The organism is Serratia sp. CY55921, assembly GCF_052167655.1.
GTDB lineage: Bacteria > Pseudomonadota > Gammaproteobacteria > Enterobacterales > Enterobacteriaceae > Serratia > Serratia ureilytica.
Map to the genome: position 1 here is coordinate 1,859,690 of NZ_JBJNMU010000001.1, position 55,841 is coordinate 1,915,530.

Annotated in this window: 56 protein-coding genes and 2 tRNA genes (1 of these 58 cut by a window edge); 31 read left to right on the forward strand and 27 right to left on the reverse strand. The window is 57.5% G+C overall.

The genetic code is table 11. The features are described from left to right. Positions 1-125 precede the first annotated feature (125 nt). Positions 126-554, reverse strand: a complete 429-nt coding sequence (locus ACJ8M3_RS09080; RefSeq protein ID WP_033642623.1) for a universal stress protein — start codon at positions 552-554, stop codon at positions 126-128. A gap of 179 nt (positions 555-733) precedes the next feature. Further along, the gene (locus ACJ8M3_RS09085; RefSeq protein WP_033642622.1) at positions 734-1,450 is read right to left on the reverse strand and encodes an autoinducer binding domain-containing protein; all 717 of its coding nucleotides are present in this window, start codon (positions 1,448-1,450) and stop codon (positions 734-736) included. Positions 1,451-1,797: 347 nt separating this feature from the next. Here ACJ8M3_RS09085 and ACJ8M3_RS09090 point away from each other — a divergent pair, with 347 nt between their 5' ends. The 7 genes from ACJ8M3_RS09090 (at position 1,798) to ACJ8M3_RS09120 (ending at position 8,902) form a co-directional block, all read left to right on the forward strand. Further along, the gene (locus ACJ8M3_RS09090; RefSeq protein ID WP_089196868.1) at positions 1,798-3,327 is read left to right on the forward strand and encodes a 3-hydroxyacyl-CoA dehydrogenase NAD-binding domain-containing protein; all 1,530 of its coding nucleotides are present in this window, start codon (positions 1,798-1,800) and stop codon (positions 3,325-3,327) included. 9 nt (positions 3,328-3,336) lie between these two features. Then, positions 3,337-4,548, forward strand: coding sequence for an acetyl-CoA C-acyltransferase (locus ACJ8M3_RS09095; protein ID WP_046686802.1), 1,212 nt, complete (start codon positions 3,337-3,339; stop codon positions 4,546-4,548). 15 nt (positions 4,549-4,563) lie between these two features. After that, positions 4,564-5,775 (forward strand): 5-aminolevulinate synthase, encoded by a 1,212-nt coding sequence (gene hemA / locus ACJ8M3_RS09100; protein ID WP_089196867.1) that lies wholly within the window; start codon positions 4,564-4,566, stop codon positions 5,773-5,775. Beyond that, the gene (locus tag ACJ8M3_RS09105) at positions 5,772-6,944 is read left to right on the forward strand and encodes an MFS transporter (RefSeq protein WP_046686801.1); all 1,173 of its coding nucleotides are present in this window, start codon (positions 5,772-5,774) and stop codon (positions 6,942-6,944) included. Before hemA ends, ACJ8M3_RS09105 begins: the two co-directional genes overlap by 4 nt. After that, complete coding sequence (locus tag ACJ8M3_RS09110; protein WP_046686800.1) at positions 6,937-7,656, forward strand: enoyl-CoA hydratase-related protein; 720 nt, start codon at positions 6,937-6,939, stop codon at positions 7,654-7,656. Before ACJ8M3_RS09105 ends, ACJ8M3_RS09110 begins: the two co-directional genes overlap by 8 nt. A gap of 135 nt (positions 7,657-7,791) precedes the next feature. Continuing rightward, positions 7,792-8,358: a GNAT family N-acetyltransferase gene (locus ACJ8M3_RS09115; protein ID WP_089196866.1), complete on the forward strand. Its 567-nt coding sequence runs from the start codon at positions 7,792-7,794 to the stop codon at positions 8,356-8,358. Beyond that, complete coding sequence (locus tag ACJ8M3_RS09120; RefSeq protein ID WP_046688452.1) at positions 8,342-8,902, forward strand: hypothetical protein; 561 nt, start codon at positions 8,342-8,344, stop codon at positions 8,900-8,902. Before ACJ8M3_RS09115 ends, ACJ8M3_RS09120 begins: the two co-directional genes overlap by 17 nt. Positions 8,903-9,013: 111 nt before the next feature. On the opposite strand, the gene ACJ8M3_RS09125 is transcribed toward ACJ8M3_RS09120, so the two are convergent. Next, complete coding sequence (locus ACJ8M3_RS09125) at positions 9,014-9,316, reverse strand: putative quinol monooxygenase (protein WP_033633403.1); 303 nt, start codon at positions 9,314-9,316, stop codon at positions 9,014-9,016. Positions 9,317-9,700: 384 nt separating this feature from the next. On the opposite strand from ACJ8M3_RS09125, the gene ACJ8M3_RS09130 reads away from it, so the two are divergent. Then, positions 9,701-11,014 (forward strand): MFS transporter, encoded by a 1,314-nt coding sequence (locus tag ACJ8M3_RS09130; protein ID WP_046686798.1) that lies wholly within the window; start codon positions 9,701-9,703, stop codon positions 11,012-11,014. A 74-nt stretch (positions 11,015-11,088) separates the two neighbouring features. Further along, entirely contained in the window at positions 11,089-11,592 is a 504-nt protein-coding gene (locus tag ACJ8M3_RS09135; RefSeq protein WP_047572010.1) for a DedA family protein, read from the forward strand. Positions 11,593-11,812: 220 nt separating this feature from the next. Here ACJ8M3_RS09135 and ACJ8M3_RS09140 read toward each other — a convergent pair. After that, positions 11,813-11,888, reverse strand: a tRNA-Arg gene (locus tag ACJ8M3_RS09140). A 350-nt stretch (positions 11,889-12,238) separates the two neighbouring features. Here ACJ8M3_RS09140 and cycA point away from each other — a divergent pair. Next, positions 12,239-13,639, forward strand: coding sequence for a D-serine/D-alanine/glycine transporter (gene cycA / locus ACJ8M3_RS09145; protein ID WP_442514649.1), 1,401 nt, complete (start codon positions 12,239-12,241; stop codon positions 13,637-13,639). A gap of 50 nt (positions 13,640-13,689) precedes the next feature. Here cycA and ACJ8M3_RS09150 read toward each other — a convergent pair whose 3' ends face one another. Next, on the reverse strand, positions 13,690-14,613 hold the full coding sequence (locus ACJ8M3_RS09150; protein ID WP_033642612.1) for a DMT family transporter: 924 nt from the start codon (positions 14,611-14,613) through the stop codon (positions 13,690-13,692). A 67-nt stretch (positions 14,614-14,680) separates the two neighbouring features. On the opposite strand from ACJ8M3_RS09150, the gene ACJ8M3_RS09155 reads away from it, so the two are divergent. Both ACJ8M3_RS09155 and ACJ8M3_RS09160 read left to right on the forward strand, forming a co-directional pair. Then, a complete protein-coding gene (locus ACJ8M3_RS09155) occupies positions 14,681-15,256 on the forward strand; it encodes a helix-turn-helix domain-containing protein (protein ID WP_197775863.1) in 576 nt (191 codons plus the stop codon). 117 nt (positions 15,257-15,373) lie between these two features. Then, a complete protein-coding gene (locus tag ACJ8M3_RS09160) occupies positions 15,374-15,841 on the forward strand; it encodes a helix-turn-helix domain-containing protein (RefSeq protein ID WP_197775864.1) in 468 nt (155 codons plus the stop codon). Here ACJ8M3_RS09160 and ACJ8M3_RS09165 read toward each other — a convergent pair. Then, complete coding sequence (locus ACJ8M3_RS09165; protein WP_089196863.1) at positions 15,825-16,748, reverse strand: LysR family transcriptional regulator; 924 nt, start codon at positions 16,746-16,748, stop codon at positions 15,825-15,827. The two genes, ACJ8M3_RS09160 and ACJ8M3_RS09165, sit on opposite strands and share 17 nt — an antisense overlap. A gap of 68 nt (positions 16,749-16,816) precedes the next feature. Here ACJ8M3_RS09165 and ACJ8M3_RS09170 point away from each other — a divergent pair, with 68 nt between their 5' ends. The 4 genes from ACJ8M3_RS09170 to ACJ8M3_RS09185 all read left to right on the forward strand — a co-directional run bounded on the left by ACJ8M3_RS09170 (position 16,817) and on the right by ACJ8M3_RS09185 (position 19,653). Beyond that, the gene (locus ACJ8M3_RS09170; RefSeq protein WP_089196862.1) at positions 16,817-17,434 is read left to right on the forward strand and encodes a LysE family translocator; all 618 of its coding nucleotides are present in this window, start codon (positions 16,817-16,819) and stop codon (positions 17,432-17,434) included. Positions 17,435-17,512: 78 nt separating this feature from the next. Further along, a complete protein-coding gene (wrbA, locus tag ACJ8M3_RS09175) occupies positions 17,513-18,112 on the forward strand; it encodes an NAD(P)H:quinone oxidoreductase (protein ID WP_033650699.1) in 600 nt (199 codons plus the stop codon). A 236-nt stretch (positions 18,113-18,348) separates the two neighbouring features. Further along, positions 18,349-18,663, forward strand: a complete 315-nt coding sequence (locus ACJ8M3_RS09180) for a hypothetical protein (protein ID WP_016928271.1) — start codon at positions 18,349-18,351, stop codon at positions 18,661-18,663. 189 nt (positions 18,664-18,852) lie between these two features. Then, positions 18,853-19,653: a DNA/RNA non-specific endonuclease gene (locus ACJ8M3_RS09185; RefSeq protein ID WP_033650698.1), complete on the forward strand. Its 801-nt coding sequence runs from the start codon at positions 18,853-18,855 to the stop codon at positions 19,651-19,653. A 73-nt stretch (positions 19,654-19,726) separates the two neighbouring features. Here the strand turns inward: ACJ8M3_RS09185 and ACJ8M3_RS09190 are convergent, their stop codons facing one another. The 8 genes from ACJ8M3_RS09190 to ACJ8M3_RS09225 form a co-directional block, all read right to left on the reverse strand. Then, positions 19,727-20,164 (reverse strand): helix-turn-helix transcriptional regulator, encoded by a 438-nt coding sequence (locus ACJ8M3_RS09190; RefSeq protein WP_197665001.1) that lies wholly within the window; start codon positions 20,162-20,164, stop codon positions 19,727-19,729. Between the two features lie 169 nt (positions 20,165-20,333). Further along, complete coding sequence (locus ACJ8M3_RS09195; protein ID WP_049866670.1) at positions 20,334-20,858, reverse strand: hypothetical protein; 525 nt, start codon at positions 20,856-20,858, stop codon at positions 20,334-20,336. 136 nt (positions 20,859-20,994) lie between these two features. Beyond that, positions 20,995-22,059, reverse strand: coding sequence for a fimbrial protein (locus ACJ8M3_RS09200; RefSeq protein WP_004928073.1), 1,065 nt, complete (start codon positions 22,057-22,059; stop codon positions 20,995-20,997). Between the two features lie 15 nt (positions 22,060-22,074). Continuing rightward, entirely contained in the window at positions 22,075-24,570 is a 2,496-nt protein-coding gene (locus tag ACJ8M3_RS09205) for a fimbria/pilus outer membrane usher protein (protein WP_089196861.1), read from the reverse strand. A 14-nt stretch (positions 24,571-24,584) separates the two neighbouring features. Beyond that, on the reverse strand, positions 24,585-25,280 hold the full coding sequence (locus tag ACJ8M3_RS09210) for a fimbrial biogenesis chaperone (protein WP_033644245.1): 696 nt from the start codon (positions 25,278-25,280) through the stop codon (positions 24,585-24,587). A 54-nt stretch (positions 25,281-25,334) separates the two neighbouring features. Beyond that, positions 25,335-25,931 (reverse strand): fimbrial protein, encoded by a 597-nt coding sequence (locus tag ACJ8M3_RS09215; protein ID WP_369825806.1) that lies wholly within the window; start codon positions 25,929-25,931, stop codon positions 25,335-25,337. A gap of 820 nt (positions 25,932-26,751) precedes the next feature. Beyond that, complete coding sequence (locus ACJ8M3_RS09220) at positions 26,752-26,964, reverse strand: hypothetical protein (RefSeq protein WP_004928089.1); 213 nt, start codon at positions 26,962-26,964, stop codon at positions 26,752-26,754. A gap of 227 nt (positions 26,965-27,191) precedes the next feature. Continuing rightward, positions 27,192-27,279, reverse strand: a tRNA-Ser gene (locus tag ACJ8M3_RS09225). A gap of 229 nt (positions 27,280-27,508) precedes the next feature. Between ACJ8M3_RS09225 and yccA the strand changes: the two genes are divergently transcribed. Beyond that, complete coding sequence (yccA, locus tag ACJ8M3_RS09230) at positions 27,509-28,168, forward strand: FtsH protease modulator YccA (RefSeq protein WP_033642602.1); 660 nt, start codon at positions 27,509-27,511, stop codon at positions 28,166-28,168. Between the two features lie 110 nt (positions 28,169-28,278). Beyond that, a complete protein-coding gene (gene tusE, locus ACJ8M3_RS09235; protein ID WP_033642601.1) occupies positions 28,279-28,608 on the forward strand; it encodes a sulfurtransferase TusE in 330 nt (109 codons plus the stop codon). Positions 28,609-28,642: 34 nt separating this feature from the next. On the opposite strand, the gene yccX is transcribed toward tusE, so the two are convergent. Then, positions 28,643-28,921 carry an acylphosphatase gene (yccX, locus tag ACJ8M3_RS09240; protein WP_033642600.1) on the reverse strand — a complete coding sequence of 93 codons (279 nt, stop codon included), beginning with the start codon at positions 28,919-28,921 and terminating at the stop codon, positions 28,643-28,645. Between the two features lie 93 nt (positions 28,922-29,014). Between yccX and rlmI the strand changes: the two genes are divergently transcribed. Together rlmI and hspQ are read left to right on the forward strand one after the other, a co-directional pair. Continuing rightward, positions 29,015-30,205, forward strand: coding sequence for a 23S rRNA (cytosine(1962)-C(5))-methyltransferase RlmI (gene rlmI / locus ACJ8M3_RS09245; RefSeq protein WP_072627929.1), 1,191 nt, complete (start codon positions 29,015-29,017; stop codon positions 30,203-30,205). Between the two features lie 60 nt (positions 30,206-30,265). After that, positions 30,266-30,583 carry a heat shock protein HspQ gene (gene hspQ / locus ACJ8M3_RS09250; RefSeq protein WP_004928104.1) on the forward strand — a complete coding sequence of 106 codons (318 nt, stop codon included), beginning with the start codon at positions 30,266-30,268 and terminating at the stop codon, positions 30,581-30,583. Positions 30,584-30,641: 58 nt separating this feature from the next. Here the strand turns inward: hspQ and ACJ8M3_RS09255 are convergent, their stop codons facing one another. Beyond that, on the reverse strand, positions 30,642-31,055 hold the full coding sequence (locus tag ACJ8M3_RS09255) for a CoA-binding protein (protein WP_033642598.1): 414 nt from the start codon (positions 31,053-31,055) through the stop codon (positions 30,642-30,644). A gap of 256 nt (positions 31,056-31,311) precedes the next feature. Between ACJ8M3_RS09255 and ACJ8M3_RS09260 the strand changes: the two genes are divergently transcribed. Next, the gene (locus ACJ8M3_RS09260; RefSeq protein ID WP_089196860.1) at positions 31,312-31,977 is read left to right on the forward strand and encodes a DUF2057 family protein; all 666 of its coding nucleotides are present in this window, start codon (positions 31,312-31,314) and stop codon (positions 31,975-31,977) included. 121 nt (positions 31,978-32,098) lie between these two features. Further along, entirely contained in the window at positions 32,099-32,557 is a 459-nt protein-coding gene (locus ACJ8M3_RS09265) for a methylglyoxal synthase (RefSeq protein WP_033642596.1), read from the forward strand. 33 nt (positions 32,558-32,590) lie between these two features. On the opposite strand, the gene helD is transcribed toward ACJ8M3_RS09265, so the two are convergent. Further along, on the reverse strand, positions 32,591-34,645 hold the full coding sequence (gene helD, locus ACJ8M3_RS09270) for a DNA helicase IV (protein WP_089196859.1): 2,055 nt from the start codon (positions 34,643-34,645) through the stop codon (positions 32,591-32,593). A 166-nt stretch (positions 34,646-34,811) separates the two neighbouring features. Here helD and ACJ8M3_RS09275 point away from each other — a divergent pair, with 166 nt between their 5' ends. After that, positions 34,812-35,264, forward strand: a complete 453-nt coding sequence (locus tag ACJ8M3_RS09275) for a YccF domain-containing protein (RefSeq protein WP_025302313.1) — start codon at positions 34,812-34,814, stop codon at positions 35,262-35,264. A gap of 26 nt (positions 35,265-35,290) precedes the next feature. After that, positions 35,291-37,426 carry a YccS family putative transporter gene (gene yccS / locus ACJ8M3_RS09280; protein ID WP_197755681.1) on the forward strand — a complete coding sequence of 712 codons (2,136 nt, stop codon included), beginning with the start codon at positions 35,291-35,293 and terminating at the stop codon, positions 37,424-37,426. A 4-nt stretch (positions 37,427-37,430) separates the two neighbouring features. Here yccS and ACJ8M3_RS09285 read toward each other — a convergent pair whose 3' ends face one another. After that, positions 37,431-38,087, reverse strand: a complete 657-nt coding sequence (locus tag ACJ8M3_RS09285) for a TfoX/Sxy family DNA transformation protein (RefSeq protein WP_046686788.1) — start codon at positions 38,085-38,087, stop codon at positions 37,431-37,433. A 243-nt stretch (positions 38,088-38,330) separates the two neighbouring features. Between ACJ8M3_RS09285 and sulA the strand changes: the two genes are divergently transcribed. After that, positions 38,331-38,837, forward strand: a complete 507-nt coding sequence (sulA, locus tag ACJ8M3_RS09290) for an SOS-induced cell division inhibitor SulA (RefSeq protein WP_033642592.1) — start codon at positions 38,331-38,333, stop codon at positions 38,835-38,837. A 357-nt stretch (positions 38,838-39,194) separates the two neighbouring features. Further along, positions 39,195-40,277, forward strand: a complete 1,083-nt coding sequence (gene ompA / locus ACJ8M3_RS09295) for a porin OmpA (RefSeq protein ID WP_089197682.1) — start codon at positions 39,195-39,197, stop codon at positions 40,275-40,277. A 101-nt stretch (positions 40,278-40,378) separates the two neighbouring features. On the opposite strand, the gene matP is transcribed toward ompA, so the two are convergent. Next, the gene (gene matP / locus ACJ8M3_RS09300; protein WP_033642591.1) at positions 40,379-40,837 is read right to left on the reverse strand and encodes a macrodomain Ter protein MatP; all 459 of its coding nucleotides are present in this window, start codon (positions 40,835-40,837) and stop codon (positions 40,379-40,381) included. Positions 40,838-41,047: 210 nt separating this feature from the next. Between matP and ACJ8M3_RS09305 the strand changes: the two genes are divergently transcribed. The 4 genes from ACJ8M3_RS09305 to fabF all read left to right on the forward strand — a co-directional run bounded on the left by ACJ8M3_RS09305 (position 41,048) and on the right by fabF (position 45,630). Beyond that, complete coding sequence (locus ACJ8M3_RS09305) at positions 41,048-42,796, forward strand: AAA family ATPase (protein WP_199560477.1); 1,749 nt, start codon at positions 41,048-41,050, stop codon at positions 42,794-42,796. A 68-nt stretch (positions 42,797-42,864) separates the two neighbouring features. After that, the gene (gene fabA / locus ACJ8M3_RS09310; RefSeq protein WP_004928144.1) at positions 42,865-43,383 is read left to right on the forward strand and encodes a bifunctional 3-hydroxydecanoyl-ACP dehydratase/trans-2-decenoyl-ACP isomerase; all 519 of its coding nucleotides are present in this window, start codon (positions 42,865-42,867) and stop codon (positions 43,381-43,383) included. Between the two features lie 445 nt (positions 43,384-43,828). Beyond that, a complete protein-coding gene (locus ACJ8M3_RS09315; protein WP_033650691.1) occupies positions 43,829-44,356 on the forward strand; it encodes a winged helix-turn-helix transcriptional regulator in 528 nt (175 codons plus the stop codon). Further along, complete coding sequence (fabF, locus tag ACJ8M3_RS09320) at positions 44,353-45,630, forward strand: beta-ketoacyl-ACP synthase II (RefSeq protein WP_033650690.1); 1,278 nt, start codon at positions 44,353-44,355, stop codon at positions 45,628-45,630. The genes ACJ8M3_RS09315 and fabF overlap by 4 nt, the downstream gene beginning before the upstream one ends. 64 nt (positions 45,631-45,694) lie before the next feature. On the opposite strand, the gene rmf is transcribed toward fabF, so the two are convergent. From rmf to rlmKL, 6 genes are all read right to left on the reverse strand, one after another. Beyond that, complete coding sequence (rmf, locus tag ACJ8M3_RS09325; RefSeq protein ID WP_004928150.1) at positions 45,695-45,865, reverse strand: ribosome modulation factor; 171 nt, start codon at positions 45,863-45,865, stop codon at positions 45,695-45,697. 270 nt (positions 45,866-46,135) lie between these two features. Then, positions 46,136-46,696, reverse strand: a complete 561-nt coding sequence (gene pqiC, locus ACJ8M3_RS09330) for a membrane integrity-associated transporter subunit PqiC (RefSeq protein ID WP_089196857.1) — start codon at positions 46,694-46,696, stop codon at positions 46,136-46,138. After that, positions 46,693-48,339: an intermembrane transport protein PqiB gene (gene pqiB / locus ACJ8M3_RS09335; protein ID WP_033642587.1), complete on the reverse strand. Its 1,647-nt coding sequence runs from the start codon at positions 48,337-48,339 to the stop codon at positions 46,693-46,695. The genes pqiC and pqiB overlap by 4 nt, the downstream gene beginning before the upstream one ends. Then, the gene (gene pqiA, locus ACJ8M3_RS09340; protein WP_369825817.1) at positions 48,326-49,639 is read right to left on the reverse strand and encodes a membrane integrity-associated transporter subunit PqiA; all 1,314 of its coding nucleotides are present in this window, start codon (positions 49,637-49,639) and stop codon (positions 48,326-48,328) included. The genes pqiB and pqiA overlap by 14 nt, the downstream gene beginning before the upstream one ends. Before the next feature lie 76 nt (positions 49,640-49,715). Then, a complete protein-coding gene (locus ACJ8M3_RS09345; protein ID WP_442514650.1) occupies positions 49,716-51,620 on the reverse strand; it encodes an ABC transporter ATP-binding protein in 1,905 nt (634 codons plus the stop codon). A gap of 5 nt (positions 51,621-51,625) precedes the next feature. Further along, positions 51,626-53,752 (reverse strand): bifunctional 23S rRNA (guanine(2069)-N(7))-methyltransferase RlmK/23S rRNA (guanine(2445)-N(2))-methyltransferase RlmL, encoded by a 2,127-nt coding sequence (rlmKL, locus tag ACJ8M3_RS09350; RefSeq protein WP_089192583.1) that lies wholly within the window; start codon positions 53,750-53,752, stop codon positions 51,626-51,628. 103 nt (positions 53,753-53,855) lie between these two features. Here rlmKL and ACJ8M3_RS09355 point away from each other — a divergent pair, with 103 nt between their 5' ends. After that, entirely contained in the window at positions 53,856-54,959 is a 1,104-nt protein-coding gene (locus ACJ8M3_RS09355; RefSeq protein ID WP_046897092.1) for a YcbX family protein, read from the forward strand. Positions 54,960-54,965: 6 nt separating this feature from the next. On the opposite strand, the gene ACJ8M3_RS09360 is transcribed toward ACJ8M3_RS09355, so the two are convergent. After that, positions 54,966-55,514, reverse strand: coding sequence for a cell division protein ZapC (locus ACJ8M3_RS09360; RefSeq protein ID WP_004928171.1), 549 nt, complete (start codon positions 55,512-55,514; stop codon positions 54,966-54,968). A 176-nt stretch (positions 55,515-55,690) separates the two neighbouring features. Then, on the reverse strand, positions 55,691-55,841 hold the end of the coding sequence (gene pyrD / locus ACJ8M3_RS09365; RefSeq protein ID WP_089196856.1) for a quinone-dependent dihydroorotate dehydrogenase. Its footprint extends 860 nt past the window's final position; only the last 151 of its 1,011 coding nucleotides appear in the window; its start codon lies off the right edge, out of view — the gene reads right to left on this strand; the stop codon is at positions 55,691-55,693.

Sequence of the window (55,841 nt, forward strand, 5' to 3'; positions counted from 1 at the left end):
GTCGGCATAAAAAACGTCAGCTAAAATCGTAGCAGCTCAGGCTGAGATGGCAATAAAGCAGCCTGCGTTCTGCGGCCGACCGGCGACCGCAGAACGCGCATGAAAACGGCGGGCTTAAAGGAGGATTATCGAACCACCATCACCGATATATTGGCATGGCGAACGATGGCGGCGGCGTTGGAGCCCAACAGATAAGTTTTCACGCTCGGGCGACGCGAACCGATGATGATCAGATCGGCGTCGATCTCTTCCGCCAGTTCCAGCGCCTGATCGCGCGCAGAGCCAAAGCTGACGGTGTAATTGAGGCGATCTAACGGCAGATCGATTTCCGACATGATTTTCTTCAGCTTCTCCACCGCCTTCACTTCCGCCTGATTCTCAAACTCCTTGAGACCGAACGAATAGGCAGTAACAAAAGCCGAGGCATCCGGCAGCGCATGGAAAAAATGCACTTTAGCGCCGGACATCTTCGCCAAATATTCCACATGCTTCAGCGCATGCTCGGTCAACAGATCCTCTTCAATATCTATCGGCACTAAAATAGTCTTGTACATATCACATCCTTTCTATGTAAACCGGGTGCCTACAGAGTACTGCCGCGCACGGGCGCGGTGAACCGCTTTATCACGCTTTTGTGATCGGAGGTAAATACTGATAAGGACAATGCTTAATTTAACAAAATATAAACATCGCGCCGCTAACTGATAGGCGATTAATTATTTATTTCTCGCAATTAAATCAGCTGTAAATAAACGGCTTTGGCGGTGGCTGCGGTCTTATTAGCGACCGAAAGTTTTTTAATCGAGTTACCGATATGGAAATTGATCGTACGTTCACTCACACCCATCAGCAGCGCGATCTCTTCCGCGGTTTTGCCTTCGCTGCACCAGCGCAAGATATCTTTCTCGCGCAGCGTCAGCACATCTTTTATCGCTTCGTCGTTCACCGATATCAACGCTTCACGCAGCGTTTTGTGGGCGGTTTGCGCCAGCCAAAGGAAAAAGAGTTCATTCACCGCGCCGGCCTGCGGCGTTTGCTGCGGCAGCGTCTTGCCGGCAAAAGTCAGGATCCCCAGGCGACCATAGCAATCCTTGACCGATTGCGACCACCCGGTGTGCAGACCAAACTGCGACATGCGCTGCCAAAGCGCCGGCCGCTCGTGATAAAAACTTTCGTCCCACTGGAATTGCAGCGTGGAATGGTGGGCTCGCTCGATGACAGGATCCTGCAAATACGCCCGCTGCCGCCGATAATCCTCGAGATAGCGCGCCGGAAACGTTCCTTCAACCCGCATTTTTGGCCGGCTCGCCGGATAACAGGAAAAAACGATGTAGGAGAAATAATCAAAACCCAGCGCCTCGACGCAGCGCCCCAGTTGGGTCAGAAAACGTTCGCGATCGGTCAAACTGCCAATCACCTCCGCCATGAGCCGTTGAGTGCGGGTATCCATAACGCAGGTTCTCCAAATAGCGATGTCGATTTATCGATAGGTCAGACTCACTATAGGATATCGCCGCCCGGCGCCAATAGCCGTTTCATATAATAAAAAATACGAACGCTATAACGAAAAAAGCTATTCCCCGGTTTATTTCCCTCAGAATAAGCCTTTTTATTGGGCTGAGCCTAAAAACTACGCGAATAGCATAACCCCGTCTGCAGGTAAACCTGTCATTTCTACCGTTAGACAGCCAAGACACCGCCAATTACTTTCCTCACAGGCACCCGGTGCCGCCGTAAATCCAAAGAGATAATAAGCATTTGCGAATTTCGCATGGCATACAGTGACGGGGATTTTCTATGGCAGAAAGTAATGCGGCAATTCAATCGGCTGCGATTATCGGCGCGGGAACGATGGGCAGAGGCATCGCTTATCTTTTGGCGCAAAAAAGCATTCGTACGGTGCTTTATAATCGCAACGGCAATACCCTCAATCAAGCTCGCGACGCTATCGTGCAAGACCTGAACAAAAAGGTGGAACAGGGCAAGCTCGCGCTGCAGGACAAAGACACGGTGCTGGCTAATCTGACGTTCTCCGCGGAATTTGGGGCCATCGCCGACAGCGATCTGGTGATCGAAACCATCGCAGAGCATGAGCAAGCCAAACTCGAGGTGCTGGCGGCCATCGCCGCGACGGTCAAGCCCGACACGCTGATCGCCACCAATACCTCCTCACTGTCGCTTAATAAGCTGGCGACGGCGGTGACGCACAGCGAACGCTTTATCGGTTTGCACTTTTTCAACCCCGCGCCGCTGATGAAGCTGATTGAAATCATTCCGGCCTATTTTACCGCACAGGTCACCACCGAACGTTGCCGTCAACTGGTGGCGGCGTTGGGGAAACGCGATGTCGTCTGTCAGGCCACGCCGGGATTTATCGTCAACCGTATGGCCCGCCCCTACTATCTGGAAGGGTTCCGCCTGTTGGAAGAACACGTGGCGCGTGCGCCGCAGATCGACCGCGCCCTCAAAGCCGGCGGACACTTTCGCATGGGGCCGCTCGAACTGACCGATTTTATCGGTCAGGACATCAACTATCAGGTCAGCCGGCAAATTTGGCAGGACATGCAGTACGATCCGCGCTATACCCCGGGCCATCTGCAGCGCTCGCTGGTCGATGCCGGTCTGTTGGGCAAAAAGAACGGCCGCTCCTATTTTTCCGCCGAAGAATCTCCTCCGCCGCTTGCGGCCGCCGTCGATGCGGAGGTCGAGACGCTACGCATTTACGGTGAACATCCTCTCTTTACTCTGCTACAGCAGCGGGCCACCCTGCAATGGCCGCGGCTGCGCGTGGAACAACGGCCGACATTACCGGGCCTGGGCGCCGCCATTCAGGTTAATGACGCTTTCACCGTCAGCGTTACCGATGGCCGCACGGCAAACCAGCTTGCCGAACAGACCGCGGCGGACGCCTTTGTCGTCGATGTCGCCCTGAACTACGGCGATACGGCGTACCTGGTGGCGGCGCATAGCCGCCACGCCTCTGCAGCCAATAAGGCGCTGTTTTTACGCCTGCTGCACACCGCGATCCCGCAGGTGGAATTTATCAAGGATTCCCCGGCCTTGATCGTCGCCCGCGTGCTCAGCAGCCTGATCAACGAGTCGGTGATCATGGTGGAAAGCGGCGTCTGCAGCCGGGAAGACATTGATGTCGCCGCCGTCGCCGGCGTGAACTACGCCGACGGTATTTTCGGCTGGCTCACTCGCCTCGGGGAGGAAAATGTCAGGACGACGCTGAGCAACCTGGCGCAATTGCTGCACGCGGCGCGCTATGCGCCGCATTACACCCTTCTGCACGCCGCCCAACCGGCGCTGACCACCACGCCTTAAGGATCCATGATGAGCATTAAAGATGACGGTGTTTATCTGATCGACGGCACGCGCACGGCGATCGGCGCCTATGGCGGCAGCCTGGCGCATACCCGCCCCGATGATATGGCGGCGACGATTATTCGCAGCCTGCTTCAGCGCCATCCGGCGGCGCAGCAGGCTCTGGATGAAGTGGTGCTGGGCTGCGCCAACCAGTCCGGCGAAGACAACCGCAACGTCGCCCGCATGGCGACGCTGCTTTCCGGGTTGGATCAGTCGGTGCCGGCCATCACCCTCAACCGCCTTTGCGCCTCCGGGTTGGATGCGGTGATCTACGCCGCGGCGAAAATCCGCAGCGGCCTCAGCGAACTGATTCTGGCCGGCGGCGTGGAAAGCATGAGCCGCGCGCCCTATGTGCTGAGCAAGGGCGAAACGCCGTTCGACAAGGGGGTAAAGCTGTACGACACCACGCTGGGATGGCGCTTTGTCAACCCGCGCCTGGCGGAACGCTACGGCAGCGATCCGCTGGGCATCACGGCGGAAAACGTGGCCCAACAGCAGAGTATCTCGCGAGAGGAACAGGATCTGTTCGCGTTGGGCTCGCAGCAAAAAGCCCGCCGGGCGATCGACAGCGGTCGATTGGCGCGGGAAATCACGCCCGTGGATGTGCCGGCGGATCGTAAAACCACCCGCATATTCGCACAGGACGAATTCCCCCGGCTCAGCACGTTGCAGCAGTTGCAGGCGCTGAAACCGGCCTTCGCCGCCGGTGGTTCGGTCACCGCCGGCAACGCTTCCGGCATCAATGACGGCGCCGCCGCGCTGCTGCTGGCCTCCGGACGCTACGTGAAACGCCAGGGCTGGCAACCGCTGGCGGAGATCGGCGACAGCGCGGCCGCCGGCGTCGCGCCGGCGCTGATGGGGCTGGGGCCGATCGCTTCCACCGAGCGCTTACTGCAGCGCGGCGGGTTCACCTTGAACGACTTCGACATCATCGAGATTAACGAAGCCTTCGCCGCGCAGGTTCTGGCGGCGCTGAAACACTGGCGCATCGACGCCGGCGACGCGCGCGTCAACCCAAACGGCGGCGCCATCGCGCTCGGCCATCCGCTGGGAATGTCCGGCGCGCGCCTGGTGCTGTCGGCGGCGCTGGAATTACGCGATCGGCAGGCCGGCAACGCATTGGTCACAATGTGCGTCGGCGTCGGTCAGGGGCTGTCATTAAACCTTAAAGCCGTTTAACACAAGGAACATGCTATGAGCGTACTGAACATTCTTGAAGAAAAGTTGGCGGAAACCAAAAAGCAGGGGCGTTTTCGCGAGTTCCTCAACCTTGAACGCGGCGTGCAGGACAAACCCTGGGCCACCAGCCACGGGCAGCAAGGCGAGCGCCGTCTCAACGTCTGGTGCTCAAACGACTATCTGGCCATGAGCCACCACCCCAAAGTGCTGCTGGCCACCACCGACGCGGTTAACCGAGTCGGGTTAGGCACCTGCGGCGCCCGCAGCATTTCCGGCACCTCGGTCTATCACACTGAACTGGAAACGCTGCTGGCCAGCGCCTACGGCAAAGAGTCGGCGCTGCTGTTCACCACCGGCTTCGGCGCCAACGACGCCACCTTGTCCACCCTGTGCGACGCCATCCCCGATCTGATCGTGTTCTCTGACGAACTGAATCACGCCTCGATGATTTACGGGATTCGCTACAGCAAGGCGGAGAAAAAAATCTTCCGCCATAACGACGTGGCGCACCTCGCCGAGCTGCTGCAGGCCGCCGATCCGGCGCGGCCAAAGCTGATCGCCTTTGAGTCGCTGTATTCCATGGACGGTGACTTTGCTCCTCTGGCGCAGATTGTGGCGCTGGCGGAACAGTATCAGGCGCTGACCTATCTCGACGAAATTCATTCGGCCGGCGTGTATGGCGAACGGGGGCTGGGCTATGCCGAACAGCTGGGCCTGTTGGATAAAATCACCATTATCCAGGGCGGGTTCGGCAAGTCTTACGGTGCGGCGGGCGGCTATATCGCCGCGCCCCGTTCGGTGGTGGAAGCCGTGCGCAGCTGGGCGCCGGCATTCGTCTTCAGCACCTCGTCGCCGGCGCCGGTGGTGGCCGCCGCGTTGGCCAGCTTTAAATACAACCTCGAGCACGACACCCAACGCAAGCACCTGCTGGCGATCGTCGATCACCTGAAGACCGGTCTGCGCGCCGCCGGCATCCCGCTGGTGTCGGCAGACAGCCATATCCTGCCGCTGCTGATCGGCGATCCCCATCGCAACAAACACATCAGCAAAGTGCTGCTCGATGAGCACGACATTTACGTGCAACCGGTCAATGCCCCGACGGTGCCTGCGGGCAGCGAACGGCTGCGGGTAACGCCGACCTCGGCGCATTCCCATGCCGACGTGGAGACCTTCCTGGCGGCGTTGAGCCGGGTCTGGGCGGTAAACGATCTGCGGAGGGCGGGATGAAGTTAGCGGATTATAACGGCCATCTGGTCACGCTGTGTCTGATGGCGACCGGGACCTTCGCCATCGGCACCGACGCCTTTATCGTCGCCGGCGTGCTCAGCGACATTTCCGAGACCTTTGCCGTCAGCCCCGCGCAAGCGGGGCAGTTGATATCGGTATTCGCGCTGGCCTACATGCTGTTTGCGCCTCTGACCGCCTGGCTGCTGGGCAACGTCAACCGCAAGCACATCCTGCAGTTGGCGCTGGTGCTGTTCATCGCCGGCAACCTGGCCTGCGCCTGGGCCACCAGCTACCTGCAGATATCGTTCGGCCGAGTGTTGGCGGCATTGGGCGCGGCCTGTTACACCCCGCAGGCCGCCGCCGCCGCGGTGGGGCTGGTGGCGGAAAAACGCCGCGGCCTGGCTATTTCCATCGTCTATGGCGGCATGACGCTGGCCATCGCGCTCGGCATTCCGTTCGGCACCTTTCTGGCCAAACTGATCGGCTGGCGCGACATCTTTCTGTTCATCGCCCTGCTGGGGGCGGTGGCGCTGCTCGGCCTGTCGCTGGCGCTGCGCGCCATTGCGGCGCCGGGCAAACATTCGTTGAAAGAACGGCTCGCCCCGCTGCGGCAAAAGGCGGTGCTGACCACGCTGCTGATCACCTTTTTCGCCGTGTGCTCGGAGCACATTGTTTACAGCTACGTCAGCGTGCTGTTGAAAGACACCCAGTTCGGCCCGGAAGCCATTCTGCCTTTGGCGCTGCTGGTGTTCGGCATTGGCGCGGTGATCGGCAATTTTGCCTCCGGCGCGCTGACCGACGCCCTAGGCAGCAAATTCGTGCTGCTGTTTTCGGTGGCGATCCAGACGCTGTCCCTGTTCCTGCTGGCCTTTTACGTCACCTCGCCGTGGTGGGTATTGGCCATCTTTCTTATCTGGGGCATTACCGGCTGGATGTATCTGGTGCCAATCCAACATCACCTGTTGTCGCTGTCGAAGCGTTTTGGGGCGCTGACCGTGTCGCTCAACAGCTCGGTGCTGTACGCCGGCATCGCGGCGGGCGGCATGCTGGGCGGCCTGACGCTCTACGCGTTGCCGGCCCACTATTTGCCGCTGTTCTCGCTACCGCTCGGCGCCATCGCCCTGCTGTTGACGCTGATCTTTTTCCGCGGGGAGGCCAGCGATGAGTGAATCACCGCCGGTGCTTTACGAACGTTATGGCGCGCAGGTTGCGGTCATCACCCTCAATCGGCCGGAGAAAAAGAACGCCATCAACCTGCAGATGGCCAAGTTGATCCGCAGTTACCTGCGGCAGGCGGATAATGACGATACGATACGCGCGATCGTCCTGGCCGGTCAGCCGGCGGTATTTTCCGCCGGCATGGATGTCACCGCGTTCCGACAGGGCGAACTGCCCATCGTCACGCCGGAGGGATTCGGGGGACTGATCCATGCGCAGATCGCCAAGGTGATCATCGCCGCCGTTGACGGCATCGCTTACGGGGGCGGCTTTGAGCTCGCCCTGGCTTGTGATCTGATCGTCGCCGGCCAGAACGCGCGCTTCAGCTTCCCCGAAACCGGGCTCGGCTTGGTCGCCGCGCAAGGCGGATGCGCGCGCTTGCCGGCGCGAGTTTCTCCCTATGTCGCCCTCGACTGGCTGCTGACCGGCAGAACCGTCGGTGCGCGGGAGGCCCTGTCACACGGCGCCATTTCCCGCATCAGCGAGGGCTCGGCTCGGGAAGAAGCGCTGCGCATCGCCGAGCAGATCGCCGGGAAGGATCTCGCCGCCAGCCTGGCCGTGAAGGCCATCGTGCGCCAGGGGCTGACGCAGCGCGAGGCGCCATCGTTCGATTTTCAGCAGGCGCCGGTCGAACGCCTGCGTCAGGCGGCCGCTCGTCGTTAATCCCCTTATTGCTTGCCGGCTTGCCTGAGCCGGCATTTCCCGCTGCGCCTCCCCGCCACAGCTCATTTTACGCAGCCCGCCTCTCGGCGCTGGGCTACACTGCCGGTAGCCCTCATGCGCTGATAAGGAAAAATAATGCGCCACTTGCCTCTGCTGACCCCCAGACTGATCTTGCGTCCGTTCACCGCCGACGATCTGCCCCACTTTACCGCCTACCGCAACCATCCTGACGTGGCGCGCTACCAGAGCTGGAGCGACTACAGCGCCGCGCAGGCGCAGGCCTTTTTCGCACAGCAACAGCGGCTCGCGTTCAACCGTGATGACACCTGGTTTCAACTGGCGGTCGAGCGCCGCGAGGACGGCGCGTTGCTGGGCGATGTCGCGGTGCATTTTTTCGATGAAGGGCGTCAGGCTGAACTGGGCGTGACCTTCGATCCGGTTCATCAGCGGCAAGGACAGGCGCGCGAGGCGCTAAGCGCCGTCATCGCCCTGCTGTTCGGGCCGCTGGCGAAACACCGCATTACCGCCGTGGTGGACGCGCGTAATCTTCGCGCCGCCGCGTTGTTCAGTAAGCTGGGCTTTCGCCGTGAGGCCTGTTGGCGGCAAAACGTGTTTTTCAAAGGCGCATGGGGTGATGAATTCGGTTTCGCCCTGCTGCATAGCGAATGGCGGGAGCATGAACAACATGACGCTGTTGAATAAATACCTTGGGCAATACCAGTTCTCTGAGCGGCATACGATCGTCATCACCGCGCCGCAATCGCGGGTGTTGGACGCCGTGGCCGCTTACGATCCCAAGCGCGATCGTTTTTTCCGCAGCATGATAGCGCTGCGCGAATTGCCCGCGCGGCTGATGCCACGCGATAAGCCCCGTCCTCCGCCGTTTGGCCTGCATAACTTTTGCCTGCTTGAGCAGGATGAAACCGCGTTGGTCTATGGCCTGATCGGCCGGTTTTGGCAGGCTGAATACGGTTTGGTGAAGGTCGCTGACGGGGCGGACTTTCAGGCCTTCGCTCAGCCCGGCGTCGCCAAACTGGCGCTGGGGTATGCCGCGAGCCCCCTGGAGGACGGGCGCTGCCGTCTGGTAACGGAAACGCGCATCTTCTGCCCCGACAGCGCCAGCCGGCGGCGGTTTACCCCCTACTGGTATGCGATTCGCCTGGTGAGTGGGTTGATAAGACGCCGCATGCTGCGCGCCATTAAAACCGCCAGCGAAAAGCAGACGGCGAATCATTCACCAGATTGATTAATTTAAGAGCATTCTTAGAGAATGAAAATCATTATCAGCCTATTTTTTAATCACAACAAGATAGTGTTGAGAAGCCATTGACCCCGCCCCCTGCGGGGATTTTTTCGCCTATTTATCGCCTGTTTCAGGGAACGCCTGCATAAACAGGAAGGTGCAAGGCTTGCGCTGATACTGATTGATCTGCGGCACCAGCCGGGTGAAATGCTCGGTCTGGCAATGCACTTCGAGCGCCGCGCGATCCGGCCAGCTTTCGATAAAAATAAAGTGCCCGGGATCCTGCTGGTCGATGCACAGTTCATAACTGATGCACAGCGGCTCCTGCCGGGTTTTCTCCACCAGCTCGCGATACCACGGCATAACGGTGTCAATGTGTTCCGGGTGAATGAAATCTTCAGCAATGACCTTCAGCATGTTGCGCTCCTGCGTTCTGTTGTGCCGTGCTTCACCTTATCGCCCTCCCTCGCGAGATGAAAGCGCCACTCTCCAGTGTCTGTCATCGGGTTCCCAATTCGGTGATAGCGCACACAGATCTCGATCAAAGCGCTTGAACGCCTCCTGGCCCTGTGTGAACTTTCAATTAACAAAAAGGCAACACACCATTCACCATGGTGATATGTGTACCGATATACCGACGCAATACGCGGCGTTTTTTTCGCCCCTAAAGGCCTGACCATTAGTCCTTTAGACCTTTAAGGCTCACGCAGAAAAGCCATGTCATCGCCGCATGATGGGCCACGGCGCCAGGACGGTCCTTATGACCGACGTTTATCATTCTCAGAAGAGAGGTTACCGCCAGTGAATCACGCCACCTATGCCGCTCCAGCGCTCAACGCCGCCATCCGCAAAACCTGGCGCAGACTGGTGCCATTGATGTTCGCCATGTACTTCATTGCGTTTATCGACAGGGTCAACGTCGGCTTTGCCAAAGACGCGATGGCCATCGATATCGCGCTGTCGCAATCCGCCTTTGCGCTGGGCGCGGGGATATTCTTTGCCGCCTATGCGCTGTTCGGCATTCCGGCCAACCTGTTGATGAATCGCTGGGGCGCCAAACGCTGGCTCAGCGCCACCACCGCGCTGTGGGGGGCATTGTCGGCCTGTACCGGGCTGGTGGCCAACGAGCAGCAATTTATTGTCCTGCGCTTTCTGCTGGGGATCGCCGAAGCCGGCTTTTACCCCGGCATCCTGCTGCTGGCGTCGATCTATTTTCCCAATAAGGTGCGCGCCTCGGTCATTGGCATTTTCGTGCTTGGCGTACCGGCGGCCCTGACGCTCGGCTCACCGCTGTCGGGGGCCTTGCTGGAGATGCACGGCGTGTTGGGCAAGCCCGGCTGGTTCTGGATGTTCGTGCTGGAAGGGTTGCCGGCCGTCGTCCTCGGCGTCTTCGCCTTTTTCTATCTCGACGATAGCCCAGGGCAGGCCCGCTTTCTGACCGAGGAAGAACGTAATGCGCTGGTCACACAGCTGGCCGCTGAACAGCAGCGCACCGAAACCAGCAGCGTTAAAGCGGCGATGAGAAGCGGCAAAGTTTGGCATCTGGCGTTGATCTACGGCACCCTGCAAATCGGCGTATACGGCCTGATGTTTTTTCTGCCGTCGCAGATCGCCTCGCTGATGGGCACCCATCTCGGCTTCAAGGCCTCGTTGGTGGCCGCCATTCCCTGGGCATGCTCCGCGCTTGGCGTCTATTTCCTGCCGCGCTATGCCGACAGAAAAACCGCCAGAAGATTGCCGATCGCCGTTGGCTGCATGGTCGCGGCAGCGCTGGGGTTGGTCGTCTCTTCCTATGCCGGCCCGTTGCTCGCTATCGTCGCCCTGAGCTGTTGCGCAGTCAGTTTTCTGGCGGTACAACCCATTTTCTGGACGTTTCCCGCTCAGTTGCTCACCGGTCCGGCGCTGGCGGCCGGCATCGGTTTTTGCACCACGCTCGGCGCCGCATTCAGCTTTTTAGCCCCGCTGATCCGCACTGAGGCGGAACAGCGTTTTCACAGCCCGCATGCCGGGCCGCTGGTGCTGGCCGCCTTTTCGCTGCTGTGCGCCGTGCTGTTAGGGGCGCTCAGACATCGGCATGCTGAGGCACGTAAGCAAGACGCAGAGATAACCGGATAGCGACGCGTTATTTAGCCATTATTGAACCTGCGGATGGGACACTGACAGTCAGCCCTCTCGCCCACAGGTGTTAAATGGATGAATTGACGCACATTATCGCCAAATACAGCCCGGAACCGGAGATGTTGCTGCTGCTGATTTTCCTGTTCGCGCTGGGAAAATCCGTGATCGTGGTGTCCTCCGTCCTGCCGCCTGCCTCGGTGACGCTGCTGATGGGCATCCTTGCGGGCAAACATGCGCTGCCGATCGGCGCGGTTTGGGCGGCCATCGCCCTTGGCGCGGCGTTGGGCTCAATCCTGTCTTTCCACTGCGGCGCACTGCTCTGCCGTCGCGATCTTGGCCGCTGGCTGCCGGCACGCTTTCACGCCCCACTGCGCAAAGCGCAACGTTCCTTGCAAAAGCGCGGGCTGCCGCTGCTGTTCGCCTCGCGTTTTCTGGCGGTGATGCGTTACACCGTGCCGCTGATGGCCGGCATGCTGCAACTGCCGGCGAGGCACGTCTATGCCACCGCCGCACTCTCAGCCGCCGTTTGGGCACTGCTCTTGATGTCGGCCGCGCATGTGTTCCCCGTTTCTTGACCTGAAAGATTCTTGGGCAAATGCCCCATCCCTGCGCCGACGTTGCGCCAGCGCACAGCCTCCCTTGCCGTATAAAGTACGGTGCAACATCGCAGTTTGCGCCAGATCACCTTTCTGAACATCAGTCGAAAAATGCGAATTTTTTTGCAGAATACGCGCTTAAAACGGCGCCATGAGGGCACAATCAAAGAAATGTCTGAGCGTAACACGCTGATTTGGTTGGCGGGCCGTACAGGGGGCGAACCTCTGTCTCGTTGATTAGGCGTCAACGGCTCATCCGCCTGAGCTAACGGCCCAACGAGATAAATCGCCCTTCTTGTCAGCCTCGCTGTCGAACGCTTACACCCATTACTTTTTCTCATGCGAATTTTACAACCCTTTGTTTAATCAACGAGATAAGCCGCATAAGGTCTGTTAATCCCACCGTTTGAAGAGTAATCTTCCGCTCCCTGAACGTCCGATTTGCCTCCTCTCGTGTAAAGATTGATCGACTTTTATCCCGCGTATAAATGTTGTAAACATGTTGCACAAAGGTGGCGTTATTGCACTACCTTACTAAAGCCGGACCAACCGGATAAATGTATAAAAAAGAGCCACTTCAGAGCTCACGACTTCACTAATGACAGGTAAAACAGGACATCATCAGATGGTAGATCACTCTAAAATAGCGACTGACGCGACGCCCGCCTCAGAAGATCATCTACGGCGAAACCTCACTAACCGACATATTCAACTGATCGCCATCGGCGGCGCCATCGGCACCGGTCTGTTTATGGGCTCCGGTAAAACCATCAGCCTGGCAGGCCCTTCGATCATCTTCGTGTACGTGATCATCGGCTTTATGCTGTTCTTCGTGATGCGCGCCATGGGCGAGTTGCTGCTGTCCAACCTGGAATACAAATCGTTCAGCGATTTCGCCGCGGATCTGCTCGGCCCGTGGGCCGGCTTCTTCACCGGCTGGACCTACTGGTTCTGCTGGGTGGTCACCGGCATCGCCGACGTCGTGGCGATCACCGCCTACGCCCAGTTCTGGTTCCCTGAACTGTCGCAGTGGATCGCTTCGCTGCTGTGCGTGCTGTTGCTGCTCGGCCTTAATCTGGCGACGGTGAAGATGTTCGGCGAAATGGAGTTTTGGTTTGCGATGATCAAAATCGTCGCCATCGTCGGGCTGATCGTCGCCGGGTTGGTGATGATCGCCATGCAGTTCCAGTCGCCGACCGGTACCGTAGCCTCGTTCACCCATCTGTGGAATGACGGCGGCATGTTCCCGAAAGGCATCAGCGGTTTCTTCGCCGGCTTCCAGATCGCGGTATTCGCCTTCGTCGGCATTGAACTGGTGGGCACCACCGCGGCGGAAACCAAGGATCCGGAGAAGTCACTGCCACGCGCCATCAACTCGATTCCGATCCGCATCATCATGTTCTACGTGTTCGCCCTGATCGTCATCATGTCGGTGACGCCGTGGAGCTCCGTAGTGCCGGACAAGAGCCCGTTCGTTGAATTGTTCGTGCTGATTGGCCTGCCGGCCGCGGCCAGCGTGATCAACTTCGTGGTGCTGACCTCCGCCGCCTCCTCCGCCAACAGTGGGGTGTTCTCCACCAGCCGCATGCTGTTCGGGCTGGCGCAGGAAGGCGACGCGCCGAAATCGTTCGCCAACCTGTCCAAGCGCGCGGTGCCGGCCAACGGCCTCACCTTCTCCTGCATCTGCCTGCTGGGCGGCGTGGTGCTGATTTACCTGATCCCGAACGTGATGACGGTCTTCACCCTGGTGACCACCGTGTCGGCGATTCTGTTCATGTTCGTCTGGACCATCATCCTGTGTTCGTATCTGGTCTACCGCAAACGGCGCCCGGCGCTGCACCAGAAATCGATCTACAAAATGCCGGCCGGCAAACTGATGTGCTGGGTGTGCATGGCGTTCTTCGTGTTCGTGTTGGTGCTGTTGTCGCTGCGCGAAGACACCCGCCAGGCGCTGATCGTCACCCCGCTGTGGTTCATCCTGCTCGGCCTGTCTTACGTGTTCCTGCGCAAGAAGAAAACCGCGTGATGCAAAAAGGGGCGGATATCTCCGCCCCTTTGCTCTTTTTTGCCTCTGCGCTAATCCGCTTCCGTCGCCACCGCCGCTTTCCCCTTGCGCCGTACGCGCAGCTCGCTGACCACCACCCCGATCACAATCAACGCGCCCCCCAACAACGCGACGCCCGGCAAACGCTCACCGGCGAGCCGCCCGACGATGCCCGCCCAGACCGGTTCGCCGGCGTAGATCACCGTAGCGCGCGTGGGTGAAACGCTGCGCTGCGCCCAGTTCATGGTCAGCTGAATCAACGCGCTGGCCAGCCCCAGCCCAATGGCGCTGTACAGCAGGTAATCCGAATACGGCGGCGGCGATTCGCCGGTCGGCGCCATCATCAAAAATGAGGCCAGCGAGGCGGTCGCCAGCTGCACAATGGTCACCCGGCGGATATTCACCTTGCCGGCGAAGGCGCCGATCAGAATGATCTCTGCCGCCATGCCCAGCGTGCCGGCCAGCGTCAGAATTTCGCCGAGGCTCAGCGACATGTCCGTGCTGCTCGGCGCCGCCAGCAGCATCAGGCCGGTAAAGGCCAGCAGAATACCGATCCACGACATGATGCCGGGGAACCGCCCCAGCACCAGCCATTGCAATAGCGGCACGATCGGCACGTACATGGCGGTGATGAACGCCGATTGGCTGCTGGTAATCGTCTGCAGACCGACGGTTTGCATGCTGTAGCCGAACATGATCGCCAGCCCGATAAGTACGCCCGCCTTCAGTTCATACAGGGTCAGGCCGCGCAGCACGCGCAGCGAAAACAGCGTCAACGCCAGCGTGGCGGTGGCGAAACGCAGACCGACGAAAAAGAACGGCCCGCTGACTTGCATCGCGTGATGCACGGCCAAAAAGGTGCCGCCCCAGATCATGGTGATGAAAATCAACACCGCTTCCGGCAACCTGATTTGCGGAACCACGGCGGAAATAAAGGATTTTTTTGCTGCTGACACCGGCTTGCCCTTCCTGCTGAGTGCAATATAATGCACAGATCCTGCCAGTATGAGATAAAGTCCGGCGATGAGCAATACGGCGCATAACGCGAAAACCGATCCCCCCAAAGTGCTGCAGTACCTGAGCAGCAATCTGCGCGGCTACCGCCAACAGGCGGGCCTGAGCCAGATGGCGCTGGCCGAACTTTCCGGCGTCAGCCGCCGCATGCTGGCGGGCATCGAGGCCGGCGATCGCAACGTCAGTCTGGCGGTGCTCGACAAGATCGCCGCCGCCCTGGCGATTTCGTTCACCGATCTGATTCAGGCGCCAGAGGCTCGCGGCAGCCATCTGGTAGGCGAGTTGGCCTGGCAAGGCGCACAGCCGGGCAGCCAGGCGCTGTTTGCCGCCAGCGTACCGGCGCGCCAACGGGCCGAGCTGTGGGAATGGACGCTGATGCCGGGCGAGCGCTACGACTCGGCGCCGGACGCCGAAGGCTGGAGCGAAATCCTCTACGTGATTGCCGGCACCCTGACGCTGGAACTGGAACAAGGCACGCTGACGCTCAGCGCCGGCGCCACGCAAACCTTCAACAGCGATCAGCGCTACGCTTACGCCAACCACGGCGATCTCCCGCTGCGCTTTATCCGCAACGTCGCCTTCTGACTGCCCGCCGGCCCGCGCCGGCGGCGGATGTCGTGTCGCTGTCGTGCCGCTGTCGTGGCGCCGCTACCCCGCGCCTCCTACACTGGATGACAGTGACAGCGAACTCGGGAGTGCACCATGCAAAAGTACCGCATCAGACCATTACGCCTGGAAAAAGGCTGGTCGCAGGAGCAGTTGGCGGCCATCGCCAGCCTCAGCACCCGCACCGTACAGCGGATTGAAAACGGCGAACAGGCCAGCCTGGAAACCTTGACCGCGATCGCCGCCGCACTGGGCGTGCAGATCAGCGATCTCAACGCGCCGCCGCAGACACCGCAGGAGGAGACGCCTGAGGCGCAGCGCCTTCGTCGCCAGGTTGCGGCAGAGGGTAAACTGCTGAGCATGGCGGTGCGTTTCGCCGTCATCGGCGCGATATTGCTCGCTGTCAACGTCTTTACCCACCCGCACTATCTCTGGGCGCTATGGGCGCTCGGCGGCATGAGCCTCGCGCTGATCATGCGGGCGGTGCGCACCCTGCTGCTGCGCAACGTCTTCAGCCGCTGGCAAGAACAGCGGCTGGCGCAAAAACTCAGGCGCCTGCCGTGAGCGTTAGCCACTCGGCCAGCCGGGCCAACGCGCTGCCCGGCACGATAGGCTGCGGCGACAGCAGGTAATAGCCGCTGCCGTCGGGCGTAAAACCGAACGGCGCGCTCAACAAGCCGGCGGCCAGATCGTCTCGCACCTGCAGCCATGGGCCGATTGCGATACCAAGGCCGGCTACCGCGGCCTGCAGGCTGAAATAGAAATGGTCAAAGCGCTGTTCCGGATGCCCCGCCAATGTCACCCCCTGCTGATGCGCCCAGTGCCGCCAGGCATCCGGCCGGGTCGCGGCATGCAGCAGTTTGGCGCCCGGCCGCAAAAGCCGCCGTCCGTCCACAGAGGCCGTCAGCCTCGTCAGCGCCTCGGGTTGGCACACCGGCCCGACCTTTTCATTGAACAGCGCCAGGCTATGCGCCTGCTTTCCCCAATCGAAGTCATTGCGCCGGATCGCCGCCGTGATGCCGTCATGGAACGAAAACGGCCCGCCGCCCGCCACCAGCTGTAAGTTGATGTCCGGGTGCGCCCGCTGAAAAGCCGGCAAACGCGGGATCAGCCAACGCATCAATAAGGTCGGTTCACAGGACAAGACCAGCGGCGCATTGAGCGCCTGCTGGCGCAGCTCCAGCGCGGTATGGTCCAGAATGCCGAAGGCCTGCTGTGTCGCCTGAAACAGCTTGCGGCCCGCCGCCGTGAGCAGTACTCGCCTATGGCGGCGCTCAAACAACGCCACGCCCAATTCCTCTTCCAGCGCCCGCACCGCCCGGCTGATGGCGCCATGTGTCAAATTCAGCCCCTGCGCCGCCTGGGTGAAACTTTCCAGCCGCGCGGCGGCCTCGAAGCAGCGCAGCCCGCCCAGCGGCAATGGCCTGGCTCTATTGCGTGAGTTTTTCTCACCGATATCGTCACTATTCATCGTTTGTCACCGAGAAAAATTACTCTTATAAATCAGTCACTCTATTGATAAAAATCGCAAGGATAACTATGACTGAACTCATCGCTGTCGTCACCATTACTTTACTCGCTGTAATCAGCCCCGGACCGGATTTCGCCATGGTATCGCGCAACAGCCTGCTGCTCTCCCGCCGCGCCGGCATCTTCACCGCCTGCGGCATTGGCGCCGGCGTACTGGTCCATGTCAGCTATACGCTGATTGGCGTCGGCGTGTTGATCCAACAGTCGCCCTGGTTGTTTAACCTGCTCAAAGTCATCGGCGCCGCCTACCTGATCTACCTCGGCTTTACGCTGCTGCGCAACGCAACCCATCACGACGCCGCGCCCACCACGACGCCGGCCGCCATCAGCGATCTCGCCGCCCTGAAAACCGGCTTTCTCACCAACGCGTTAAACCCGAAAACCACCATCTTCATCGTCAGTCTGTTCATGCAGGTGGTCTCTCCCCACACCGCGCTCGGCGTACAGATCGGCTATGGCCTCTTTATCGCCGCCGTCCATGTATTCTGGTTCGCCGCCGTCGCGCTGCTGTTTTCCGCGCCGGGCGTCAATGCGCGCTTTTTGCGTTTGCGCCGCGGCATCGATCGCACCTTTGGCGGGCTGCTGATTGTCTTTGGCGCCCTGTTGGCGATCGCCGGCATCAGGTAACGCCACGACGCCAAGTTCGTCATTCGCTTCTATGCTTATCAGGGGTTTTTGTTAATCATCTGAGCGGGAGTACGAAACATGACGAAACTGTTGGTGCTTTATTACTCAATGTACGGCCACATCGAACGCCTGGCGCAGGCGGTGGCCGAAGGGGCGAATCGGGTCGATAACGTGGACGTAACGGTCAAACGCGTGCCGGAAACCATGACGCCGGAAGCCTTCGCCAAGGCCGGGGGCAAACAACACCAGCAGGCGCCGGTCGCCACCCCGCAAGAGCTGGCGGACTATGATGGCATTATCTTCGGTACGCCGACCCGCTTCGGCAACATGGCCGGACAGATGCGCACCTTCCTCGATCAGACCGGCGGCCTGTGGGCTTCCGGCGCGCTGTACGGCAAGGTGGGCAGCGTATTTTCCTCCACCGGCACCGGCGGCGGCCAGGAGCAAACCATCAGTTCGACCTGGACCACGCTGGCGCACCACGGCTTCATCATCGTGCCGATCGGCTATGCGACGCCGGAGCTGTTTGACGTTTCGCAGGTGCGCGGGGGCACCCCCTATGGTGCGACCACTATCGCCGGCGCCGACGGTTCGCGACAGCCGAGCAACGAAGAGCTGACCATTGCCCGCTATCAGGGCGAGCACGTGGCGAAAATCACCGCCAAGCTGAAAAGTTAATCGCCCCCCTGCACCCGTGATTCAAAGGGCCGCGCATTCGCACGGCCCCATCTTGTTGCCGACCCGCCGCAAGGTTAGAATGCCCCTCCCCCGGCCATTCAGCGTCTGAAGGCCAGGCCCGAATTCGTTCTGCCCGTCGCTTGTCAGCCTTAGGCGCGAGGACGGGCGCTCTGTTTTTTGCGCACAGCGAAGGGAATAAGTCAGTGTCTAAAGATTTTGATGAACTAATAAGAGACATGGATCTTATTATTGAAAATGTAGACAGCTTCAAGGCTCTGGCTCCGCGCGCGCCCGAGCCGGCTCCGGCCCCGCCGCCGCCGGTTCATCACTACGACTCGTTCTGCGAGAACATCGCGCTGAAAGTGGTCTTGAAGGTGCTGCTGTCTTCGGTGGACAAGATAGTCAAAGTGCAAATCGCCAACAAGGTCGAGCAAGAGATCGCCCAGATTGAACAGCAGGTGGTGCGCGCCGGCGGCGGGCCGGTATCACCGGACGATCTGGCGCAGATGACGCACTACGTTCGCCGCACGGTCAACGACCTGCTGGAATAACCCCCTTTTGAAACGGCGTCTGTTGGACGCCGTTTTTATTTCTGCCGACTTTAACGTGCGGTATCGCTGTACCATGACTGACACATTCACAACATAAATGTGTTGCATTGTTGTATTCGTTTCACTGCGATAAGTTTAATTTACTGTAAATATATACAGTATTTTTTTTAACTTATTGAGGATATGAATATGCGCTTTAACAACAAGATGTTGGCCCTGGCCGCCCTGCTGTTCGCCGCACAGGCGTCGGCCGAGACGCTCGAATCTATCGACAACTGCGCGGTTGGCTGCCCGACCGGCGGCAGCAGCAATGTGTCGATCGTGCGTCATGCTTATACGTTGAACAATAACAGCACCACCAAATTCGCCAACTGGGTGGCCTATCACATCACCAAAGACACGCCGGCCAGCGGCAAGACGCGCAACTGGAAAACCGACCCGGCTCTCAATCCGGCAGATACCCTGGCCCCTGCCGATTACACCGGCGCCAACGCGGCGCTGAAGGTCGATCGCGGCCATCAGGCGCCGCTGGCCTCGTTGGCCGGCGTTTCCGACTGGGAATCGCTGAACTACCTGTCCAACATCACGCCGCAAAAGTCCGACCTGAACCAGGGCGCCTGGGCGCGGCTGGAAGATCAGGAGCGCAAGCTGATCGATCGCGCAGACATCTCTTCGGTCTATACCGTGACCGGGCCGCTGTATGAACGCGATATGGGCAAACTGCCGGGCACCCAGAAAGCGCACACTATCCCCAGCGCCTACTGGAAGGTGATTTTCATCAACAACAGCCCGGCGGTGAACCACTATGCCGCTTTCCTATTCGATCAAAACACGCCGAAGGGCGCCGATTTTTGCCAATTCCGCGTGACGGTGGACGAGATCGAGAAACGCACCGGCCTGATCATCTGGGCTGGTCTGCCGGACGACGTACAGGCTTCGCTGAAGAACAAGCCCGGCGTTCTGCCGGAGTTGATGGGCTGCAAAAACTGACGGAAAAACCCGCTTCGGCGGGTTTATTTTACTCTGGCATCAGACGGCGCTCACTCTGCCAACGGCATCACGCTTACACTCGCTCATCTGCCGCAACAATAAATTGGTGAAAACGTTCGATTTCCAATTTACGCATGGCGTTCATTTTATGCTGGCTGACGGTTTTCTCGGAAATGCCCAACGCCTTAGCGACGCCGGTATTCGGTTTTCCCGCCAGCAGCATGGCCAACACCGAAAGCTCGCGCGGCGACAGGCTCTGCCCTTTGCAGCTCGCGGTGAACATTTTTATTGCCTCAACGAACGTCGTAAGACCGATGTTTTTTTTCAGACAGTTAAAATTCGCCAGTCGCGGCGTTTCCACGCCGGTTAAGACGATCGTATTGTCAGGCCTGTCGACAATATGCGATAAGAAATTCATAACCCGACAGATAGACGAGAAAGAGACGATGACCACTTCTGCATGACAATACATGGCATGTAATCCACGGCGTGCAGATGAATGCAGACCCATAACTTCAACGCCCTCCAACGACATTAAGATCTGCGATATGCCATAGAATAAATAGTAATCATCAGAAAATATAGCCACTCGCACAGGATCACCCCATTGCTATTTGTCATGGGCGCGTTTTTAACAACGCCCCCATGGCAGTCATGTCAATTAACTTTATTGGTCCGACTTACTTAAGTGAAGAACATAATGAGATCAGCAATGCGGACAGCGATGAAAGATATTTTTCATCCAAATTCATAATGCCATCTTCACTGTATTTCACGTTATTATCTAGAATTTCATGAATACTCTCGACGGCGCATACGGCATCCTTCCAAACTACGCGCCGACCGAAAGGCGAAGCGCCGAGATATTGCGCGCTTTGGCGAAAACCAACGATAAAATCGCGCAATATATCGAGCACAATCAATACTTCCTCCCTGCTGACACACCGCTTCATTTGCACTTTATCCAGGAAAACGCTGAGCGTGCTTTGTAAGGAAAACAGGTTCTTGAACAACCCGCCGGCGATATCCTTCGGTGTTTTCACGCTGGTTGATATGACAAAAGGGAGCTCTCCATGCTGCGAGATATATTGATAAAGCCCATTTATCGCCGTCGTCGGCTTAATATCCAAACCGCGAAGAATGACGTCAACCTCATCTTTTAGCGATTTTTCCACTTTGACACCGATCTGGATTTGTTCCGTCATACAATTCATCCTCAACATAGAGATCCGGATTAAACACCAATATTATTCAAGCAAATAATATTCGCCACCAATTACCATGTTAAGATTTTTCTTATATGTGGCAACCTGTTTTTTATTATTAAAAATAACAAAAGAATTATTTATATATAATGTTAAGCGTAGCCGATGTGTTAATTCCCCCGCTGCTCATTGCGGTGGGGCTGTAAGGATAATAATAGGCCGCCATGCCGATGGAAAATTGTGCATCCAAGGCATTGCCGGTTCCCACGTGAAATAATGAAGTCGCCGCGCCTGGCGTCACGCTGGAAAGCGACAGCGTGACGGGATTATTCGGCGAAGCCGTCTTGACCAGCCGGATGCCAATGCCTTTTGCCGCCTCAGCGCTTTTATCAATCAAAACCGTATTATCCGAAGACAACAGATTATTGCTGGATAAAAACATATTGATATCCCGATCGGCCGTGCCGCCACTTTGCCGATTCTGGCAGCTGAAATTCAGCGTAAAGGGCGTCAGGCCATTTTGCGCCCCCTGAGTAATCTGCGATATCCCCAGCGTCGGCAACTTCACCGCCAGGCCGGCATTGTCGAAAGTGCAGGTCGTCATCTTGGGCGCATACTTGATGGTCATCGGCTGCCCGTACATGTCGCGCTGATCGTAAGGCCAATTGAAACCGTTGAGCAGCCAGGTCAAAATCTTCACCAACTGCTTGGCGGGCCACAAAATGATCTCCAGCAAGGACATCCCGCTCAGATCGGTCACGAACATCACGTCCTTAAGGCTAACCGTGTCGCCGGGTATCGATGTGCCCGTCTTGCTGACCAGACTGAAACGAATATTCATCGGCTGATTCAATTCCGAAGCGGAGTGCGATCCCCAACCGCTAAGTTTTTTGTTGGCGATGTCGTTGGTTATTTCCGCGCGTATCCAATATTTACCGTTGTTGAATCCCAGAATGGTCGCCTTTGTGCTGTCGGTTGACAGGATGCGCGTATAGCCGAATTCGCTGCTCGAGGTTGAACAACTGAATGAACCGCTGTATTGCGTATAAAAACTGCCTTCCCAGACCGGGGTTTTATCGCTGAGCTTATCCGACAAATCGACGTAGATAGGCGGCGCATATTGGATGCCGTTGCCGTAGCATGAAGCGTAACTGTAACCGCTGAACAACAGGGACAGGGTCAGTGCGAGTATCCTGAGCATGGTGTAATTATCCTTTTATCGACATGTGTTGGCTGCGCTGTCCATCGAGATTTTCGGGCGTTCAATCTTGCAGACACCGTCATTCAGCCTGACCTCCAGTGACGTTGGCTGCTGCTCCACCCGCAGATACAGGACGCTGGCCTGCCCGACGAAGCCAATGGCATGCCCGCTTTGATCCGCCACCTCCGCACCAAATGGCAGGGGCTTATTGCCGGGCTTAAAGGCGCGCAGCGTATAAGGCCGACGCCGATCGGTTTCGAATCTCAAATAGTTGACGGCGCCGGCATAGGGCACGCTGTTGGCGATATTGCCGACGATCTCGGCGCCGGAACTGTTGCCGGTATCCGACAATGTTACGGAGTTTTGCCGGTAAGGCGTGGCGTAAGGCACCAAAGCCAGCCCTTCGTCGTTAGTGACGATGCTCTCGTCGCCGTTCACCATCAGCCCTTTGGCCTTGGGCGCGTCCACCACCATCATGGTGTTGCCCATTTCGTTGGACGCCAGCAAATGCCAAGGGATCGCCACCAGGCTGCCGCGGGCGCTCATGCCCAACTGTCGATAGTCTGATGATTCACTGTAGGAGCCGCCGACGGTCGTCGCGTTGGCGCGATAGGCGGCATTCACGCTCGCCATGCTGTTGCCGCCGCTTTGATTGCTGCCGGCAAGCGCATAACTCAGACGGTTTGATTCCAGCGCATTGCCGCTCAGGCTCAGCGAGCTTTGCTGATAGTGCGAATCGGTGGCGGATAAGCTGGTGCTGAGATAGGCATTGTTGTCGAACATCGACAACGGCACGCTCAGAGAGAGATAAAACCGCGTCTCTTCTTTGCGATCGGAATTTCTCACGCGACTCGCGGAAATGTTGTAACTGACGCGCGCGAAGGCATTTGAATACCCGAGCTGGTATTCCCGGCTTTTATTCGTATCCGACCAATAGTCGCGCTGGGTGCCGGAGAAATAGAGCGTGCCCCACCCGTCTGCGAGCCTCTGATTTAGGTTCAAATTGAAGGTATTGCGCGGACGAGCGGCGCGAACGGCATCCCAGGTATTCAAATCCAGCGGGGCAAGCTCATCGTCATCCCGATCGTTCCAATAATCGTGAAAGCGCTTGTCACGCTCGCGGTAGCCTTGATGGGTGTAGATGGCATCGTTGAAACTGTAATAACCTTTGGTCGAATAACGGTATGCCGCCAGCGTGAAGTTGGTTGCGGTAGCGTCCAAAAACTTGCTGTAGGCGATCCGAAAACTTTGCCCATTCTCGTTGCGATCCTGCAAATGCGTCGAGGCCTGAGTCACATCGACGGATACCGCGCCGAACGGCAGATTCCAGCCACTGCCCAGCAGCCAGGCGCGATAGTCCTCGCTGAGGATCGTACCGGCGTAACCGGTGACCAGATTATTGAAGCCGTACTGCAGCGTGCCCTGCACGAAAGCGGGCGCATAGTCGGTATCCGCCTGATTGACCTTACCGGCCACCAGGCCATATTTGCTGACGCCCTGCTTCAACATGTTGGGAACGGCGGAAAACGGCACGGTAAAGGATTGTTCCCGCCCGTCGGCTTCCCTGACCACGACCAACAGATCCCCCGCAGAACCGGTCGGCAATATATTGTCCAGCGTAAAGGCGCCCGGCGGCACGTTCTCCTGATAGATGAGGTTGCCGTTTTGCAATACTTTCACCAGGGCATTGCTCTGCGCCACGCCCCGTACTATCGGCGAAAAGCCCTGCTGCGAATTGGGCCGCATGTTGATATCCGAGGCTAAAGCGCCGCCCCGCACCCGAATCGAGTCGAACAAATCACCCGGCGAATAGAAATCGCCCATCGTCAGGTTCGATTTGATGGCGGCGAAGCCACGCTGCACATAGCGAGTATTATTTTGCCAATCGCTGCCTTGCCGCGAACTGCTGCGGAAATTGCTGCTGTCTCTGAATTGCCAACCCGCCAGATTGACCCCCGATTCCAAACCGGTATAGAAATCGTCGTTTGACGCCTTGTCGCCCTGCAACGACTGCACGTGGTAATAGGTGGCGTTATAGGCCAGCAGCAACGCAGGCACGCCGCGATCCCAAAATTTGGCGTCAACATAGCCGGCCTCTGCGCGAATCACTCGCGACTGGGGCACCGTCAGCTTAAGGCTCAACGTCCCCACATCGAAGTCCGCCCTTCCTCCTTGCACCAACGTTTGGACGGGGATCGGCCCCTTGTCCCCCCCGATGGACAAACGACTCATATCGATGCCCAACAGGGCGGCGTCACGATGGGCGATGCGAATATCGCCTTTATGTTCGCCGAACTGCAACGAGAACCGCCCTTTCCAACTCTGGTTGACATACACGTCGACCGTTTGCGTGCCTGCCGGCATGTCATTATTGAGGTAAAAACGCGACAGATCGGATTCGCTGGACGCACCGGCCAATAGAGAAGTGTCGAATTTCATCGCCGATGCTTTATTTAACGGTATGAATACAGATGCGGTCAGTATCGAAAGCAATTTTAGTTTAAGCTTCATGGCCGTTCTTCACGTTAGCGGGCTGTAATGGCTTTAGATTTATAAGCCCCCAGGTCGTCGATATAGAGCAGGGTGTAGGGAATATTCCGGCTCACGCCAACTTTGGTCGGGGCAAAGAGGCTGGAATATGGCCCGACCATCACTGAATCGACCAACAGATTCTTTTTGCCTTTCTGATCAACATTGGCCAACGTAAAATAGTAAGGGCCTTTGTTGATAACCTTAAATCCCTTCCCCGCCGCCTGGAGTTCAATGAAGTCGGTGATGTTATTGACACTGCCGGTTAACCCTGCCGGGCGATAAAATAGCTTGATGCGTGATTTGATGGCTAATTGCAGCGTATTGACGCCCTGCAAATTCTCCGGCGTAGGCGGGATATCCAGCACATTCAAATAAAATACCGACTCACGATCGCCGGGAAGCGCCGCGTTCATTTTTTGTATGCGTAATTGCTGGCCATTATTTCCGGCAACTTTCACAACCGGCGGGGATAACAAGAACGGCACGTTTGCCGTTTCAGGCGTCGAGTTTATATCACCGTCATCAATCCATGCCTGCACCAGTGCCGGATCGTCACCATTGTTGACTAACTGAACGATAACATCCTTGTTTTTTTCCGGATAAATAACGCGCGTTCCATTAATTACAATATTGGCATCGGCGCAAAAGCTGCTGAGAAACAATCCAGCAAAGATTAAGCACTGTTTCATAGTCACCCCAGAAGCCAGGCCTTTGCCTTGGGCGCAGGCCTGGCTTAATTGCAATTACAGGTAAGAAATGGTGTAAGTCACGTTGGAACTCAATTCCCCCACTTTTGCTTCCAACGCATTGGTCTTGTAGTAATAGGCGTCCAGCGTCAGCGTTTCGGCATCCGGCGCCGTTTTATCGCCTTTGATCTTGGTGACATAAGGCACGTTCAACGGAATCGGCGTGGATGAACCCGGCTCAGCCAGAGAAAAACCGACGTTTTTCGCTACGGCGGCGTCGCTTTCATTCACGGAGCTGTTCAGCAGATATTTCCCGTCGGTAGAGATATTATTCGCCGAAGAGAAGTAGATCTTCAGCGGCGTACCGGCCGTTCCCGCCGCCGGCGTGCAGCCGGAGAACGTCAGCGAGAAAGATTTCTTGTTTTTGGTGATGGGGCCGACCACGGTGCCCGCATCAGTCACGGAAATCGGGCTGAGCGCAACGGTAAAATCGGCGCTTTTCCCGCCATTGATGGTACAAGTGGTATCCGTAACGGCACCGCTAAACGAAATAACGCCACCGGCGGAATTATCTGCCGCCGTTGCGCCCACAGATGTTAACGCGGCAGCCAATACCGCCAAAGAGATGCCTTGCTTAATCATAATAAACCCCATTACTTTCTTCGCTGAGAGAGCATATATAAAATGACCTACACCATTAAACCGTTTAGAGGCTAACGAAGCTTAGGCAATAGCAGAGTATTGACAGCATCCTGCCATCTAAAAGTTTATATGCGACGGTATATATTTATATATATCCAAGTGTATTCTAAAAGGTATCCGGCAATGGGAAAAATCTCATTCACCGCCAGATGCAGGACATATTAATTCCAAAGACAAAAAAATTGCAACATCGAATCAAATAATTTTCATGACAATAAAAAAAATGAATCGAGCAATGACCGGAAGGATGTGTGCCTTAAAAGAGTGAGTACGGCAGGCTGCTTACTGCGCGGGTTAAATGATGGCCGCCATTTCCTCATAAAAGCGCTTGTGGCATAAAAAACAAAAAGCCATTGATATAAAAAGAAAAAACACACAAAGAAAAATCTTAGATTCCTTAACCCTCCTCATCCCTCCACGTAAGGTTTACTTTTCCCCTACCTTAAAAATTATCCGACCTACCGCTATAGGAGTAGCCCGGAAATGCGATACTCTCTGCACATGAATATTCAGACACACAAGAAACAGCGTCCGAATTTTTCTTTGCTCAGTCGATAAGGGTGAATTTTTCAGAGAAAAATATATCTTTCCCTATCAATATAAAACCCACCTTTAAAGTATATTAAAAAATATACTGAAAGATAATTCATTTAAATAAATCGCTACAGGGGTCAAACAAGATAGGGGAAAAGGGATGCTTCGCGAGTAACGGCGGGAATAAAAAACCCGAGCGCCACAGGCTCGGGTTGATAGCAACACAGATATTCGACGATCAGAGCGGCTTTTCAGTCCGTACGATGCCGTGATTCTTCATCACCTCTTCCATCGTAAGGCTATCGTCATACGGCGTCTCGTCGACCACAACGTCTTTCGGACGCTCATAGGGTTTGGTCGCACGTTTGAACATCCACCACCATACGAACACCAGGAAAGCGCCGGACTTGAGAAAAATCATGGTCCATAGGGCGACTTGATACCAGTTCATCTCTGTCTCCTAAGAGTATTAAGCAAAATCGATAAGGCGGCGTTAATTATCGTGCCGGTCACGCCTGACAGCAGCAGGCATCCGAGCGGCCTGCCTTGATGACCGCATAATCTCACCGATGCGTAGCCCTTATCAATAGCCGTTCGCATTTCCTGCGGGCGACCGTCAAGTTCTCAGCACGCAAAAGCAAAAAACCCCGCGCTCTAAGAGCGCGGGGTCAGAATGTATGGCGGAGGAGCAGAGATTCGAACTCTGGAACGGTTTCCCGTCGACGGTTTTCAAGACCGTTGCCTTCAGCCACTCGGCCACCCCTCCGCAACGACGCGCACTATAAACAGAGCTTATTCGCTTGTAAAGCCCAGGCGCGTTCAACCGCGCGAAAAATCGACGGAATGATGCAAGCCGGCGAACAAACGCGCGGCCGCTCCCCCCGCTGTTGCAACAATGATAACTAAGGGTAAAGATTGGTAAACAAACTTTAATCAAGCGCTTGCGCTGCCTATCATCGGGATTATTTTGTGATGGCCTGATAAGAGAGATCATTATGGACCGCATTGTCGTCTCGTCTTCCTCGCGCGACTCCCTGCTCAGCACGCATAAAGTCCTGCGCAACACCTATTTCCTGTTATCCCTGACGCTGGCTTTCTCGGCGCTGACCGCAACCGCCAGTACCCTGCTGGGCCTGCCTGCGCCGGGCTTGCTGCTGATGCTGGTTGGCTTCTACGGGCTGATGTTCCTGACGCATAAACTGGCCAACAGCCCGGCAGGCATTCTGGCGGCGTTCGCGTTGACCGGTTTCATGGGGTATGCCCTTGGCCCGATCCTCAGCTCGTTCCTGAACGCCGGCGCGGGCGATCTGATCATGCTGGCGCTGGGCGGCACCGCCGCGGTGTTCTTCTGCTGCTCGGCCTACGTGCTGACCACCCGTAAAGACATGTCGTTCCTGTCCGGCATGATGATGGCCGGTTTTGTGGTGCTGCTGGTGGCGGTGATCGCCAACCTGTTCCTGCAGATCCCTGCTCTGCACCTGGCGATCAGCGCGCTGTTCATTCTGTTCTCCGCCGGCGCGATCCTGTGGGAAACCAGCAACATCATTCACGGCGGCGAGACCAACTACATTCGCGCCACCGTCAGCCTGTACGTATCGCTGTACAACATGTTCATCAGCCTGTTGAGCATTCTGGGCTTCGCCCGCAGCAACTGATCGCGTGTTACCCCGCCTTCCAGGCCCCGCTCCGGCGGGGCTTTATTTTTTGCGGCTGAAAAAATTTGCTAAACTGGCGGCCGTTCCGAATTATCCGTTATCGAGGCAGTATGTTGGAGTTTGAAGGTCGGGTTATCGACACTGACGCGCAGGGCTATCTGAAAAACAGCGCCGACTGGCATGAAGGCCTGGCGCCGCTGCTGGCCGCGCAGGAAGAGATCGTGCTCACCGAAGCACACTGGGAAGTGGTGCGCTTTGTGCGCGACTTCTATCAGGAATTCAATACCTCACCGGCTATTCGCATGCTGGTCAAAGCCATGGCGCAGAAATACGGTGAAGAAAAAGGCAACAGCCGCTATCTGTACCGCCTGTTCCCGAAAGGGCCGGCCAAACAGGCCACCAAGATCGCCGGATTGCCCAAACCGGTAAAATGCATCTGACCGCTCCGCCCGCAGCGCCGCTGCAGGCGAGCACTTAATAGCGAATGCCGAACCCGTCGTAGTCGGTCACGCCCTGCGGCTCCACCAGCACGCGTTCGACGCGCGCGCTGCGCGGGCCGCCCTGCTTCAGCCATGCGACCAGCGAGTCCACCTGCTCCTGTGTGCCGCAGGCCACCACCTGAACGCTGCCGTCATCAAGGTTGCGCGCATAGCCCGTCACCCCCAGCGCCTCAGCCTGCCGCTGAGTGGAATAGCGAAACCCTACCCCCTGCACCACGCCATACACATACGCAGCAATGCAAACTTGTGTCATAATCGCCCCCTTAATTCAGTTTTCGTTATGGCATTGCCGTGCCTTTGCACCGCCGTGTCACTCTTTCTATCCTAGCTGGCAGCATTATTAATTATGACCGTACGCCTGTTTCTCGCCAAAGGACGTGAAAAGTCCTTACTCCGTCGCCACCCTTGGGTGTTCTCCGGCGCCGTTCAACGCGTCGAGGGCAAAGCGCTCTCCGGTGAAACCATCGATATTCTCGACAGCCAGGGCAAATGGCTGGCTCGCGGCGCCTATTCGCCCGAGTCGCAGATCCGCGCACGCGTCTGGACTTTCCAGCAGGATGAAGAGATTAACATCGATTTCTTCATTCGCCGCCTGCAGCAAGCGCAAAGCTGGCGTGATTGGGTCGCGCAGCGCGACGGCCTGGACGGATACCGCCTGATCGCCGGCGAATCCGACGGCCTGCCGGGCATCACTATCGATCGCTTCCAGAATTTCCTGGTGCTGCAGCTGCTGTCCGCCGGCGCCGAATATCAGCGCCCGGCGCTGCTTTCCGCTCTGCAGCATTGTTACCCGGAATGTTCGATTTACGACCGTTCCGACGTGGCGGTGCGTAAAAAAGAAGGCCTGCCGCTGGCGCAGGGCCCGGTGCTGGGCGATCTGCCGCCGGAGCTGCTGCCGATCACCGAACACGGCATGAAACTGCTGGTGGACATTCAGCAAGGGCACAAGACCGGTTTCTATCTCGATCAGCGCGACAGCCGCCTGGCGGCGCGTAACTACTCTGCCGGCCGCCGGGTGCTGAACTGCTTCTCCTACACCGGCGCCTTCGCCGTTTCCGCTCTGATGGGCGGCTGCGCGCAGGTGATCAGTGTAGATACCTCGCAGGCGGCGCTGGATATCGCCAGACAGAACGTCGAGCTCAACAAGTTGGAGCTGAACAAGGCAGAGTTCGTTCGCGATGACGTGTTCCAACTGCTGCGCAACTACCGCGCCCAGGGCGAGAAATTCGATCTGATCATCATGGATCCGCCGAAGTTCGTCGAGAACAAAAACCAGCTGGCCAGCGCCTGCCGTGGCTACAAAGACATTAATATGCTGGCGCTGCAGCTGCTGAACCCGGGCGGCATTCTGCTCAGCTTCTCTTGCTCCGGGCTGATGCCGACCGATCTGTTCCAGAAAATTTTGGCCGACGCCGCTGTAGATGCCGGACGTGATGTACAATTTATAGAACAGTTCCGCCAGGCTGCCGATCACCCGGTGATCGCCACGTACCCTGAGGGGCTGTATCTGAAAGGCTTCGCTTGTCGGGTGATGTAACTTGAAATGCGCTGCCTTGCCCCCATATATGAGCAAGGCATTGTTTCTCAGGAGGTCATCATGATTGCCAGCAAATTCGGTATCGGACAACAGGTTAGGCATAAACTGCTGGGGTATTTGGGCGTCGTTATCGATATCGACCCTGAATACTCTTTGGAACAACCCAAAGCTGACGAGATAGCGGCGAACGATGAACTGCGTTCCGCTCCTTGGTACCACGTGGTGATGGAAGACGAGGAAGGCCAACCGGTGCATACCTATCTGGCGGAAGCGCAGCTGGATGGCGAGCCCCAGGAAGCGCATCCCGAGCAACCATCGCTGGATGAACTGGCGGAATCCATCCGTCACCAGTTACAGGCGCCACGCTTGCGCAATTGACCGCGCCAAGACCTGAGAAACCCTGAAAGAGCCCGGCATCGCGCCGGGCTCTTTTTATTTAGCGCTCCAGCCCCAAACGCGGGATTTCGATTTTCGGGCAGCGATCCATCACCACCTGCAGCCCAGCCTGTTGCGCCAGCACTGCCGCCTGGTCATTAATCACGCCGATCTGCAACCACAGCGCCTTGGCACCGATCGCTATCGCCTCTTGCGCCACGCCGTAGGCTGCCTCCGAATTGCGAAAAACGTCGACCATATCGACCGGCTGCGGGATGGCGGCCAGCGTGGCATAAACCGGCTGCCCCAACAGCGTCTGCCCCGCCAGTTTTGGGCTCACTGGGATCACCTGATATCCCTGCGACAACAGATAAGCCATCACCCCATAGCTGGGCCGCGACGGGTTATCGCTGGCGCCCACCAGCGCGATGGTTTTCACCTGCTGCAATAACTCAACAATCTCTTGATCTTGCATCTTCAACTCCCGTTTATCACTGCGTCACTCTTCCGTTTCGAGTGTAACCGATCGGCATTCGCGCGGCTAAACGCTACGCGCAGGAAACTTCAGGGTAATCTTATGGTCTGAGGCTGTCGCGGTTCAGCCACGCACAGACGTGTCTAATTACAAATAAATATGTAAAAATGTAAATAAAATACCCGATTGAAAAATTTTGACACAACCTATGCCATGTTCAACACTTAGAGCTACGTCACTTTATAAGGAGATAATGATGAAATTTGGTCTGGTGGTTGCGGCGTTGCTCAGCATCAGCATGCCTGCCGCGGCTACGACCCTGAAACTCTCCCCGGACATCGATCTGCTGGTGGTCGACGGCAAGAAAATGACAGGTTCGTTGTTAAAAGGCGCCGACAGCCTTGAACTGGATGGCGGACAGCACCAGCTGCTGTTTAAAGTGACCAAAACCGTACGTTCCGGCCAGCATACGCAGGCCTATGCGTCCCTGCCGCTGGTTGCCACCTTCAATACGCAAAAGATCAGTCAGGTGGCGATCGAACTGCCGCGCATCGAGAACGATCGTGACGCGCAACGCTTCGATAAAACGCTGAACTATCGGGTAGTGGATAAAGAGGGTAATGCCCTGCCGTTCCAGCATGATATGCTGCATCCCGACAGCGTCACCTTCAATGCCGATTTGGAAAAGGTGATGACGGATTACAACCGCCAAAACCGCCCGGCTTCCGTCCCGCTTTTCGTCCAGCCGAACGCAGGCAACACAACAGCCTCTCTGCCGGCCGGCGCACCGGTGAATGCCCCGACGGTGACGCTGAAAGGTGAAAACGTGTCGGAACAGATGCTGCAATACTGGTTCCAACAGGCGGACAAGGAAACCCAGAAGCGCTTCCTGCACTGGGCCAACAAACAACCGGTTCGCTGATCCCTCCCGGCGCCTTAGCCGCGAAGGCGCCTTTTCTTCGCATTTTCAACTGCAAACGCTAGGCAGTGAAAAACAGTTTCAGTAATCTGTCGCACATCACCGATTAGCGAAGGACACTGAGATGGAATTGACCACCCGCACTATCGCCGAGCGCAAACACATTGCGCTGGTGGCGCACGATCACCGCAAACAGGCCCTGCTGGAATGGGTTGAAAGCCACAAGACCATTCTGGCGCAGCACCAGTTGTACGCCACCGGCACCACCGGCAACCTGATCCAGCGTGCCAGCGGCATTCCCGTCACCAGCATGCTGAGCGGCCCAATGGGTGGCGATCAGCAAGTCGGCGCACTGATTGCGGAAGGCAAGATAGACATGCTGATCTTCTTCTGGGATCCGCTGAATGCGGTTCCTCACGATCCGGACGTGAAGGCGCTGCTGCGGCTGGCGACCGTCTGGAATATTCCGGTAGCGACCAACCGTTCGACCGCTGATTTTTTGATTGACTCTCCGCTGTTCAAAAGCGAGGTGGCGATCGCCATCCCCGACTATCAGCGTTACCTGCAAGACCGCCTGAAATAGTCCTTTCGGCCTGGCTACCGCCAGGCCAGCTGCTTACGGTTTTTTCTGCACCGGAACGCCAAGCTCACGAAGGTGGTCGACGAACACCGAAGGACGTTCACGATCCTGCAACAGCCATACCTGATGTTTGGCGCGAGTCAACGCGACATACAGCAGACGGCGCTCTTCAGCATCCGGAAAGTCCTCCGGCTGCGGCAGTAACACCTCTTCCAACACCGACTCGCGCGCCACGGCGGGGAAGCCGTCACGCCCCTCATGCAAACCGGCGATGATGACGTATTCCGCCTGCTGCCCCTTGCTGGCGTGGATGGTCATAAACTCCAGATCCAGCTTTGGCCAGCGGGTGGCCGCTTTCGCCAGCGCTTCCGGTTTCAGATGGTGGTAACGCGCCAGCACCAGGATGCGCTCATCCGGCTTGGCGTAGCCGCTCAGCTTGTCCAGTAGCGGCTCCAACTGCTCGTGCGGCAGGATCGTCACCGACTTTTTATTGCCCTTGCTCAGGCTATTGAGCGGTTTTTTCAGCTGGTGCGGGTTCTGCTGCACGAACCGGTTGGCCACCTCGCCGATGCGTTCATTGAAACGATAGGTGGTATCCAGCGCGCACTGCGCGCCTTCGCCGAAGTTCGTGGCGAAGGCCGTGGTTAACGTCAGTTCTGCGCCGCTGAAGCGATAAATCGCCTGCCAGTCATCCCCTACAGCAAACAGGCAGGTCTGCTTGTTCTGTCGGCGCAATGCCGCCAGCAACAGTGCACGCTGCGGTGAGATATCCTGAAACTCGTCGACCAGAATATGTTTCCACGGGCTGACGAAGCGCCCCTTGTCGAGAATGTTGACCGCCTGATGGATAAGGCCGGAGAAGTCCACCGCCCCTTCCTCTTTCAAGGCGCTTTTCCAGGCTTTCAGCAGCGGCGCCATCAGCCTGATGCGTTTTGAAAACAGATCGCGGATTTCTTCATCCGCCTGCTCGATCATTTCCGCCTGGCTGCCGCCATGCATGCGCATCAGCCCCAACCAGCGTTCCAACCGGCTTGCCAGGCGATCCGCCAGGCGCTTATCCTGCCAGAAGTCGCCTTCCGGCACTTCCCACTCCAACTCTTCGGTCAACCATTGACGCCACCCCTTGGCCTGCGCTTTCTTCTCCGCGCACTGTTGGCGCCAATGGGTGATCAGCAGCTCTTTGCGCGCTTTGGCATCGGTTTCCAACCGGCTGATGGCCGGCGCTTTGCGGCTGCCTTGTTGAATGATTTGCAACGCCAAGGCATGGAAGGTCTTGGCCTGAATGCCGACATCACCCAAACGTTCTTTGATGCGGTCATTCATCTCGCCGGCGGCCTGACGGCCGAACGCCAACAGCAAGATTTGACCCGGCTCAGCCTCCTGACGACGCAGCAGCCAGCCGGCGCGCGCCACCAGCACCGACGTTTTGCCGCTGCCGGCGCCGGCCAACACCAGCACGGAATCCTCGCCATTGACCACTGCCCGGCTCTGGGCGTCGTTGAGCGGCGAACTCTCGACGGTCTGGAAGAAATCATGGTGTTGCTCCAGCATGCGCTCGGTCCACTGCCGGTTGCATTGCTCGATGCTGCGCTCCCCCTGCTGCAACCATTGTAAACACAGATGATAATCAGCCCGGCAGTTATCGAATTCCTCCAGGCGCGCCACCGGCATCGGCAGCGCGGAGAAAGCCTCGCGAATTTGCTGCTGCAACTTGCCCAGCTCAGACTTTTTGAACCATTTATCTTGTTGCTCAATGCGCTTAATCTGCGCCACCTGCTGTTGCAACACGCCGGCGCTGACGTCGCTCATTTCGGCGCTCCACTGCTGCCACGCCTGCTGAAGAAAGTGATAAAAACGCTGCGTTTCCTGCCATTCGGTGCCGTGCAGCCGCACTACTTTTTCGTCCGGTAATTCAAATTCCAGCTCGCCCCAGACGATGCCACGCTTGCACCTGACCTGAATCAGTTGATTGAAGGGGATCAGGTATTCATGTTTTTCCCCGCTCACCTCAACGCCGGCGTGCAGCAACCGCACGCGGTTATAAGGGTGCTGAGCCAGGTGTTTCCCCAGCGATGTCGCTTTAAGTTCCATATCGTCGCGCCATGACTATGTTGAGATTAAATAACGGATATCTGCCAGTTTACCTGCTATAAGCAGTGGCACTCTAGCGCTAAAAAAAGGGTAGAATAGATTTTGCGTTTTTATCGTGAATACGCCCGCATCGCGGTTTGGCTATCATTAGAGCAGAATGACGTCTATGCGTACTGTACTGAATATTCTTAATTTTGTGTTGGGCGGTTTCTTCACCACGCTAGGCTGGCTTATTGCTACGGTGTTCAGCGTGCTGCTTGTCATCACACTGCCGCTTACCCGCTCCTGTTGGGAAATCACCAAGCTGTCGCTGGTGCCGTTCGGCAACGAAGCGATACACGTCGATGAACTGTATCCGGAAAAAAGCAATGCGCTGCTCTCCGCCGGCGGCTCACTGCTCAACATTATCTGGCTGGTGCTGTTCGGCTGGTGGCTGTGTCTGTCACACATCGCCGCCGGTATCGTGCAATGCGTTTCAATCATCGGCATTCCGGTCGGCATCGCCAATTTCAAAATAGCCGCCATCGCGCTGTGGCCGGTGGGACGCCGCGTCGTCTCGGTAGAAATGGCTCAGCAAGCCCGTATTGAGAATGCTCGCCGCCACTATCAACAGCGTTAATTTTTTCTCCGTTTGAGGAGTTTTTCGTGCTCTCTTTTGCACCCGCAGTTCGTCGTTATACTTACAACAGCAACCTGCTGTATCACTTGCGCATCCTCATTGCGCTGATCGGCACCACCGCCGTTCCCTGGTGGCTCGGCATTCCCAAGCTGACTATCCCGTTAACGCTGGGCGTGGTGGCAGCCGCCCTGACTGATTTGGACGACCGCCTGGCCGGCAGATTACGCAATCTGCTGATCACGTTGGTATGCTTCTTTATTGCTTCCGCCTCGATTGAGCTGCTGTTTCCCTACCCTTGGTTGTTCGCGCTTGGCTTAACCACCTCGACCTGCGGTTTTATCCTGCTGGGCGCCTTGGGGCAACGTTACGCCACCATCGCCTTCGGTGCGCTGCTGATCGCGGTTTACACCATGCTCGGCACTTCCATGTACGATGCCTGGTATCAGCAACCGCTGCTGCTGGTGATCGGTGCATTGTGGTACAACCTGCTGACGCTGGCGGGCCACCTGCTGTTCCCGATCCGACCGCTGCAAGAAAACCTGGCGCGCTGTTACGATCAACTGGCCAATTATCTGGACGCCAAAGCCAACCTGTTCGATCCCGATGCCGAACGCGACGCCGATCTGCCATGGATGGACGTCGCAATGGCCAACAGCGCGTTGGTCGCGCTACTCAACCAGACCAAAGCCTCGTTATTGACACGCCTGAAAGGCGATCGCGGCCAGCGCGGCACCCGTCGCACCTTGCACTACTATTTTGTCGCGCAGGATATCCACGAACGCGCCAGTTCTTCCCACGTTCAATACCCTGCGCTCAGCCGGCAATTCCGTCACAGCGACATTTTGTTCCGCTTCCAGCGTTTGCTGAGTATGCAGGCGCGCGCCTGCCGCCAGCTGGCGCAATCTATCCTGCTGCGGCAAAAGTACCAGCACAACCCGCGTTTTGAGCCGGCTTTCAGCCGCATTCAGGAGGCGTTGGCGCGCATCGCCGAAACCCAGGGCAATAGCGAACAGACCAAGGCGCTGGCGCATCTGCTGAAAAACCTGCATGCGATAGATGCGCAGTTGGCCAATATCGAGTCCGAGCAAACGCTGGCGAACGGACAAGCGGAAGAGAACAGCCTGGCCGACGATCGCTTGACCGGTTGGAGCGACATCCGGCTGCGCATCAGCCGCCATTTAACGCCGCAGTCGGCCCTGTTCCGCCATGCGATCCGCATGTCGGCGGTGCTGTGCGTCGGTTACGCCTTTATCCAGTTCACCGGTATGCAGCACGGTTACTGGATCCTGCTGACCAGCCTGTTCGTCTGCCAACCGAACTACAACGCCACCCGCCGGCGCCTGGCATTGCGCATCATCGGCACTCTGGCAGGTATCCTGATCGGCCTGCCAATCCTCTATTTCGTGCCTTCCGTAGAAGGGCAACTGGTGTTGATCGTCATCACCGGCGTCCTGTTCTTCGCGTTCCGCACCGTGCAATATGCCCACGCGACGATGTTCATCACGCTGCTGGTGTTGCTGTGCTTTAACTTGTTGGGTGAAGGATTCGAAGTGGCCGCCCCGCGCGTTTACGATACCTTGCTGGGATGCGCCATCGCCTGGGCGGCCGTCAGCTTCATCTGGCCAGACTGGAAGTTCCGCCAACTGCCGGCGGTGGTGGATAAAACGCTGAATGCCAACTGCCGCTATCTGGACGCCATTTTGGTGCAATATCATCAAGGTAAGGATAACGGCCTCGCTTACCGCATCGCACGACGAGATGCCCATAACAGCGATGCGGAACTGGCTTCGGTCATCTCCAACATGTCAGCCGATCCCAAGGCCGACAAAGCGCTGCAGGAAGCCGCCTTCCGCTTGCTCTGTCTGAACCACACGCTCCTGAGCTATATCTCCGCATTGGGGGCGCACCGCGAGCGGCTGAACACCCCGGCCACACTCGATCTGCTCAATGACGCCGTGTGTTACGTGGACGGCGCCCTGCATCAGGAAGAACGGAACAGCCAGCGCATTGCGCAGGCGTTGGAACAGCTGGCGGAGCGCATCAGCAAAGCCGTTCCGGAACCTGAAAGCAAAGAACAATTGGTCTTGCAGCAGGTGGGTTTGGTGCTCGAACTGCTGCCGGAGCTCACCGCGCTGCATGCCCAAATCAATAAGGCAGCCTAACTATTCAGGGCCCGATCGATGGGCCCTGAATAACCGGCTCATGCCCATGGCGGCGCATCGCCATCGTATGATCGAACCAACGCACTAACTCGCTGCGTAATTCGGCCGGCAACGCCGCCTGATGATAACCGGCTATCGCCCCGCCCAGCGACAGCAGCACTCGTAGCCCCAAATTAGTCTGCTGTTTCAATAAACGGAGATAGCTGCGTTTGGCGCCATGCAGCCGTAGGTCATAAGCGTTGCGAATGCCCGCTCGCCACAGCAGACGTTCCATATTGACGTCAATATTCGGCAATGCCTTCAGTCGGCCGTGATCGCCAGCCTTAAGCCGCTGCTCCCGGCGCGCCTCCCTGACAGCCTGCCAGGCCAGCCCCACCAGTTCGTTGCGTTCCCGCCACAGCGACTCGTCAACCCAGTAATAGCGCAAGGTAATGGGCACACCGCGTTTGGAATAGACCATATTGACCATTCCGCGGGCGCGAAAGGCGGGTTCCATGCTTGCCGTAGCCCGCAAATACAGCTCCCCCTCCGCTATCACCGCAAACATGACGCCCTCAGCCAGCAGACCGTAACCGCCGAACTGCGACCGAGTCGTGATAGCCCCCAATGCCGCAAAGCAATTTTTAGCCTGCGCGATTCTTCTCGTCGACATCCTTTTCATAGCGTTCCTCCTTTTTAGGTTCTGGCCTTTAGGTTCTGGCCGTATTATTTCTCTCATCAATGAAAAAAGTAACGTGAACAACTAATTAGAAAAATACGCACTATCCGTCCGCCTGCCAATCACAAAAACCGTCGGTACAAAAAATGATCGCAATTATGCGAGCCGCTACGAAAATTTGGGTTGATCTTATCCTAAATCAGGGATACTGTATAAACATACAGTAACACGACGGGCGGGAACTTTATGCGTACTCAATCACTCTACCAACCTCATTTCGGCCATGGCTCTTATACAACGCGCAATGTTGCGAAGAACACGGATGTCGGCAAAGAGAATGGCTTGATCAGTGAACTTGTTTACAACGAACGCCAGCCCGCAGTGGCTCAACTGCTGTTGCCCCTGCTGCAGCAACTGGGCAAGCAGTCTCGCTGGCTTCTGTGGCTCACGCCGCAGCAAAAATTAAGCAAACAATGGCTGCAGCAATCCGGCCTGCCGGTGGATAAAGTGGTGCAATTGAGCCAGATCAGCCCGGTGAATACGGTTGAGGCAATGGAAAAAGCGCTGCAAACGGGGAATTACAGCGTGGTTCTCGGCTGGTTGCCCGAGCTAACGGAGGAGGATCGTCTAAAATTAAGACGTGCGGCAGAATTGGGTAACGCATACGGGTTTATCATGCGTCCACAACGTGACATTAGCCCGACTCACGGACAGTGTTCTACCCTAAAAATTCACTCTTCTTTGTATCATTAAGTAAATTTAGGATTTTTCCCATCATTTTCGCACCCCGTAAAGGGAACCTTTGCGGAATAAGGCAAAAAGCTAGTCCAGCCGCGGTTTGGCAAGGGAAAATGCCCTGTTTATCGCCGTTTTTTTGAGCTGAGAATGTTAGCAAATATGTACGATTCTGCGTTTTTTTTTAGAGCCTTATCACATCACACTTGTAACTTTCGCGCCACGTTGTAGACTTTACATCGCCAAGGTTGCTCTATAACGTCAGAAAAACTGGCGAGTAACAAACGAGGGCTTAAACCTTGGCGAAGGAATTTAACCAAGGGCTTAAAACAGCTTTAAAGCTCATTGCCTATTTGGATGATAACGAGGCGCAAAATGAAAAAGACAGCTATCGCATTAGCAGTGGCACTGGCAGGTTTCGCTACCGTAGCGCAAGCCGCTCCAAAAGATAACACCTGGTACACCGGTGCTAAACTGGGCTGGTCCCAGTACCATGACGTTGGCTTCTACGGCAACGGTTACCAGAACGGTATCGGCAACGGCCCAACCCACAAAGATCAGCTGGGTGCAGGCGCGTTCCTGGGCTACCAGGCAAACCAATACCTGGGCTTCGAACTGGGCTATGACTGGCTTGGCCGTATGCCTTACAAAGGCAGCGTGAACAACGGTGCTTTCAAAGCGCAGGGCGTTCAACTGGCCGCTAAACTGAGCTACCCAATTGCTGACGATCTGGACATCTACACTCGTCTGGGTGGTATGGTATGGCGCGCAGACTCTAAAGCTAGCTATGACAACGGCGCTCGTCGCCTGAGCGACCACGACACCGGCGTTTCTCCGCTGGCTGCTGTGGGTGTTGAATACGCACTGACCAAAAACTGGGCTACCCGCCTGGACTACCAGTTCGTAAGCAACATCGGTGACGCAGGTACCGTTGGCGCGCGTCCAGACAACACCATGCTGAGCCTGGGCGTTTCTTACCGCTTCGGTCAGGATGACGTAGTTGCTCCAGTTGCTCCAGCTCCAGCTCCGGCTCCAGTTGTTGAAACCAAGCGTTTCACTCTGAAGTCTGACGTGCTGTTCAACTTCAACAAGTCTACTCTGAAAGCAGAAGGCCAGCAGGCTCTGGATCAGCTGTACACCCAACTGAGCTCCATGGATCCTAAAGACGGTTCCGTAGTGGTTCTGGGTTACACCGACGCCGTTGGTTCTGACCAGTACAACCAGAAACTGTCTGAAAAACGCGCACAGAGCGTTGTTGACTACCTGGTCTCCAAAGGTATCCCGTCAGACAAAATCTCTGCACGTGGTATGGGTGAAGCAGAGCCAGTTACTGGCAACACCTGTGGCTACAAATCTGGCCGCGCTACCAAAGCTCAGATCGCTTGCCTGGCACCAGATCGTCGCGTAGAGATCGAAGTTAAAGGTATCAAAGACGTTGTAACTCAGCCTCAGGGCTAAGTTTACTCGCCTAATAAAAAACCCCGCAATGCGGGGTTTTTTTTCGTCCTGTTTTTGTCAGAGCATTCAAGGCCTGGTGCAACGAAGGCGCTCTGCCCCGTTTATTTAGGTTCTTTGCCGAGAATCGCCTTCAGGTCTTCTTTCAACGACGACATCTGATTCGCATACTTCTCTTTGCGCTCAGCATCTTCGATAAGCTGCACGACGGTTTCCGACAGCGTCACGCCGCGACGACGCGCCAGAGCAGCCAAACGTTGCCAAACCAAAAACTCCAGATCGATAGATTTCTTACGCGTATGCTGGTGTTCTGCGTTAAAATGACGTTTGCGGCGGGCGCGAATCGTTTGTTTCATCCGGTTATCCAGATCCGGATTCATATGAGCGGCAATCCATGCAAGTACCTTTACCGGCTCATTTTCCAGCTTCAGCAGCTCGTTAACCGCTTCCTGAGCAGCGCTGTTTTCAATGTAGCGGGTAATGAGTTCCCCTTCCCGGTGCTTCTTCACCAGGTACTTCCATTTCCAACCGCTCTCCAGATTTTCCAGTTGCTGATATTTCATCTTGAGCTCTTCAGTGACCGCGTAACTTCAAATAAGCATAACAGCTTTACGCCGAATTTCCCCGGCAATTAAGCCGTCTTTTAGACTGTTTTTTGCACAGTCATCGCGCGATGTCAAACTCCCTGATGCCAACTGGCACTCCACATGTATCAAGCTGCCGTTATTCTTGTATAATCGCCCTTTCCCTTTTTAACGATTGCATCTAACACTTTGACCAATAACCGACTTGAATGGCAATCTTTATTGCCGGACGTAACGCCTTATCAGGCGATATTTGATACCGCCGCTCAGTTGGCACCCGTGCCCTTTTCCGCCATTCAGCCTCGGCTGGAAAATGCCCTGACGCTATTTTGTCACCCCCAATCGCCACCGCGATTCATGCTGTTGAAAGCGCAAGAAACGCGAGAATACCTGGAACTGATCGCTAACGCCGTCAAACCACTGCTGCCGCAAAACACGGCATGCCGCGGCAGCCACTATGTCATTCAGGATGGCAAGGTCAGCGTAGAGCCTGCCAGCCATGGCGATGAACCTTTCGCTGCCGGCGGTGCTTGCGTGTTCCAAGAGTGGATTGAACCGGAGCAGCTGTTTGGTTGCGTGCGGATCCACAATGGCGACATCACTCTGCAGCCCGGCCTGGTGCACCAGGCCAACGGCGGTATTCTGATCCTGTCAGCCCGGGCGCTGCTGGCCCAGCCGTTGCTATGGCTGCGGTTGAAGCAAATGATCGGCCAGCGTCAGTTCCATTGGGTTTCGCCTGACGAAACCCGCCCGCTGCCGGTCGCCATTCCGTCGATGCCGCTGGACCTGCGGCTGATTGTAGTCGGCGACCGCCACGGCCTGGCCGATTTCCACGATATCGAGCCAGAACTGAGTGAACAAGCGGTCTATGGCGAATATGAAGACGATCTGCAACTGACTGAAGTTGATGATATGGCGCAGTGGTGCGGCTACGTCAACGGTGTGATCGCCGAGCGGCAGTTACCGATGTTGGCGGCCGATGCCTGGCTGCCGCTGATCGTTCAGGCGGTGCGTTATAGTGGCGATCAGGGCATCCTGCCACTCTCGCCGGTTTGGCTTGGGCAGCAGTTGTCCGAAGCGGCACTATATGCCGAAGAAGACCGCATTACGGCCAAAGCGTTTGAAGCGGCATTGAATGCCCGCGAATGGCGTGAAAGCTATCTCGCCGAGCGTATGCAGGATGAGATCGAACTGGGTCAGATCCTGATCGAGACCGAGGGTGAAGTGGTTGGGCAAATCAACGGCCTGTCAGTCCTGGATTATCCCGGCCACCCACGCAGCTTCGGCGAACCGTCGCGCATCAGTTGCGTTGTGCATCTCGGCGACGGCGAATTTACCGACGTCGAACGCAAGGCCGAGCTGGGCGGCAACCTGCACGCTAAAGGTATGATGATCATGCAAGCGTTCGTGATCGCCGAACTGGACCTGGATCAGCAGTTGCCCTTCTCCGCCTCGATCGTTTTTGAACAATCTTACGGTGAAGTGGATGGCGACAGCGCCTCGCTGGCTGAACTGTGCGCCCTGATCAGCGCCCTGTCACAGCAGCCGATCACACAACAGATCGCCGTCACCGGCTCCGTTGACCAATTCGGCAACGTACAGCCGATAGGGGGCGTTAACGAAAAGGTCGAAGGTTTCTTCGAGGTTTGTTTACGCCGCGGCCTGACGGGCAAACAGGGCGTCATACTGCCCGTGACCAACGTGCGCCACCTGTGCCTGCGTCAGGATGTCATTGACGCAGTGCGCGAGGGGCAATTCCACCTGTGGGCGGTAGAGAGCGCGGCGGAAGCCTTGCCTTTGCTCACCGGTTGCCTCTACTCTGACGAACAACAGCCGAATTTGTTGGCGGCCATTCAGGAACGGATTGCGCAGGTGAGCCTGCAGGAACGCCGCCGTCCATGGCCGCTACGCTGGCTCAACTGGTTCAACCACGGCTGATCGGACTTGTTCAGCGTACACGTGTTAGCTAACCTGCGTCCTTCATTAAAATAAGGCTTACTGAGAACATGGTAGATAAACGCGATTCCTATACGAAAGAAGACCTCGAAGCATCCGGCCGCGGCGAGCTGTTCGGCGCCGGTGGCCCACCGTTGCCGGCGGGTAACATGTTGATGATGGACCGCGTGGTCAAAATGACCGAAGACGGCGGGACTCACAACAAAGGTTATGTGGAAGCGGAGCTGGATATTAATCCGGACCTATGGTTCTTCGGTTGCCACTTTATCGGCGATCCGGTCATGCCGGGCTGCCTGGGCCTGGATGCGATGTGGCAGCTGGTCGGTTTCTACCTCGGTTGGCTCGGTGGCGAAGGCAAAGGCCGCGCGCTGGGCGTCGGTGAAGTCAAGTTCACCGGCCAGGTGCTGCCGACCGCGAAAAAGGTAACCTATCGTATTAACTTCAAACGCGTCATCACCCGCAAGCTGATCATGGGCGTCGCCGATGGCGAAGTGCTGGTTGACGGTGAAGTGATCTATACCGCCACCGATCTGAAAGTGGGCCTGTTCAAAGATACCACCGCGTTCTAATCACGCTGACGAGAAGGCGGCCACTGCCTTCTCTCTAACGTTCTTCGCATGCCGTCATGTTCGACGTGATGGCATTTCTTTCTCTTATCCTTTCCCGGCCTTTCAAAGACTCCCGCCCCTCTTTTTAACCGCCGTTAGCATCATCTTATTATTCAGTTCTCATCAAAGAGGATTAGGGCCGATAGCGAAGATGCGCTATCGGGCGATATGAAAACGTTGGGTGCTCCTTATTTCATCGCCCGACACCGAAATGTCTTCCGCCACAGCTCTCTGCCCTATGCTTACCCGAAGCGGCCAAAGCAACAGGCAGCCTGAAAGGCGGCCTCCCTAAATACCCGCATCAGTGCGATAGCGGTTTTTTTGCGTCCGGTTATTCTCTTGCCCCTCAAGATCCTCTAACATGACTAGCATAGTAACTACAATTATTGTACTTAGTGAGGAAGGTATGCAAAAAACCCGCTTTAGCGACGCGCCTTGCCCCGTAGCGCGTGCATTGGATCGCGTGGGGGAATGGTGGAGCATCCTGATCCTTCGCGATGCTTTTCAGGGGCTGTCCCGGTTCGACGAATTCCAACAAAGTCTGGGGATGTCACCCACGCTACTGGCGCGTCGCCTGAAGGATTTGGTGGCCCACGGCATTCTGTATAAAGAACGTTATCAAACGCGGCCGGCGCGCTATCACTACCTGCTTACTGAGCGCGGCAACGATTTTCTCCCGGTGTTGGCGGCGCTCTCACAATGGGGCAACAATCATCTGACCGACGGGGACGTCAGCGCCCTGTTGGTCGACGGACGCAACGATCGGCCGATCCAAGTCCAGTTGGTCAATCGTGATACCCAACAGCCGGTGCCGCCGCAGTTCATTACGCTGGCGCCAGGGCCGGCGGCAAGCGACGGCATACATCAACGCGCCGAACTGATGCGGCAGCGGCGCCTCGCCGACTTACCCGAATTTACCAAGGAGCCATCATGAGCAATCGTCGTATCGTCATTACCGGTATGGGCGCCGTTTCACCGCTAGGGTGCGGTGTTGAAGCCATCTGGCAACGTTTGTTAAAAGGAGAATCCGGCATTCGAGCGTTGCCTGACGAGATCGTTGCAGATTTACCGGTCAAGGTCGGAGGACAGGTCCCGGCGTTGGCGCAAGATGCTGAAGCGGGCTTCAACCCCGACGCCTCCGTCGCCCCCAAGGACCAAAAGAAAATGGACCGCTTTATCCTGTTTGCTATGGCGGCGGCGGACGAAGCCATTCGTCAGGCCGGCTGGATAGCCGATACGGACGAAAAACAAGAGCGCACAGCCACCGTCATTGCCTCGGGTATTGGCGGTTTCCCGGCGATTGCCCAGGCGGTGCGCACAACCGACAGCCGCGGCGCCAAGCGGCTGTCGCCGTTCACCATCCCCTCATTCCTGGTCAATCTGGCGGCCGGCCACGTTTCAATCAAACACCACTTCAAGGGGCCGATTGGCGCGCCGGTCACCGCCTGTGCCGCCGGCGTGCAAGCCATTGGCGACGCAGTGCGTATGATCCGCAATGATGAAGCCGATATCGCCGTGTGCGGCGGTACCGAAGCCGCTATAGATACCGTCAGCCTGGGCGGGTTCGCCGCCGCGCGCGCCATGTCCACCGCTCCGGCCGAATTGGCGCAACAGGCCTCTCGGCCCTTCGACAGCGCCCGGGACGGATTTGTCATGGGGGAAGGCGCCGGCATGCTGGTCATTGAAACGCTGGAACACGCGCTGGCGCGCGGCGCCACCCCGCTCGCGGAAATCGTCGGCTATGGCACCAGCGCCGACGCCTACCATATGACATCCGGCGCTGAAGACGGTAACGGCGCCTATCGGGCGATGAAAATCGCGTTGAAGCAGGCGAACGTCGTTCCCGAGGAGGTACAGCATTTAAATGCTCACGCGACGTCGACACCCGTAGGGGATTTGGGCGAAATCAACGCCATCAAACACCTGTTTGGCACGGCCGGGACTGTCGCCGTGACCTCAACAAAATCAGCGACCGGGCACCTGCTGGGCGCCGCCGGGGGGCTGGAAACCATCTTTACCGCCTTGGCTCTGCGCGATCAGATAGCCCCTGCCACGCTAAATCTGGATAACCCCGACCCGGCGGCGGCAGGTTTGCATCTGGTCGCGAAACAGGCGGAATCGATGAACATGACCTACGCCTTATCAAACGGCTTCGGCTTTGGCGGCGTGAATGCGAGTATTTTGTTGAAACGCTGGCGGGATGAATAAGCGCCTGAAACAAAAACCTCCGCCAGGGGGCGGAGGTTATTCCTTTTATTTGACAGGGAGCCGCTTAAGCGGTCACAGCCCTGTCTTCCATGGCTTCTCGCCAACCTCCCAGCCATTGAGACCGGGCGTCCACTGATGATTGGTAGGGACAATGTTCCCTGGAACGCCCTAAAATACCTGCCTGATACCCTCTCGAATGCGCCCTTTCCAGACGATCGCGTTTCTGTCTCTTCATGCCTCGTTTCCCTCATTTTGGTCTGGTGGAAAGAAAACAATGGCTGCTTTTTGCGCAGCCACGAGTAATCAATAGCGCTAAAAGAAGAGAAGATCAATGCGCAAAATTCACGCCAATGTCATATTTGTGAGCTACGCCCGAGGAAAATGCTAAGTGGCTGATCTGCAGAGGAAGGAGTTAACCAATTGAAATAAAATAGAAATCCCTGCCAGCGAGAAAAAACGACTTTTCACGCCGACAGGGATTAGACGATTTTAGACCAAATTATGACTAAATGCCGCCCATCTGTGCTGCGATAGCCTGGGCTTCCTGCTGCCACCCCTGCGCCAGCGTGCGCACCAGGGCATCATAGCCGTCTTCACCCTGTTTCAGCTCCAGGCTGAAAGGCCTTTTGATCAAACGCCCCTGGCGGTTCAGCACCCACTCGCCGCGAATGATCGCTTTCCCGTCAAAGCGGCCGTGGAAGCCGCTGATGGTCACGTTCAGCACATCCTGCTCGCTGCTCATCGGCTGCGAAGAGACCACCCACCCCGGCAGCGCGCTGCTGAGGTTGGTGACCAGCGTTTGCTGCAGCTGCTGATCGAGCGGGCTGGCCCACAGGTTGTTCTGGGCTATCACATACTGCACGTCGTTGGTCTGATACACCACGCCGCTCTGCGCCAGATAATCCGCCACGCTCACGTGCTCCAACCACAGCTGGCGCGTGGAGGCGGCGCTGCTGCCGGCCGCGGCCGGCGCGCCCAGCGCCGGCAACTGATAGTAAGTCTTCTGTGGCGAACTGCTGCAGGCGCTGAGCAACAGCGCCAGGGCTACCGGGATCCATTTCATCATTTCGTGGCCTTCTTCGGCTGAGGGTCATTGCTGCCGGCGGCTTCAAACACCAGCGCGTTGCTCTTCTCATTTAGGGTGCGTAACACCGGTTGCAGCTCACGCAAGACCTGATCGAGGCGCTGCATGTCGCCCACCATCTTGTTGTAAGCCGGTGAACCAGGCTGGAACCCTTTCATGCTGCGGTTCAGCTCCAGCAGCGTTTTCTGCATGTCCTGCGGCAGCGCCTGCATCTCTTTGCTGGCGATGATGTCGTTCAACGACTTCATGGTCTGCTGCGTCGACTTCATGGTTTTCTGGCTTTCCGCCAGCGTCTTGGTCGCTTCGCTGATCATCGGATTGATCGGCATCGAATTAATCTTATCCAACGTCTGCATCAGCTTCTGCTGGATCTGCGCCAGACCGCCGCTGGTGGTCGGCATCAGCGGATAACCGAACAGCTCGCGCGGCCCTTTCCACGGTTTTTCCTGCGGATAGAAGTCGAGATCGATGTACAGCGAACCGGTCAGCAGGTTGGCGGACTTCATCGAGGCGCGCATGCCGCGGGATTCCGCATCTTTCAAGTGCCCTTCAATATCGAAGTTGCCGCCCAGCTGTTTCTGGAAGCGATCCGGCTCGATGCGGATCAGCACCGGAATGCGGTAATCGTTATCCAGACGCTGCGCCATGCCGTCTTTATAGAACGGCACCTGCGCCACCGTCCCCAGACGGATGCCGCGGAACTCGACCGGCGCGCCCGGCTGCAGGCCGCGTACCGAATCGGAGAAGAACAGCAGGTAGTCTTTATGCACGGTATACAGCGAATCCTGCGTGCTACGCTGGTTGTCGAACAACCGGTACTCCGCCTTTTCTTTCGCCTGTTCGCCGCGATCCCAACCGTCCGGCACATCGAAGCTGACGCCGCCGCTGAACAGCGTGGTCAACGAGCCCATCTCCACCCGCATGCCCTGTGCCGACATGTCAAACGCCACGCCGCTGTCTTTCCAGAAGCGCACGTTGGTGGTGACCAACTGATCGTAAGGCGCAGTGATGAACAGCTGATAGCGCATGGCGCGCTCTTTAGGATCGAAGTAGCTGGTTTCCACCGACCCGACGCGATAGCCGCGGAACAGCACCGGATCGCCGGCGTTGAGCTGGCCTGACTTCTCGCTGTCCAGCACGATGCGCAACCCTTTGGCGTCCGGGGAAGCCAGCGGCGGCGCATCGAGAAGCTGATAGTTGTCTTTGCCGTCTTTGCCTTTGTTGCCCGGCTGCAGTTCGATATAGGCGCCGGAGAGCAGCGTGCCCAGCCCGGAGACGCCTTCACGGCCGATCTGCGGCTTCACCACCCAGAAGGCGGAATCCTGGCGCAGCAATTTCTCCATGCCGGAATTGAGACGCGCCTGCACCATCACCTTGCTCAGGTCATCGCTCAGCGTGACGGTTTCCACCACGCCGACGTCAACGCTGCGGCTTTTGATTTTGGTTTTACCCGCTTCCAGCCCTTCCGCCGTCGTGGTCACCAGCGTCACCACCGGCCCCTGATGGCTGAAGTGGTAAAACAGGATCCAGGCGCCGATCAGCGCGGTCACGATGGGAATGATCCACACCGGCGACCAGCGTTTGATCTTCTCGACGTCCGCGACGCTATGATTATTTTCCGTCACCTTGCGGCTCCTTGTTTATTGTTTCACTTGCGCGATCCCAGGTCAGCCGGGGATCAAATGTCATGGCGGCGAACATGGTGAGGATCACCACCAGCGCGAACAGCACGGCGCCCGTCGCGGGATAAATGCTCATCAACTGCCCCATTCGCACCAACGCCGACAACACGGCGATCACAAACACGTCGATCATTGACCAACGACCAACGAATTCGACCACTTCATAAATCAGATGCATACGCTCGCTGTCGGCGCGCGGTTTCTTCCTGCCGTTCGCATCCCAGCACAGCCAACCGATCGCCAACATTTTCAGCGACGGCACCATGATACTGGCGATGAAAATCACCATCGCTACCGGATAAGAGCCGTCCCCCCACAGCAGGATCACCCCCGCCATGATGGTGGAATTCATCTTGTTACCCAGCGCCTCGGTCACCATGATGGGCATCAGGTTGGCCGGAATATACAGCATGACAGAGGTCACCAGCAGCGCCAGCGTCCACTGCAGGCTGTGGCGGCGACGCACGTAGCCCTTGGTGTGGCAGCGCGGGCAGCGCACCTGATCGGCCGGCAGGATCGCCGTGCAGCACGCGCAGGAGCGCACGCCCTGGCGCATGCCGGTGCGCCCCACCGTCAGCGGGCGATTAAGCCGCGGCGCCGGTTCGATATCCTGCCACAGCCAGCGCCGATCCACGCACTGGAAAGCGCGCACCTGCAGCAGACAGAACAGGCAGTAAGGCACGAAGCTGCTGCCGATGCCGATGTCGCCGTAGGCCATCAGCTTGACGAAGCTGACCAGCACCCCGGCGAGGAAAATTTCCACCATGCACCAGGTCTTGAACTGGAACAGCACCCGGGCCATCCACTCTTTGAGACCCAGCGGCAAGCGCACCCTGGCGCACAGCAGGATGATCGCCACCATGCAAAACGCCGGGATCAGCTGCACGAACACCATAAACAAGGTGGCCATGCTGGCGTAGTCTTCCGCCACCATGACTTCCGGGATTTGGATCAGCCGGATTTCGTTGCCGAGGCCGGCGACGCGCATGTTGATAAACGGGAAAATGTTGGCCAGCACCAGCATGAACAAGGCGCTGAGCGCGTAACCGATCGGCCGCTTGCGCGGCTCGTCCCAGCGGGCGCTGAGCGTGGTTTTGCAGCGCGGGCATACCGCTTTGCTGCCATAGGCCAGCGGCGGCAGCGCCACCAGCATGTCGCACTGCGGGCACAGCATCAGGTTATCCTGCTGCGCCGCCGAGGGTGCGGAATGACTATGCTGCTGATGATTGTTGTGGGAACACACCATATTCCTCCTAAATAACGTTGCTCACCGGCACGTCGATACCGCCCGCAGCAGCGCGCGGGCGGTATCGCAACGGTCAGCCGTTTTTCATCGCTTCCAGCTCTTCCCAGCGGGCGAAGGCCTGCTCGAGCGCCTGCTCGGCGTTAGCCAACGCCGTCAGCACTTCTTGCGTTTCGCTGTGCGGCCGCGTGAAGAAGTCGGCATCGCTCATCTGCGCCTGCAGCGCTTTGATTTCCGCTTCCAGCTGTTCGAGCCGCTGCGGCAGCTGTTCCAGTTCGCGCAGCAGGTTGTAACTCAGCTTGGCCGCCGCTTTCTTCGGCTGTTCGGCCTTTTTCTCCGCCGCCGGTTTGCTCGCGCTCGGCGCCGCCTGACGAATCGGTTTCGCTGTCGCGCGCTGGTGATGCGCATCGTAGTAACCGCCGACGAAGGCGTTGATCACGCCATTGCCTTCGAAGATCCAGCACTCGGTCACCGAGTTGTCAACGAACTGACGATCGTGACTGACCAGCAACACAGTGCCCTGATAGCCGTCGATCAGCTCTTCCAGCAGCTCCAGCGTTTCGACGTCGAGATCGTTGGTTGGTTCATCGAGGATCAGCAGATTGCTCGGTTTCAGAAACAGCTTAGCCAACAGCAAGCGGTTACGCTCACCGCCCGACAGCGCCTTCACCGGCGTCATCGCGCGTTTCGGGTGGAACAGGAAGTCCTGCAGGTAGCCCAGCACGTGGCGAGGACGGCCGTTGACCATCACTTCCTGCTTGCCTTCCGCCAGGTTGTCCATCACCGTGCGCTCTGGATCGAGATCGGCGCGGTGCTGGTCGAAATAGGCCACTTCCAGCTTGGTGCCGCAGTGCACGCGGCCGCTGTCGGCTTTCAGCTGACCGAGCATCAGTTTCAGCAGCGTGGTTTTGCCGCAGCCGTTCGGCCCCACCAACGCAATCTTGTCGCCGCGCTGCACCTGGGCGGAGAAACCGCGTACCAGCACCTTTTCGCCAACCTGATAATTGACGTCTTCCAGCTCGAATACGATTTTGCCGGAGCGGGTCGCCTCTTCCACCTGCATCTTGGCGGTGCCCATCACTTCACGGCGCTCTGAACGCTCGACGCGCAGCGCCTTCAGCGCGCGCACGCGGCCCTCGTTGCGGGTGCGGCGCGCCTTGATGCCCTGACGGATCCAGACCTCTTCCTGCGCCAGCTTGCGGTCGAACTCGGCGTTTTGCAGCTCTTCCACCCGCAGCGCTTCTTCTTTGCTCTGCAGGTACAGATCGTAGTTACCCGGCCAGGAAACCAGCTTGCCGCGATCCAGATCGACGATGCGCGTCGCCATGTTGCGGATAAACGAACGGTCGTGCGAGATGAAGACGATGCTGCCGTCGAACTCTTTCAGGAAGCCTTCCAGCCAGTCGATGGTTTCGATATCCAGGTGGTTGGTCGGTTCGTCGAGCAACAACACGCGCGGCGAGCTCACCAGCGCGCGGCCCAGCGCCGCTTTGCGCAGCCAGCCGCCGGACAGCGAGGAAAGCTCGGCGTCGCCGTTCAGCCCCAGCTGCAGCAGCACTTCGCTGATGCGGCTGTCGAGCTGCCACAGCCCCTGGTGATCGAGGATCTCCATGATTTGCGCCATGCGCGCCAGGTTTTTCTCGCTCGGATCGCTTTCCACCAGGTGAGAGATCGCGTGATAGGCCTTCAGGTGTTCCGCCTGCTCCGCGACGCCTTCCGCCACAAAGTCGAATACGCTGCCGCCGATATTGCGCGGCGGATCCTGTTGCAGACGCGCCACGATCAGATCCTGTTCGTAGATCACCCGGCCGTCATCCAGCGGGATCTCTTTGCCTAGGATCTTCAGCAGCGTGGATTTGCCGGCGCCGTTGCGCCCGACCAGACACACGCGCTCGTTGTCTTCGATATGAATTTCGGTGTTGTCTAACAATGGCGCATCGCTGAAAGAGAGCCAGGCGCCGGACATGCTGATTAACGACATAGTAATTATTTTCCTTCGCCGGCGTGAGTCACCAGCCAGCAGTTGTGGATCTGACGGTTACGGGCAAAATCCTGCGACAGCGTCTTGGCGGTGATCTCTTTCGCCTCCAGGCCCAGCGCACTCAGCCCTGCCATATCCATTTGGAAACCGCGCTTGTTGTTCGAGAACATGATGGTCCCGTTGCGGCGCAGCAACCGTTTCAAATCTTTCATCAGCGCCAGGTGATCGCGCTGCACGTCAAAGGTGTTCTCCATCCGCTTGGAGTTGGAGAACGTCGGCGGATCGATGAAGATCACGTCGAACTGTTCATTGGCATTGCTCAGCCACGACAGGCAGTCGGCCTGGATCAGCCGATGCTGGCGGCCGGTCAGGCCGTTGGCGCGCAGGTTCTTCTCCGCCCATTCCAGGTAGGTGCGCGACATGTCCACCGTGGTGGTGCTGCGCGCGCCGCCCAGCCCGGCATGCACGCTGGCGGTGCCGGTATAGGCGAACAGATTGAGGAAGTCCTTGCCGCCGCTCATCTCGCCCAGCATACGGCGCGCGATGCGGTGATCGAGGAACAGGCCGGTATCGAGATAGTCGGTCAGGTTGACCCACAGCTTGGCGTTATACTCTTCCACCAGCAAGAACTCGCCCTTCTGCGCCAGTTTCTCGTACTGGTTTTTGCCCTTCTGCCGCTCGCGGGTTTTCAGGATCAGCTGATTCGACGGCAATTCCAGCACCGCCAGCGTCGCGTTGATCACATCGAACAGGCGCTGACGCGCCTTCTGCGCATCGACGGTTTTCGGCGGCGCATACTCCTGCACCACCACCTTGCTGCCGTAACGATCCACCGCGACGTTGTATTCTGGCAGATCGGCATCGTACAGGCGGTAGCATTCGATGCCTTGTTGCTTCGCCCACTTGTCGAGCTTCTTCAAATTCTTGCGCAGACGGTTGGCAAAATCTTCCGCCACCTGCACGCCGCCGGTAGCATTGCCGGCCGGGCTTGCCGCCAGCTGATAGTTTTTCTGCACGCACTCCAGCGGGCCGTTCTTCGCCTTGAACTGGCGCTCGGCGCGCAGCTGCAGGCAGCTCAACAGCTCCGGCGAGGCGCTGAACAGCGAAAGCTGCCAACCGCCAAAGGCGCTTTTCATCACGCGGCCCAGCATGTTGTGCAGCGCGATCAGCGCCGGTTCGCTTTCCAGACGCTCGCCGTACGGCGGGTTGCTGATCACCGTGCCGTGCGGGCCTTCCGGCAGCGGGTTGGTCAAGCGCGCGACGTCGCCGACGTTGAAGGTGATCAGCTCGGCGACGCCGGCGCGGCGGGCGTTGCCGCGCGCCATCTCAATCACCCGACGATCGATATCGGAACCGAAGAAGCGAGAGGTAGTTTCCTGCAGGCCGCGACGCGCGCGCACCTGCGCTTCGGTGGTGACTTCACGCCACAGTTCGGCGTTGTGACCATTCCAGGCGCTGAAGCCCCAGTGTTGACGGTGCAGGCCCGGCGCGCGATCGGCGGCGATCATCGCCGCTTCGATCAACAGCGTGCCGGAGCCGCACATCGGATCGAGCATCGGCGTGCCCGGCTGCCAGCCGGAACGCAACACGATGGCGGCCGCCAGGTTTTCCTTCAACGGCGCCTGGCCGGTGAGATCGCGGTAGCCGCGCTGGTGCAGGCCTTCGCCGCTCAGATCGAGCGCCACGCTGGCCATATCGCGTTGCAGGAAGACGTTAACGCGAATGTCCGGCTGCTGTTTGGCAACCGTCGGGCGTTGGTCGAGCTTACGGGTGAAGCTGTCAACGATGGCGTCTTTCACCTTCAGCGCGCCATACTGGCTGTTGCGGATCTCTTCGTTCACGCCGCTGAAATGCACGGCGAAGGTTTTATCCACGCCAAAAATGCTCGGCCAGTCAATCGCCTGCACGCCGAGGTACAGATCCAGGTCGCTGTGCACGCGGAATTCGTTCAGCGGCAACAAAATGCGCGAAGCCAGGCGGCTCCACAGCAGGCTTTGGTACAGAAGACGATCGTCACCCTGAAAATGTACCCCGCCCTGCACCACTTTGCAGTCGTGAGCGCCAAGCGTTTCCAGCTCGCTTTTTAACAGTTCTTCCAATCCACGCGCCGTGCTGGCAAACAGAGAGTTCATATCGTACTTATCACCAAAAAGAAAATTGTTGCGCATTATAGCTAATCCGCACCGCTTGTCATAAAGTTGCTCCCTTCTATTTAATCATCGTACGGAGATAAGGGTGATCACGCTTTCCAGACTCTACGTCCATCCGGTTAAATCACTGCGCGGCTTGCAGCTTTCCTACGCCCAGGTCGGCAGCAGCGGTCTGGCCTTTGACCGCAACTTTATGATCACCGAACCGGACGGCACCTTTATTACCGCGCGCCAATATCCGCAGATGGTGTTGTTCACGCCGGCGCTGTTGCCGGACGGGCTGTTTCTGACCGCGCCGGACGGTGAAAGCGCCGCTATTCGCTTCAGCGACTTCGCGGCCGCGCCGCAGCCGACCGAGGTGTGGGGCAACCATTTCACCGCGCTGATCGCGCCGGATGAGATCAACCGCTGGCTGAGCGGCTATTTCCAGCGCGACGTGCAGCTGCGCTGGCTGGGGCCTGAGCTGACCCGCCGGGTCAAGAAACACCCTGAAATCCCGCTGACGTTTGCCGACGGCTACCCTTATCTGCTGATTAACCAAGCTTCATTCAACGACCTGCAGCAGCGTTGCCCCGGCAGCATCAAGCTGGAACAGTTCCGCCCCAATCTGGTGGTGAGCGGCGCTACCGCCTGGGCTGAAGACGGCTGGCAGGTGATCCGCGTCGGCGATGTGATGTTCGATCTGGTGAAACCCTGCAGCCGCTGCGTGCTCACCACCGTCAGCACCGAGCGTGGCCGCAAGCACCCGAGCGGCGAACCGCTCAGCACGCTGCAAAAATTCCGCTCCGCCGACAACGGCGACATCGATTTCGGCCAGAATATGATCGCGCGCAACAGCGGCATCATTCGCGTGGGCGATACGGTGGAAGTCTTGTCAACCAAGCCGCCGCGCCCTTATGGTGCAGGTAAAGTGGTGGAGAGCGTGCAGGCGCCGCAGGACAGCGCGCACAGCGTCACGATCGAATATGAAGGAAAGGTATTTACCGGCAACAACCAGCAGATCCTGCTCGAACAACTGGAACAGCAAGGCATTCGCGTGCCTTACTCGTGCCGCGCCGGGATTTGCGGCAGCTGCCGCATTACATTGCTAAGCGGTGAAGTCGCGCCCCTGAAGAAAAGCGCGCTGGGCGACAACGGCACCATCCTGTGCTGCAGCTGCATCCCGAAAACTGATTTGACGTTGGCGTAATCCGCCTTATACCGCCCTGTCGTAAGCCGGGGCGGCGCTTTCATCCTGCGCGCAGGGTTTCAGCCGATCGTGCATCACCTTGATGGCGTCGCCCAAGACCATGGTACGGCCGGCGACCGTCAGCTGATTTTGCGCCAGCAGGCACAGGCTGGCGTTATCCCCGGCCTCCACCACCAGCAGGCGCGCTTCCGCGCCGCTTTCCATCACTTTCACCGCCGCCAGCTCGCCGTTTTTCGGCTGCAACGGGTAGTGCTGCTGCGAGAAATGCCAGCTCTTCGGCATCAGCGGTTTCAGGAAGCGGTAGGCGACCAGCGCATTCAACACCAGCTCGGCGCGCTGTTCATGGCTCAGCTTGACCTGCTTGCACTGTTCTTCATAGGTGAAATAAAGGGCGGCGTCATCCACGCAAAAAGCGCATTCATCGAAGGCGTCCGGCGTTAACATTTTGGCCGGGAAACGTGAACGAAAGATCATACCATTAGCTAAATCCAGCATTAGCCGATCGTGTTCGGCATCAAAATACCAACGCCAATTATCGTCAGGTTTTATCTTCATTTCGTATCCTTCTCGCTGCCCATGCCAACGCCGCACTCACCCTAAAAGGCGATTTTATCACCGATGAAATAGCTTAAACATCGGATAATTCCGCGAACGATATTTAAGCTAACGAACAAAATATAGACGAGCCGGGGGCAGAAATAAACCCCCGGAATAAAATGAGAGGAAAAATATTAGATATGGGTAACGATATCTTTAATCAAACGCGGGCCGTGATAGATAAATCCGGAATAAATTTGCAGCAGGCTCGCGCCGGCCTCCATTTTTTCGCGCGCCGCCGTCAGCGAATCGATGCCGCCTACGCCGATAATCGGCAGACGTCCT

Coding starts and splice junctions, on each gene's coding strand:
- ACJ8M3_RS09080 (WP_033642623.1), bottom strand. CDS start 554: ATGTACAAGACTATTTTAGTGCCGATAGATATTGAAGAGGATCTGTTG.
- ACJ8M3_RS09085 (WP_033642622.1), bottom strand. CDS start 1,450: ATGGATACCCGCACTCAACGGCTCATGGCGGAGGTGATTGGCAGTTTG.
- ACJ8M3_RS09090 (WP_089196868.1), top strand. CDS start 1,798: ATGGCAGAAAGTAATGCGGCAATTCAATCGGCTGCGATTATCGGCGCG.
- ACJ8M3_RS09095 (WP_046686802.1), top strand. CDS start 3,337: ATGAGCATTAAAGATGACGGTGTTTATCTGATCGACGGCACGCGCACG.
- hemA (WP_089196867.1), top strand. CDS start 4,564: ATGAGCGTACTGAACATTCTTGAAGAAAAGTTGGCGGAAACCAAAAAG.
- ACJ8M3_RS09105 (WP_046686801.1), top strand. CDS start 5,772: ATGAAGTTAGCGGATTATAACGGCCATCTGGTCACGCTGTGTCTGATG.
- ACJ8M3_RS09110 (WP_046686800.1), top strand. CDS start 6,937: ATGAGTGAATCACCGCCGGTGCTTTACGAACGTTATGGCGCGCAGGTT.
- ACJ8M3_RS09115 (WP_089196866.1), top strand. CDS start 7,792: ATGCGCCACTTGCCTCTGCTGACCCCCAGACTGATCTTGCGTCCGTTC.
- ACJ8M3_RS09120 (WP_046688452.1), top strand. CDS start 8,342: ATGACGCTGTTGAATAAATACCTTGGGCAATACCAGTTCTCTGAGCGG.
- ACJ8M3_RS09125 (WP_033633403.1), bottom strand. CDS start 9,316: ATGCTGAAGGTCATTGCTGAAGATTTCATTCACCCGGAACACATTGAC.
- ACJ8M3_RS09135 (WP_047572010.1), top strand. CDS start 11,089: ATGGATGAATTGACGCACATTATCGCCAAATACAGCCCGGAACCGGAG.
- cycA (WP_442514649.1), top strand. CDS start 12,239: ATGGTAGATCACTCTAAAATAGCGACTGACGCGACGCCCGCCTCAGAA.
- ACJ8M3_RS09155 (WP_197775863.1), top strand. CDS start 14,681: ATGAGCAATACGGCGCATAACGCGAAAACCGATCCCCCCAAAGTGCTG.
- ACJ8M3_RS09160 (WP_197775864.1), top strand. CDS start 15,374: ATGCAAAAGTACCGCATCAGACCATTACGCCTGGAAAAAGGCTGGTCG.
- ACJ8M3_RS09165 (WP_089196863.1), bottom strand. CDS start 16,748: ATGAATAGTGACGATATCGGTGAGAAAAACTCACGCAATAGAGCCAGG.
- ACJ8M3_RS09170 (WP_089196862.1), top strand. CDS start 16,817: ATGACTGAACTCATCGCTGTCGTCACCATTACTTTACTCGCTGTAATC.
- wrbA (WP_033650699.1), top strand. CDS start 17,513: ATGACGAAACTGTTGGTGCTTTATTACTCAATGTACGGCCACATCGAA.
- ACJ8M3_RS09180 (WP_016928271.1), top strand. CDS start 18,349: ATGGATCTTATTATTGAAAATGTAGACAGCTTCAAGGCTCTGGCTCCG.
- ACJ8M3_RS09185 (WP_033650698.1), top strand. CDS start 18,853: ATGCGCTTTAACAACAAGATGTTGGCCCTGGCCGCCCTGCTGTTCGCC.
- ACJ8M3_RS09190 (WP_197665001.1), bottom strand. CDS start 20,164: ATGGGTCTGCATTCATCTGCACGCCGTGGATTACATGCCATGTATTGT.
- ACJ8M3_RS09195 (WP_049866670.1), bottom strand. CDS start 20,858: ATGACGGAACAAATCCAGATCGGTGTCAAAGTGGAAAAATCGCTAAAA.
- ACJ8M3_RS09200 (WP_004928073.1), bottom strand. CDS start 22,059: ATGCTCAGGATACTCGCACTGACCCTGTCCCTGTTGTTCAGCGGTTAC.
- ACJ8M3_RS09205 (WP_089196861.1), bottom strand. CDS start 24,570: ATGAAGCTTAAACTAAAATTGCTTTCGATACTGACCGCATCTGTATTC.
- ACJ8M3_RS09210 (WP_033644245.1), bottom strand. CDS start 25,280: ATGAAACAGTGCTTAATCTTTGCTGGATTGTTTCTCAGCAGCTTTTGC.
- ACJ8M3_RS09215 (WP_369825806.1), bottom strand. CDS start 25,931: ATGGGGTTTATTATGATTAAGCAAGGCATCTCTTTGGCGGTATTGGCT.
- ACJ8M3_RS09220 (WP_004928089.1), bottom strand. CDS start 26,964: ATGAACTGGTATCAAGTCGCCCTATGGACCATGATTTTTCTCAAGTCC.
- yccA (WP_033642602.1), top strand. CDS start 27,509: ATGGACCGCATTGTCGTCTCGTCTTCCTCGCGCGACTCCCTGCTCAGC.
- tusE (WP_033642601.1), top strand. CDS start 28,279: ATGTTGGAGTTTGAAGGTCGGGTTATCGACACTGACGCGCAGGGCTAT.
- yccX (WP_033642600.1), bottom strand. CDS start 28,921: ATGACACAAGTTTGCATTGCTGCGTATGTGTATGGCGTGGTGCAGGGG.
- rlmI (WP_072627929.1), top strand. CDS start 29,015: ATGACCGTACGCCTGTTTCTCGCCAAAGGACGTGAAAAGTCCTTACTC.
- hspQ (WP_004928104.1), top strand. CDS start 30,266: ATGATTGCCAGCAAATTCGGTATCGGACAACAGGTTAGGCATAAACTG.
- ACJ8M3_RS09255 (WP_033642598.1), bottom strand. CDS start 31,055: ATGCAAGATCAAGAGATTGTTGAGTTATTGCAGCAGGTGAAAACCATC.
- ACJ8M3_RS09260 (WP_089196860.1), top strand. CDS start 31,312: ATGAAATTTGGTCTGGTGGTTGCGGCGTTGCTCAGCATCAGCATGCCT.
- ACJ8M3_RS09265 (WP_033642596.1), top strand. CDS start 32,099: ATGGAATTGACCACCCGCACTATCGCCGAGCGCAAACACATTGCGCTG.
- helD (WP_089196859.1), bottom strand. CDS start 34,645: ATGGAACTTAAAGCGACATCGCTGGGGAAACACCTGGCTCAGCACCCT.
- ACJ8M3_RS09275 (WP_025302313.1), top strand. CDS start 34,812: ATGCGTACTGTACTGAATATTCTTAATTTTGTGTTGGGCGGTTTCTTC.
- ACJ8M3_RS09285 (WP_046686788.1), bottom strand. CDS start 38,087: ATGAAAAGGATGTCGACGAGAAGAATCGCGCAGGCTAAAAATTGCTTT.
- sulA (WP_033642592.1), top strand. CDS start 38,331: ATGCGTACTCAATCACTCTACCAACCTCATTTCGGCCATGGCTCTTAT.
- ompA (WP_089197682.1), top strand. CDS start 39,195: ATGAAAAAGACAGCTATCGCATTAGCAGTGGCACTGGCAGGTTTCGCT.
- matP (WP_033642591.1), bottom strand. CDS start 40,837: ATGAAATATCAGCAACTGGAAAATCTGGAGAGCGGTTGGAAATGGAAG.
- fabA (WP_004928144.1), top strand. CDS start 42,865: ATGGTAGATAAACGCGATTCCTATACGAAAGAAGACCTCGAAGCATCC.
- ACJ8M3_RS09315 (WP_033650691.1), top strand. CDS start 43,829: ATGCAAAAAACCCGCTTTAGCGACGCGCCTTGCCCCGTAGCGCGTGCA.
- fabF (WP_033650690.1), top strand. CDS start 44,353: ATGAGCAATCGTCGTATCGTCATTACCGGTATGGGCGCCGTTTCACCG.
- rmf (WP_004928150.1), bottom strand. CDS start 45,865: ATGAAGAGACAGAAACGCGATCGTCTGGAAAGGGCGCATTCGAGAGGG.
- pqiC (WP_089196857.1), bottom strand. CDS start 46,696: ATGATGAAATGGATCCCGGTAGCCCTGGCGCTGTTGCTCAGCGCCTGC.
- ACJ8M3_RS09345 (WP_442514650.1), bottom strand. CDS start 51,620: ATGTCGTTAATCAGCATGTCCGGCGCCTGGCTCTCTTTCAGCGATGCG.
- rlmKL (WP_089192583.1), bottom strand. CDS start 53,752: ATGAACTCTCTGTTTGCCAGCACGGCGCGTGGATTGGAAGAACTGTTA.
- ACJ8M3_RS09360 (WP_004928171.1), bottom strand. CDS start 55,514: ATGAAGATAAAACCTGACGATAATTGGCGTTGGTATTTTGATGCCGAA.